Below are 57,671 nucleotides of genomic sequence, written 5' to 3' on the forward strand. Positions count from 1 at the left end.
TCCTAAAATAAGTCTTGTTGAGGAAATATTCAACCCTAGTCTAAAAAGAGTTGTAATTAATAATATAGTTGGAAATATTGATAATTGAAGAACATTAGTTGAAAAAAGTGTCATTAGTAAAATCAACACTGATAAACTAATGTTTACTACTAATAGCATGTCCAGTATAAATGGAGGTAATGGTATTATAATCATTAAAATTATTCCAATAACTCCAAACCCAACGGCTATTTCAAATCTATTTTTTTTACTCATATTTGCCATATTTTTAGTTCCTCTACTTATTTTTCTTATATCTATTCTTTATCTTGTATACAGCTACTAAAACTTCAGCAACTGCTGAGTACATTTCTTCTGGTACTTCTTCATTAACCTCTACTTCTTTATATATAAATCTAGCAAGAGGTTTATTTTCTATTATTGGTATATCATTTTCCTTTGCTATTTTTCTTATATTCATAGCAAGAACATCAGCACCCTTTGCAAGAACTACAGGTGCAGAATCAACCTCTCTATCATATCTAATTGCAATAGATAAGTGAGTTGGATTGGTTACTACAACTGTTGCATCTTTTGTACTTTGTATCATTCTTGCATTTGCCATTTCTCTTTGCTTTTGTTTTATTTGTCCCTTTACTTGTGGGTCTCCTTCCGACTGCTTAAACTCATCTTTTATTTCTTGTTTACTCATTTTCATCTTTTTATTATGAGAATAAAATTGATATGCAAAATCCAAAATACCAATTACAACTGCTATTAATATGGCTATATTAAATAACTTTTTTACTAGTGCAAATATTACATAAATAAGATTTGGAAAATAAATATCTCCTGTTTTTAAAATCTCACCATAATTGTCTTTAACAAAAGAATAGCCTATGTAACTTAATATAATTAATAAAATATTATTCTTTAATAAATTAATAAAAGCATTTTGAGAAAACATATTTTTAAATCCGTTAATTGGGTTAATTTTTGAAAATTTAGGTTTTATTGATTCTTTTGCGAATAATAATCCTGTTTGCATTACATTTGCTATAACTCCAATACATAATACAATAACTCCGATAGGCAAAAATATTTTAAAAAAAACAATTATTCCATTAGTAAGTACTAAATTAACTATATTTTTATTAAAATCTATATTGAAATTGAATCTTAAAAATGATGCTATTAATATTTTTAATTGTTTTATTGCATAATTAGACATACAAAATATAGCTAATACAGAACCTATTAATGTAAATGCATTTATAGCTTCCTTGCTTTTTGCAACATTTCCCTTTTTCCGCTCATCCTTTTTCTTCTTAGGCGTAGCCTTTTCAGTTTTTTCAGATATATTATTCACCTCCAAATCTTTAGTTTTATAATTTTCTTAATAGAAAATCATATTAATTATATTTAGTGCAAATGTTCCATTTAAAACATTTATTAAACCTTTAAACATTTCATGCATTCCATTTATTAAGAATGGTAACATACTTAATAAGAATACTATCCCAACTAACATCTTTAAAGGCATTCCTATTATCATTACATTTAATCCAGAAATACTTCTTGATATTATTCCTGTTATCAAATCTGTGATTATGAGAACAAGTATTATTGGTATTGCCATTTTTATTCCTAAGATGAAATAGCTTAAAAATATCTTTAAAATATATCCTAAATTATTTTTTAATATAAATTTACCAACCGGTATTATTTTGAAACTATTCTGTATAGAACTTATCAAAATATAATGTATATTTAGTCCAAAAAATACTACTATTCCAATAAAATACATCATATTTTCCATAATCGTTGATTGACTGTGGATATTAGGATCATATATGCTTGCCATAGATAATCCTAATTGGTTATCAATTAATTTCCCCACTAACCTTAAACTATAGAAACATATATTAACTATGTATCCTAATACTAAGCCATTAATTGTTTCTAAAATTCCAAGTCTTACTAATTGGAACAAATTGTCTACTTTAATGCTACTATCCACATTCATTCCTATTATAATTGATAAAAATATTGAGAAAATTATCTTAAAAATATTTGGTGTTCCATTTGGAAATATAATATTAATGGCTATAAGAAAAGCAGCTATTCTAAAAAATATATAAATAAACATCTTACTTAGTTATAGTGGCTATAATATTAAATAGCTCATTAGTCATTATTATTAACTTATTAAACATCCATGGTCCACCTACAATTAAAACTAATATAATAGCAACAAGTTTAGGCACAAATGTTAAAGTTTGCTCTTGTATTTGTGTTGTTGCCTGAAATATGCTTATTATCAATCCTACAATTAATGATATTCCTAAAATAGGACCTGCTACCATAGCTCCTGTTACCAAAGCTTTTTTAACTATTGTCATTATTGCCATTTCACTCATAGCTTTTCTCCTATCCTGTAAAACTTTGTATTAAAGATTTGACCAATAAGCCCCATCCGTCAACCATTACAAATAATAACAATTTAAACGGAAGTGCTACCATTGCCGGTGGAAGCATAAACATTCCCATAGACATAAGAATACTAGAAACTATTAAATCTATAACTAAAAAAGGAATATAAATAATAAATCCTATTTGAAATGCTGTCTTTAATTCACTTATAGCAAATGCTGGTACTATTATTGTTAAAGGTAAATCTTTTTTATTTTTTACATCTATCTTTTTTGGTGAATTATTAATAAATAACTCTAAATCGTTATCTCTTGTTTGTTTTAATAAAAATCCTACAATTGGTTTTTTTGCCTCATCCACTGCCTTTTGTAATTTAATTTCTTTATTCATATAGGGTTGTATTGAATTATCCATAACATCATTAACTACTGGAGTCATTATAAACATAGTTATACATAAGGCAAGTCCAATAAGTATTTGATTTGGAATTATCTGCTGAGCCCCTAATGCTGATTTAATAAATGAAAATGTAATTATTACTCTTACGAAACTTGTCATCATAAAAATTATTGCTGTTATAAACATAAGAGCTGTCATTAAGAAGAACACCTTCATAATAGGTGCCATCTGTGAGTTATTTATAAAAATTCTATTTATTGCATCCATCATCTTTTTTCCCTATAAACTTTTTATTTAAAATATCCTTAAAATCTATACCAGATATTCTAGACAGATCTATAGAATTTTGTTTTTGTTTTTTCATAATCATTATTTCATTCATTTTCTCTTCATCTAACTCTTTTATTTTCTCTATATTATGTGCTGAGGCTATTAACACACATCCAGTAGATCCAGTCTTTATAAAATAAAGACTTAAATCTTTATTTAAATTAAATCTTTCAATAATTTGAACATATAGACCTGAATTCACCTTATTTATACTTTTCTTACTAAGTCTTATAGAAATAACTATTAGTAGCACTCCAACTGGTACAAGTACAATAATATTTATTAAATACTGCATGATTGTTTTGTCCATATTTTATTTAAATTCCTTCCCTTTTAAATTTTCCTATTTTTCTAAATCTTTAGCATTTACCTTTTCAACATCTCTATGTTGCATAATTAATATATCAACTCTTCTATTAATTGCTCTATTCTTTTCATTATCATTTGGTACTAAAGGTCTATATTGACCATATCCATTTGCAGAAAATCTCTTAGGACTAATCTTTTTTTCTTCAATAAAATATTGAAGTACAGTTACAGCTCTAGCTGTAGATAGTTCCCAATTTGATTTATATTTACTATTATATATAGGAACATTATCTGTATGGCCCTGAACACTAATCTCATTATTTACCTCAGGAATAATTGTACTTATTACATCCAATATTTTGGTGCTATTTTTTTTAAGTTCTGACTTTCCAGAATCAAATAAAATACTATCACTAAGCTGAAGAACTACTCCTGCATCCTCTTTTCTAACTTTAATAACATCCTCTAGATGATTCTTATCTATTATTTCAGTTACCTTATCTACAAGATTGTCATAATCCGTTTTAACTGGAACTTCGGGGTTTATATCTCCAGATATCTTATTAGGTGTCTTACCTAATATCTCGCTTTCAAATGCAGCTGCAACAAGCTTAAGTTTCTTATTATCAGTTGTAGAAAAAGAATATAGTAGTATAAAAAATGTTAACAATAATGTTATTGTATCGGCATATGTATCCATCCATCCATTTGTATTGATATCATCTGGTTTTCTTTTTCTACGCAGCATTTATCTCTACCTTCTTATTTCTATTTTTTTCATTCATATATTTTTTCTTTTCTTTTTCTGTTAAAAAACTCATTAATTTTTCTTCTAGAACTCTTGTTGTTTCAGAATTTTTAATACATAAAATACCTACTAACATCATTTCTCTATTTTCTGCTTCTTTATCTCCTTTATTTTGAAGATTAAATCCTAAAGGATTTAAAATTAAATTAGCTAATAATGCTCCATAAAAAGTTGTAATAAGAGCTTTTGCCATTCCACTAGCTATAACATCTGGATTATCAATCTTTGCAAGCATTTGAATAAGCCCAATAAGAGTACCAAGCATACCAAATGCAGGAGCATATGATCCCCATGTTTTAAATATTTTAGATCCTTTATTATATCTACCTTCAATTTCTAATATTTTATTATTCATTACTTCTTCTATTAACTTATCATCTACTCCATCAATAACTAATTCTAAACCACATTTTAAAAACTCATCTTTAATTTCATCAACTTGATTTTCCAGACTAAGTAATCCATCTTTTCTAGACTTTATAGATAAATTTTTAAACATTTCAATTGTTTTAATCTTTGACATAGAAGGATTTGTAAATAACTTTGATGTCATAGCAATAAGTAATCTAATATCATCTAGTGGAAATGTTATTAATAATGCTGCAAAAGATCCTCCTATTGTTATTATTATTGATATCAAATCATAAAATGCATTTATTCCAACTGATCCTTGGGATATAGCATAAATTATAAATCCTATTCCTAACAATATCCCTATAGGTGTTAATATATCTTGTTTTTTCATATTTTCAACCTCTTATTTATCTTTTAAGATTTAGTATTTCCTGTAATAATTCATCACTAGTTGTTATTACTTTACCTGCTGCTTGGAAAGCTCTTGTCGCAACTATCATGTCTGTAAATTCTTCTGATAAGTCAATATTAGACATTTCTATATATCCCTGATTTACAAGTCCAATTCTTGCTGATGCAGCCCCAGTATTATATAAAGGTTTTCCTGAGTTTGCAGTGTCCGAATAAATATTTCCATTTATTGCTTCTAATCCAGAATCATTTTGAAATACTGCAACTTTAAGCTTTTGAAGATTTTCTACCTTAGTGCCATCTTCTAAAAGATATGTTAAATTACCTTCTGTTGAAATATTAAAAGAAACAACCTTTTTTTTAACTGCAGTAGGTGTTGCTCCATATTCTTTTGGTATTGTAACAGGTTCATCATTTGTATTTAATACTTTATACCCCTTAGATGTTACTAAATTACCATTAGCATCTAAAGAAAATGAACCATCTCTAGTATATCCTTCAACAATAATATCCTTTTTCTTATCCATTTCAATTACAAAAAAACCGTCTCCATCTATTGCTAAATCTGTAGGTCTTCCTGTTGGTTGAATAGCACCTTGAGTCATATACTTTTCTATACTTGATACTTTAGCTCCAACACCAACTTGTCCAGGGTTAACTCCACCAACAGTTTTTCCTGGAGAACTTGAATATATTATTGTTTGATTTAACGCATCACTAAATCTAACACCTGATTTTTTAAACGCAGTAGTTCCTGAGTTTGCAACATTATTTCCTACCACATCCATCTTAGTTTGATTAGCTTTCATACCACTTATTCCAGAATACATTGATTTTAACATTTGTATATCCTCCTTATAATCCTATATATTGTTTGCTTTAATTTACCTTTACTAATTCAGAATACTGAAATTTTTTTGTTTCTTTAGTACCATCTAAAGAAACTTCTAAAAATACTGAGTTATTTTCTACAGATACACTTTTTATATCTCCTACAAATTTTTTAGTAATTCCATTTTCATCTGAAGAATTTATTTCTACATTTTTTCCAATTAATGATGATGCTGTTTGTAATGCACTATTAACTAATATTCCATTATTCATGCTTATTAAGTCTTTCATAGAATCATTTAAACTTATCATCTGTTCTAGTGAAGAAAATTGTGATAACTGGGTAATATATTGTGATGGATCTTGAGTATTTAATGGATCTTGATTAGTCATCTGAGCAACTAACATTTTAAGAAATATTTCTTTATTTATTTCTCCACCTTTTTTAACTATAGCTGTTCCATTTTCAGTCTTATTATTACCTACATCTTTTACACTATTTACTTCCATATCTATTCTCCTTTTATATCAATAAATTAATATTTGTATCTTCCGCTACAGTGTTTTCTAATTCACTATCATTCTCTTTGATTAAAGCTCTATCTTTTTTTTCTTCTCTATTGTTATTTCCATTAAATTGTCTATCACTATTTTCATTAAAACTATTTTCAAAGTGACTTAACTTAATTTCAACAGTTACTTCTCTATTATCCAAATTCATATTAATAAGATGTGATTTTATATCATTTAAATTATCCTTAATCATAAGCAAAGTATCTTTATTAGCTATACTAATAAGATAACTACTTTTATCATCTGTTCTTATAATACTTATTTTCATAACTCCTAACTCTTTAGGATTCATAGTTACATTTATTTCTTCTAATTCATTATTTTTTAGATAGTTTATTGCTTGCACAATATCATTTTTAATAAATTCTCTTCTAACAACAATAGGTGTATTATCGTTGATTACATTATTTGAATTACTATTACCTATATTAGCTATGCCTATACTTCTATCTAAAGTACTACTAAGGTTATTTTCTAAATATGTCTTTTTATTTTTCTCATTATCTAAATTATTGCTTTCTATAGTTAATCCATTAGAATCTTTATTATCACTAATTTGTCCATCTTCACTTAAATTAATATTTTCATTTAATAAAACTGTATTATTTAATTCAATATTTGTATTTAAATTGCTATGTTTATTGAACTTATCCTCATCTAAAGCTATATAATTTAATATATCTATATCATCTTTAGAAACTTTAACTATGTTTCTATTAGCTACTAAATTCTCATTACTATTTGATAATTTAGTGCTATTTTTAGTTTCATTAAGTATATTTAAAATATAATTCTTTAAGTTACTTAAACTATTATCGTTTATTGTATTTTTAGAATCACCTTTAAATCTTTTTGTATTAGTAAGATCATTCTTACTTGCAACTTCACTAAAATTTTTAGTATCATTACTCTCTATTAGATCTAATACTTTTTTTATTGCATCAATTTCATGAGTATTAATATTTTTAACATTAAGCATATTAGATGTATTTTGTTTCATTTCATTAATATTATTACTATCAGTATTTAAATTACTTTCTATTGTATCTATAGCATCTATAAGCTCTTCTAACTTTTCTTTGATATTCTCAGACTTAGTCTCTTGTAATTTCTTTCCATTTATTATGTTAAGTTCACTCAATGCTATAGCTAATATTTCATTTAAATTATCATCCATTTTCTTATTATCATGATCACTCTTATCATCATGCTTACTCTTATCAATATTATCTATATTCTTATTACCTAGCTTATCTAAAGCTTTTTCATCTAAAATAGATACAAATTCATTTTTACTTTTATCATCTTTTACAGTCTCATTACTTTTATAATTAACTTTTGTCTCCAACATATCTATTCGCATAATCTAACCCCTAAACAATTTGAGTTCTTTTTCTTAAAAATGCATACATTCCAAACTCATCATTTGCCATTTGTTCCTTATGTTCCTCTTCTTTTGTAAAAACCTTATGTTTACTCTCTTTAAGTTTCTCTAAAGATTTTCTTTCTATTTGTTTATTTAAAAGCTCTGATCTAACTTCATTTAATAAATCATTCTTATCTTTTAAATCTTCATTAGTTTTTTCAATTGTCTTTAATAGAGAATATAAATAATTAGAAACTATTTTCCTTGAAATCGTATCATCAAATTTTATATTTTCCGAATATTTTTCATAATTAGTATTAAGATTTTCTAATTTTCTTTCTATAACTTTTTTTTCATTTTGTACTTTTGAATATTTAACTTTACTTTCATCTTCATTTTTAATTTTTATATCTAATACTTTTTGAAGTTTAAATTTAAAATTATTCAATGTTATTTACCTCTTATCTAAATATACTTTTTAAACTACTTATATTTTCATTAAAAGTATTACTCTCATTTACTCCCTGTTTTAAATATGTATTAATATCATCTATAAGTTCTATAGATTTATCAATTTTAGGATTTGATCCATGTTCGTATGCCCCTATATTAATTAAGTCTTCTGCTTCTTTATATGTAGATATTAAATCCCTAGCATAAGAAGCTGTTACTTTATGTTCTTCATCACATATATCATTCATAAGACGACTTACACTATTTGATATATCTATTGCTGGATAATGATTTTTATGTGCTAAGTCCCTTGATAAAACTATATGTCCATCTAATATTCCTCTTACAGCATCTGCAATAGGCTCATTAAAGTCATCTCCATCAACTAATACAGTATAAAAAGCAGTTATTGAACCTTTATCTGATAATCCACTTCTTTCCATTAATTTTGGTAATTCAGCAAAAACAGATGGTGTATATCCTTTTTGTGCTGGTGGCTCTCCTATAGCTAGTCCAATTTCTCTTTGTGCCATTGCAAATCTTGTAACAGAATCCATCATAAGTATTACTTTTTTACCTTGATCTCTAAAATATTCTGCAATAGATGTTGCTGTTAATGCTCCTTTTAATCTAACTAAGGGAGGTTTATCTGATGTTGCACAAACTACAACTGATTTTTTCATTCCTTCTGGGCCTAAGTCTCTTTCTATAAAGTCCAAAACCTCTCTCCCTCTTTCACCTATTAATGCAATAACATTGACTTCCGCTTCTGCAGACCTTGCTATCATTCCAAGAGTTGTACTTTTTCCAACACCACTTCCTGCAAATATTCCAATTCTTTGCCCCTCCCCACAAGTAATAAATCCATCAATAGCTTTTATACCTGTAGGCATAACATTTTTAATTCTTTTTCTTTTCATAGGATCAGGTGGAGTTTTAAATAAGCTACACTTTTCTCCGCCCAATATCTTAATTCCATCTATTGGGTTCCCTAAAGGATCAATTACTTTTCCTAGTAATTCATCGCTACATTTAACACTACATGGACTACCACTTGCTATTACTTTACAACCTGGTCCAATTCCTACTAGAACACCTAATGGCATTAATATTATTTGAGATTCTTTAAATCCAACAACTTCACAACTTATTGGAATATTGCTTACATTGTAAACTGTACAGAGTTCACCAACTGATGCCTTTAATCCTACTACCTCAATAGTAAGTCCTATTACTTTCTCTACTTTTCCTTCTGATATAAATGGAGTTATATTTGAAATTTTTCCTAGCGCTTTACTAAAATCTAAAGATATCATATACCCTCCTATAGCAATTCACTTTTTACTCTGTCTAATACTACATCTAATCCTACAGTAAGCTTTCCATTCCCAATATCTATCTCTGCATTTCCTTTTTCTATACTACTATCTGGAATAACAAATATTTTTTGATTTGATTTTACTTCATTAATCATTTTGTCTATACTTGTTTCCAATTGCTCAGAATAATTAGGATTAACTTTTATTATCAAATCTTTTTTAAGATTATATTCTCCAATTATTTTTATGAGCATATTGTTCATGGAATCGCTTTCCTCAAATTTTTCTTTAAGAACCTGCTCTGCAATTTTAATTGAAATATTTAATATTTCACTTCTATTTTCTTTAATATATTTCGCTATTTTTTCTCTTATTTCAAATAATGTCTTATATCCTTCTTCTTTTATCTTTTCGCTTTCAGAAATAGCCTTTTCTATATTTTTCTCATAAGATTCTTTATAACCATCTTCATATCCATTTTTCAATCCTTGATCATAACCTGATTTATAAGCTTTTTTTTCAATATCCTTAGCTCTTTCATTAGCTTCTTTAATAAGACTATCCTTCTTATATTCAGTTTCAATAATTACCTTTTCATATTGTCTTTTTGCTTCTAGAATTTTATTCTCTATATCCTCTTTCTCTAAAATCTGCTTTTCTTCAACACTTAAAAATCCACCTTCTTGAGATTCTTTTAAAGTTACCTTACCTTTTACTTGTACATTTCTACTGCTTAATATACTAACGAACCTAGACAAGAATTTCTTCCTCCGATTTCTTAATCCTACTTATAACTCCATCATCTTCAAGCTTTCTAATTATAGTTACAATACTTCTCTTAGCTTCATCTACCTGTGATACTTTTACTTTTCCAAGCAACTCAATTTCTTCTCTAAGTTCATCTGAAGCTCTATTAGATTGGTTTTCCAGTATAACATTTAATATATTCTCATTTGCATCCTTTAATGCTATTGCTAAATCTTTCACACTTACATTCTTTAATACTTTTTGCACTGCTACTGTATCAAGATTTACTATATCTTCAAAAGTAAACATACTTGCTTTAATTTCATTAGCTAGAGTATTATCTTCCGCTTCTAAATAATTAATAATATTCTTTTCTGTTTTCCCATCAACTTTAGAAAGTATATTTAAAAGATTATCAATACCATTTGATTCATCAACATTACCTGTTTTCTTTGATTTAAGTTTTTTAGATAAAACATTATCTACAGCTCTTATTACAATAGGTGATATCTTAGAAATTGTTCCAAGTTTATGTGCAACCTCTCGCTGTAATTTTTCATCTAAACTAGATAATATATCAGCAGATTTCTCTGGTTGAATATAAGCAAGTATTATGGCAATAGTTTGTGGACTTTCTCCTAAAATACAAGATTTTATTGTCTTAGCATCAGCTTTTCTTGCTGTAATAAAAACTTTAGTATAAGCGTCATATTTTATTCCTTCCATAAGTCTACTTACCTTGCCTTCATCAAAGGCACCCCTTAATAATGAATTAGCATACTCTATTCCACCTTCTATAGAAAAGTTTTTGCTTTTTCTCTCCTGTAAGAATTCTTTCAATATTAACTTACGTTCTTCAGATGTAACATTATTTATATTAGCAATTTCTACACCTATTTTTTGTACTTGTTTATCTGACAACTTTTTTAATATATTAGAGGATATATCAGTACCTAAGGCCATAAGTAAAACAGCCGCTTTCTTTGGGCCACTAATACTTTTTGAACTTCTTTTTTTTAAATTATAAACTTTTTCGTTTTTTTCTTCGTTTTTGTACACCTAATACCTCCTCTACTCATTTAGCCATCTCTTTATTAATTCACTTATTTCATCTGGATTATTTTCTGCTAAACTCTTAACTTCTTCTTCAATATTTGATTCAGTATCTTCATCATTATCTAATTCAGTTTCTTTTTGTTTTGCTTTTAATAAATTAGCAAAATACTCTGTTTCCTTTGACATTTCTTCTGTATCTTCCAAATCAGTTTGCTTGCCTTTTTTCTTAAATATAATAAATCCTACTGCTAACAATATTGCAAGTACTACTAATGTTGCTATACCTATCTTCATAGGCGTCATACCTGTCTTTTTAGAATTTTCTGGATTAAGTTCATTTGCTTTACCCTTATTAAAATTCATACCTATAACTGATATACTATCGCCTCTTTTTGTATCCATTCCTATAGCTGTCTGAACTATATCTTCCACATTTGTCATTACATCATCAGAAATATTTCCGTCAATTGCAATAGACGCAGTAATACGCTTTACATCGCCTGGAGGAGCTAATGTTTTTGTTTCACTTTCTCCTATTTTATATTTAATTGATTCTTCTTTTGAATTATCATTATTAGACTTTGCATTTGCGGTATTATTCATATTGTTGTCCACTGGTGAGCCTTTAACATCTTCATCAGTTACTGAATTTTCACTTTTTGTTGAAGAGGAAACAACTTTTTTGGGATCTAATTTTAATTCATTTTTTTCTACAGTTTTAGAATTTAAAGTAGCATTTATACCAATTTCGACCTTACCTACTCCAAATATAGGTTCAAGCATTGACTTTACTCTCTTCTTTAATTCTTCACTTAATTGTTTTTCAGCATTTTTAGTTCCTGTTAATCCTGCTTCATTAGTAAGGTTTCCATTACCATCATAGATTCCCTCTGATAATAGAACCATATTTTGATCTATTACTTCTACATTTTTCTTTGGAATATTAATACCACTAGCTGAAATTAATGATATTATAGATTTAATTTGATTTTTATCTAATGTTCTACTATCTTTTAAAGAAATATAAACAGCTGCTTTTCCATCCTTACTTTCCCCATTAAATACAGACTGCTCTCCTTGCGTTATATGTACTCTTGCATTATCTATACCAGGAAATGTCTTTATTGTTTTTTCTAACTCTCCCTGTATCATTCTAGTCTTTTCTATTTGGAACTCCTCATCTGTCATAGACAAATTTGAGCTTTCATCCATTAATTCAAACCCTTTTGATCCATTAGTTATATTTGAAGATAATTCTATTCTTAATTTATCTACTTGATCTTTAGGTACAAGAATGGAATCTCCATCTATTTTTGTATCAACCTTTTTATCTTCTAATGCTTTTGTTATGTTTGCAGAATCTGTAGAATCTAGTCCTGAAAATAATACTTTGTATTTATTCTGTCTACTATAATTTATAGTAAACACCAATGCCAATATTACTGTGACTATTCCAATACCTATGGCAACTTTAGTACCAATTTTTAATTTTTTAATTTTTTCTCCTAAACCTTTTAAGAAACTCTTTATTTTATCTATTAAATTCTTTTGCATACTATCTTCCTTTTATTAAAGACTTTTATAATTGCATCCTATTGACTTCTTGATAAGCTTCAACGACTTTATTTCTAGCTTCTATAAGTAGTTGCATTGATATTTGTGCTTCTTGCATTGATAACATAACATCATGCATATTAACATTGTCACCTTTGATTAGACTTTCAACCTTATTGTCTGCAGTTACTTGAAGATCATTTACCTTATTTATTGCATTACCTAATACTTTTGAAAAGTCTCCATTACTTTCTTTAGCATGTCCTATTTTTTGTGCATCAATGCCACTTACTAATGAATTTACCTCTATTGGTTTTATATTCATTTTATCCTCCTACTATCTTCCTATTTCTAAAGCTTTAGAAATCATATTTTTTTGAGCATTTAAAGAGTCTACATTAGATTCATATGATCTAGATGCAGTTATTAAATCAGACATCTCAACTAATAAATCAACATTAGGATACTCTACATATCCATCTTTATCAGCATCTGGATGATTAGGCTTATACTCTTTTTTAAGTGGAGATTTATCATTTTCAATTTTAACTGCCTTCACACCTAACATACCTAATTTATTATCATAATTTTCAGAAAAGACAGCAACCTTTCTTACATATGCTCCACCTTTTTTAGTTCTAGTTGTCCTCGAATTTGCAATATTTGATGATATTACATCCAGTCTTAATTTTTCAGAACTTAATCCACTAGCACTTATTCTCATTCCACTAAATATACTCATTTTTATTACCTTCCACTTATTGCACTCTTAGCCATAGCTAATTTAATATTTGTAATACTTATCAAACTATTATACATAAGCGTATTTGCTGCTTGATCCACTTTTTCACTTTCTAAATCCACATTATTTCCATCAGCTCGCATACTTGTTGACTTATCTTCCTTAATTTTAATCTTATTTTCGTTACTCTTATCATTTAAACTTTCTTCAAATGTAACGTATTTTCTTTTATACTTCGGAGTATTAACATTAGCAATATTATTTGATATTGTTTCTCCTCTTAGTTTAGCCATATCTAAGCTTGTCTTAATTAGTTTATAAATTTCCATACATTCCTCCTCTTATTGTTCAGAATAGCACAACTATTAGGATATATTTTTCATTAAAATTCAATGTAGATTTAGCTTTATTTAAATCTACTTAATATTAATTATATTTTCCTAATAATTGCAAAGTTTATATTCTTACTATTTTTAACAGCAAAAAAAAACCACTCACAAAGCGCGAGTAGCCTAAAATCAAAAAACAAGAAAAAAAATAAGATAAATATTCTTATTTTATTAGTGCAACTGGCTGGCATAATATTGATCTTAGCCCCTATAGCTTTGCGTCATTAAGTTTCCCTAATTTTGCTAATTATTAAATTGTGATATGTATTCTATTATATACTACTTTTATGTATTTTTCTACTTATTATTTAAATTTTATACATATTTTCTTTATATTTCTTATATTTCATTATTTTTCTATTCATTATTTTTCCTTATTTTTACTTATATGTCCTTTTTTGAATTTATAATTTTCATAAATATATAAACACATTATGTAACTCTACTATTCTTATACTCTAATATTTTTATTAACCTCACACTGAAATAAAGGATAAAGCGTAAAGGCCTTATCCTTTTAAATATTTAGATTATCTTATCTTAATAGTTGCATTACACCTTCTGGTTGACTCTTAGCTTGAGCTGCCATAGCTTGTGACGCTTGTGTTAATAGGTTGAATTTAGATAAAGTCATCATTTCTTTTGCAACATCAACGTCTCTTATTCTTGATTCAGCTGCAGTTAAGTTTTCACTTGAAGTACTTAAGTTTGATTGAGCACTTTCTAATCTATTTTGCATTGCTCCAAAATTAGCTCTTGATGTATTTACTTTTTCTAAAGCCTTATCTAAAGTAGTTATCATTTTTTGTGCTGCTTTACATCCAGATTCATTATCTGCTTTTATTGCATCTATATCTGCTTTTGCTATTCCTAATGATTCTGTTCCTAAGTTATTAATTTGAACTAATAATTGTTGTCCTTCATTAGCTCCAACTTGTAGGTTAACTTTTCCTCCAAGAACATCACTTATTGTTGTTTCTCCAATATTTTCATCAGTTAAAGCAGCTGCTGCATCTGCATCTAACTTTAAAGTGATTGTTTTACCACCATTAGTTAAAGTATATTCTCCAGCTTTTAATTTACCTGCACCACCTGTAGCTTTAAATGTATAATTTCCAGCATCTGTTTTAACAGTAATATCTGTATCAGCACCATTAGCTTTAGTTGTTAATTTAATATCCCCTTTAGCTGTAATTCCACTTACATCTAAACCTTCTATAGTATAGCCTGTCTTTGTAGTAAATGTCTTATTATCACCAATTTTTGTTGATCCATTTAATAAGTTCTTACCATTAAATTGAGTTGAATCTGCAATTCTATCTATTTCACTATGTAGTTGATTTAATTCTTCAACAATCTTTTCTCTATCTGAACCTGAATTTGTTTCATTAGATGCTTGAACTGAAAGTTCTCTCATTCTTTGAGTGATGTTTCCGATTTCTTCTGTTGCACCTTCTGCTGTTTGAATTAGAGATACACCATCTTGAGTATTTCTAGATGCTTGGTCTAATCCTCTAATTTGACTTCTCATTTTTTCAGATATTGCTAGTCCTGCTGCGTCATCTCCAGCTTTGTTTATTCTTAATCCTGAAGATATCTTTCCCATAGCTGCTCCAGCTAAGTTTGTGTTTTTGTTCATTGAGTTTAATGCTGTCATAGCATTCATATTTGTGTTGATTCTCATATTTTGCACTCTCCTTAGTAATTTATTTTTTGACATCCTTGTCATTTATAATTTTAAAATATAAATCTATAGTTTCTATTGATTTATTATCTTAATAATTGCATTATTCCTTCTGGTTGGCTCTTAGCTTGAGCTGCCATAGCTTGTGACGCTTGTGTTAATAGGTTGAATTTAGATAAAGTCATCATTTCTTTTGCAACATCAACGTCTCTTATTCTTGATTCAGCTGCAGTTAAGTTTTCACTTGAAGTACTTAAGTTTGATTGAGCACTTTCTAATCTATTTTGCATTGCTCCAAAATTAGCTCTTGAAGTATTTACTTTTTCTAAAGCCTTATCTAAAGTAGTTATCATTTTTTGTGCTGCTTTACATCCTGATTCATTATCTGCTTCTATTGCATCTATATCTGCTTTTGCTATTCCTAATGATTCTGTTCCTAAGTTATTAATTTGAACTAATAATTGTTGTCCTTCATTAGCTCCAACTTGTAAGTCAACTTTTCCTCCAAGAACATCATTTACTTCTGTTTCTCCGATTTTAGAATCTGTAGTAGCAGTTGTTATTGCTTTGTCTACTTTAAATGTAATACTGCTACTTCCGTTCTTTAATGTTATAACTTTATTAGCATCAAGAGTTCCTTTTGCACCTGTCATAGTAACATCTGTTGCTGTATAAGTTTTTCCACCTACTTTTATAGTAACGCTAGTTTGGTTAGCACCTGTTCCGTTTGCTAAAGTTAATTTAATGTCCTCTTTAGTAGAAATTCCGTCTAATCCTTCTATAGTGTAACCAGCATTTGTAGTAAATGTTCCAACAGTGCCAATTTTTGTTGTTCCATTTAATAAGTTCTTACCATTAAATTGAGTTGAATCTGCAATTCTGTCTATTTCACTATGTAATTGCTTTAATTCTTCAACAATCTTTGCTCTATCTGAACCTGAGTTTGTTTCATTAGATGCTTGAACTGAAAGTTCTCTCATTCTTTGAGTGATGTTTCCGATTTCTTCTGTTGCACCTTCTGCTGTTTGAATTAAAGATACACCATCTTGAGTATTTCTAGATGCTTGATCTAATCCTCTAATTTGGCTTCTCATCTTTTCAGATATTGCTAGTCCTGCTGCGTCATCTCCAGCTTTGTTTATTCTTAATCCTGAAGATATTTTTCCCATAGCTGCTCCAGCTAAGTTTGTGTTTTTGTTCATTGAGTTTAATGCTGTCATAGCATTCATATTTGTATTAATTCTCATTTTTTGCACTCTCCTTAGTATTTTATTTTGACATCCTTGTCTTTTTATATAAGCCTATTGGCCTTACCTTATATATATCGGAAAATAAATTTATTACTTTATACTTTTCTTGAAAAAATATTTAAATTATTTTTATTCATATTTACATAGATAGTATTTATACTTCTTTTAGTTTTATATGAATTCAATTCTTTCCTAACTTCTATAATCTTCTTTTCTAATAAAATTTTTATTTTATTATCTAATTGTAGCAATTGAGAATCCTTATAATGCTTCTTAAAATCTTCTAACTCCCGCTCATCTAAGCTATTAATAACCTCTTGTCTTTTTTCTATGTTATGCTCTAGCTTATCATCATCTATGTCATCTTCATTTAAAATTTTTATTATATTTAATGAAATATTTTTATATAAATTTATCATATTAAAAACCCCTATGAATTCATAAGATAACTTATCTGTGCATTAATTTTACTCATATTGGATTCTAAAACTGCAAATTTTTTATAGAGTTTTTCCTCTTTTTCTTGCATCTTAGTCTTTAATTCTTTTATATAAATTTCCTGTTTTCTTATTTGTTTAGAATAAAGATTATTTACTTCTGTAGAGGAATTATTCATTCCAGCCTTCTTTGAAAATATTCCAGAAGAATTTCCTGCATAATTATAAGTAATATCCTTAATATTAGAGAACGCTTCTGTTGCAGTTTTAAATACATTTTCTCCATTCTTCTCTAAAGCTTCTTTAAATTTATCCTCATCAAGAGTTAGTTGACCTTGTTTATTATAGTCAGCATTTGATTTTATTCCAATATCACTTAATGTAAACCCAGTACTTTCTATAACTCCTGATATCGAAGACTTAATACTATTCATAAATTGTCTCATTTCTTTATCATTTCTTAGAATACCTTTTTTAGCTTTACTCTCCCATTTTTTGATTTCATCTTCACTCATATCATCTCTTTGTGCTTGGGTAAGAGGTTTATAATTTCTATCTCCTTTTTCTGTTACTAAATCATACACATTATCAATAACTTTGTTATATTCATCAATAAATTCTTTCATTTTTTTTACTGCACTTGAAGTATCAGTTACAGAAATCATAGAGATAGGCTCTGAACTTACAGCATTTACATTATATGTAATATTGTCTATAGTAAAAGTATTACTTTCATTATTTATAGTTCTTATTTCTTTTCCTTCTACATCAAAAACTTTTATAGAATTATTACTTCCATTTACAGTTCCACTAGTTCCAACTAACTTATCTCCATCTTTTAACTCTAATTTTTCAAATAATTCTCCTTCAAATGTAAACTTAGAAGATATTCCAGTATTATTAGTTTTTATAGTAAATTTTCCACTCATTTCACTAAAAGAAGCTTGTACATCATTTTTAGGGAAACTACTATTAATAGTGTTTATTACATCATTAATATTTTTTGCATCTTTTAAATCAATTTCTACATCATTTATTTTTATCATTCTATTAGTAAGTCCTAAATCAGATATTTTCGTATCTTTAGTTAAGTTAACCTTAGAACTTTGTAGTTCTGCTGGTTTAGCCAATTTATCTACTTTAATATTATAGTTAATACTAGTTGCTCCTAAACCAGCAGTAGCACTTATTATAGAACTATCTGAACTATTTATAGTCTTTGTGCTATATACTTTACTAATCATTATTGAATCTTTAGAACCTACTGAAAAATATTTGTCATATAATCCTTTAACATTTTTAATGACATCTCTATATTCTTCTTGCTTCCATTCATTTATTTGTTGTTTTTGTTCTTCACTATCTACTTTAGACTGTTCCCGTGCAACCATTCCCTTAACCATTTCATCAATATCCATGCCTGTTGCCATACCAGTTATCCTATTTGTATTGGTAGTTGAACTTATTGAAGACATATATTTCCCTCCTTTTTATAATCCTTTTGCCTTTTTGATTACTTCATACCAAGTATCTCTAACACTTTCAATAAGAGGTAATACTTCATCTATTATTTGTATATCTTTTTTTATATTAGCTTGTACTAATCTATCTTTTATAAAACCATATAATTTAAAAAGACTTTCAAAATCTTCTCCCAAACTTCTATCCAAAGTTGACATAAGTTCTGTAAATATATTTTGCACTCTAACTAATTCTTCATGTGCTTTTTGAATATCTTTCTTTTCAATAGCAAGTCTTGCTATCTTTGTATACTTGACTGCTCCATCAACTAACATTAAAAGAAGTTGCTCTTTGGAAGCCATATTCACAGTATTATTTTTATATGCATTATATGGATTATTACTACTGTTATACATTTTTGCCCTCCTATTTAAATTCTTTTAATAAATTTAAATCGCTACTAACAGCCTTCTTATTTTCTTCCTTTACTCTTTCATATACTTCTTTTCTTAAAATAGTAATCTCTTTAGGGGCCTCAATAGCTATCTTTACACTTCCATCTTCTATCTTTGTTATTTTAATTTCTATATCATCACCAATTAATATAGATTCATCTTTTTTTCTTGTAACTACTAACATATTAATTTCTCCTAACTAAAGGATGTCTAGTATCATATTTATCACCTTGTATTATAAATTGCTTACCAAATTTATTTCTAACATTAATAACTAAAGGTGCCTTTAAATTAATAGTACTACTATCTAAAGTTTTACCTAAAGTTATAATAGTTAAGATCATAACATCCTTAGGATTTTCTATTTGTAACTCTTTAATAGTTTCATCATTTAAGTCAATTTCATACTCGTTATAAAATTCAAATGGATTAGCTGTTGCAAAACTTACTGTGCTATCTAAAGATTCCATTATTTTAAATTTATTATTATTTTCTAAATCTTTAATCTTAAATTTATCAATATTTTCAAATCCTGGTATTCCCTTTTTAAATATTACTTCCATACCATATCTCCTATCTTAAATAATCCAATAAAGTACCTTGAATTAATTTAGCTCCAACTTGTAAACTTGATGCATATACCATTTGAGCTTCTTTTAAATGCATAAATTGCTTTGTCATATCTACATCTTGAATACTAGAAAGCGCTCCTTTCATAGATAAAATATTCTGCTCATTAGTTTCCTTTACTTTATCTATTGTATTAGTTCTTGATCCAACAATAGATCTATTGTTTAATATATCATTCATATAATTATCTATTTTAGTAGATAATTTTCCTATTTCATCAGTATCTACAACATCTCCACTTAAAGCTACACTTAAATCATTAAATAATTTTAATCCTTTATCTCCACCAGTTACATCTTTAACAGTAAGATTATAATTTATGTTAAGTCCACTAGAAATTGCACTATTTAATTTTTTATTTAGATTATTATTATCTTTATTTTGTATTGATAATGAGACAATACCATTTTTATCTACATTTGTATTTACAGGTGGAATATCTGTAAGTTGTCCACCAAAAATATATTTACCAGCGTAAGTTGTATTTAAAATTTCTCCTATTTGTTTAATTTTCTCATTAACCTCAGATCTAGTTGCAGCTATTTCATCCTTTCCAAAAGCTCCACTTATAGATGTTAATTTAGTCTTAATATCACTACTTAAATTAGCTATTCTATCTAAAGATTCATCAGTAATATCAAGCCAACCTGTAATTTCATCACAATTATAATTATATTTTTCAGTATTTTCTATTTCATTTTGTATGTTAAGTATTTTTACTGTTTTTAATGGGTCATCAGATATTCTATTAACCTGCTTTTCTGTATTTAATTGTTCATTCAATTTATCCATATTTTGAAGATTAGTTTGAATGTCTCTTAAATAACTGCTCATAATACCATTATTTGTTACTCTCATCTTTCTTGTCCCCCTACCTAATTAATCCGTTTATTACTACATCTAATAATGAGTCTATAGTTGAAATTACCTTTGCACTTGCATTATAGGCATGTTGTAGCTGAACTAAGCTTACTATTTCTTCATCCATAGAAACACCTGAGACACTCATTCTAGATTTATCTATACTAGATAAAAGCTTACCATTATTAGCCTCTTGCCTTATGGCTGTCTGTGAAGATTGCCCTAATTCCTGAATTGTATCATTGTAATAACTACTTATAGTAATATCTTTTCCATCTATACTTACCTTTTTAGTTCTTAAATCATATAGTTCTAAAGATTTATCAGATGTCATTTCTAATTTTGTTACATCTTCTACAATATCAGGATTTATATCAATAAGCTTGCCCTTACTTCCTGCTACAAAGATATCTGGTTTTGTTTTATCTCCGCCCTTATATACATCATTTATATTTGTAGTTATAGCACTAGCTAATGTACTTAATTTATCTTTATACTTTTCTATTTCATCATGAATAATTTTAACTCCACTTAATTCACCACTTAAACTTTTTCCGTCTATCTTAGCTTTTAAAGCCTTCAAATCAGCCTCTTGAGTTTTAGAATCCTTTCCTTCAACATCAAATACAGCCTTTACTAATTCATCATTAACATCTATCTTAAAGCTTAAATCATCCATAAGATTATCTCTTTGGTCTAATAAATCATTAGGCGATTTCCCAGCTCCTTGAATTAACTTTATATTCTTATCTAATTCTTTTATTGCTAAGATTTTGTCGTTTATATCTGATACAATATTATCTGATTGAAAACTTAATTGTTCCTGCAATGATTCTAGTTTAGAATTAGCACTATTAATGTTGTTAGCTAAAAACTTTCCTTTTTCTATTGCTACATTTTTTGCTCCAATGCTATTTGGATTTTTGGATAATTCATTTAAGGAATTAAAAAAATCATTAATAGATGCTGATATTGAATTCTTTGATGGCTCATCAAAAATATTCTCCATACTTCTATAGTAATCAGCTTTTACACTTTCCTCTCCATATTCATGACTTTCGCTTCTGAATTGAAAATCGTAAAAAGTATTTCTTATTCTTGTTATATCATTAATATTAGCACCTGTTCCAAGCTGACCTGGTCCATGATAACTATTATAACTAATTGAAGTATAAGGTCTACCCGGTGTCTGTTCCACTCTTTGTCTTGAGTATCCTGGTGTATTCAAATTACTTATATTATGTGATGTTGTTTGTATCGCTGCTTGACTTACAGCCATTCCTGATTTTGCTGTTTGTAAAGTTCCTAATAAGCCTGGCATATTAATCTCCTATCTTACATTTCCATATGAATTATATGTACCTATATTTTTTGAAGGTCTTATAATATTTATCATTTTATTTGTAAAAAATAATCTTTGTTTTATAAGAGTATCATTAGTATCTTTTTGTAACTCTATATCCTTAAGTAGACCTCTAACTTCTTTATAAACATCCTTAAGATGTTCATCATTACTATTTTCAACTATTCCTTTAAAATTTTTATCTTTAATTATATCTCTTCTATTAATTTCAATAGCTGCTAATTTTTTACCTATTAATTCTATATTCTCATTTACTTTTTCTAATGCTAATACTTCATTAGATAAAATTGCATTATACTGCTCGTCTAATAATTCCATTAACTCTTGTAAAATTCTTTTTTCTTCGAAAATTGTTAGTTTCAAATCTGAATACATTTAAATTATTCTCCCTTCATAACTTCAATCATTTTTTTAGCTAAATCCTTACTATCTACACTATAAGTCCCTTGCTTTATTTTATTTCTTATCTCATCAATTTTATCTATATCAATATTTTCATTATCACTTACTATTTTATTTAAATATTTAGCAGTATCTGATATTTCTACTTTATCTTTTATCTCATTCTTTGTTGCATTTGTCTTTTCATAAAGCTTTTGTTGTTTATATATATTTATCATATTATTAGTTCTAATAGAATCTATCTTCACATTCTGCCTCCTTTTATTTATTCTATATTCCTATATTAATAATTATCGGCCAATATAAAAAATAATTTAGTTCTTTTTTATGTTTAATATAAAATAATAGGTGTAGATTATATTTTTCTACACCTATACTTTAATCTAATTATTTTTAAATGAATTTAATCTTACACTAATTTTATTTCCTATCTTAATACTCTCTCCACTAGCTATCATTCTATCATTAATATTAATATCTAAATCTTCATCAATAATCTTTTCTAATTCTAATATATCTCCTTCTTCAAAGGATAATATTTCTTTTATACTTTTTTGACAACTACCTATTGTTACAGTTATATCTAATTTAGAATTTAATAAAATTGTTTTATCTTCAAAATTTTCTACTTCTTTTTTTTGTAAAGGTTCAAATCCAACCTCATATAAATCTTTCATTTTATTTTCACTCATAGTTTTCTCCTTTATCTATACAAATCTACTAAAAGACCTTGTATATTGTCTATTGTGGAACTTACATCTAAATTTTCCTTCTCTTCTTTTAAAACCTTTGCAGTTAGAGATTCTAATTGTTTATTTATGGTATCAACTGTTGAGTAATATTTATCTTCCCAAAATCCAATATTTTTATTAAGGGTATATGTATATTCAACAATAGTTTCTAAATATTTTTTAATTGTATTTTTATAGCTTTTTACATCAGCATAATTTTTACTTACCACTAATCTAGTACCCTTTTTTCTAATTTCTTTTATATAATTCTCAAGTTCTTCTTTACTTGTAGACTTATATGATTTCATAAAATTGTCTGAAAAATCATTTTTCACTGTACTAGGCTTTTCTTTAATATTTATGGTTTTTCTATTATTTATTCCATCGATTTTCATCTTACAATCCTTTATAATAATTCATTACTTTTGTAACATAATTTTGAGTTTCTTTTGGCATTTTATATATATCATCTATAGACCTAACTCCTCTATTAAACATTCTAGTAGGGCCTCCATTATAAGCCATTAATGCCATTTTAATATCTCCCTTATACATATTTATATATTCTTTAATATGTCTTGCTCCACCATCTATATTTTGTTCAATATTAAAGGGATCCACTATACCTAAACTTTTGCAATTTTCAGGCATAAGTTGCATAAGACCCTTTGCCCCTGCCCATGAAACAGTATTTGGATTAAAATCAGATTCTACTTTAATTATTGCCTCAATTAAATTTTTATCTACTCCATATTTTTCACTGTAAGTGTTTATAGCCTTTTCAATTCTATCTTTTTTACTTAAGTCATTAGTGTTATCTAAATTTATTTTATTAACAAAATTTCTGCCATTAGATCCTATATCACTTAACTTAACACTGTTTAAGCATCCAATTATATTATCTATAGAAACCCTATCATTTGGATTGGTAACAGTTTTATTCTTCTCACTTATTGCACTTAGTAAACTTATCAATACAGTTTGAAAAATATTACTTTTTGATCCTTCATTTAAATTTCCCAATCCAGTTAAATTATTTATAGCACTTAAGTCCATACTATTAATTCTATTTATCACTATATCACCTCAAAGCTTTTATAACTTTATTATACGGAATTTTTTAAGATAACTTAATACTTTCACAATTAAATTACATAAAAAAAAGAAAGTGTAAATAAAACACTTTCTCTAAAGATATTTATATTAGTAAATCTTAGCTTCTTCTTCTCCGCTTAATACCCTGATTGCACCTTGTGCTAATGCAAGTAATTCATCTTCTCCTGGGTAAGCTTTTACTTCTGAAATCCATCCTACTCTTTTCTTTATATCATTAACAACTTTCTCTGAGTAAGCTAATCCACCAGTTAATATTATTTTATCTACTTTTCCTTCTAGAACAGCTGACATAGCACCTATTTCTTTTGAAACTTGGTATATGAATGCATCATATATTAATTGTGCCTCTTCATTTCCTTCTTCAGACATCTTTATAACATCTCTAAAGTCATTTGTATTAAGGTATGCAACACATCCACCTTTACCTACAATCTTACTAAAAATTTCAGATTCTGAATATTTTCCACTAAAGCACATCTTTATAAGGTCTCCAGCTGGAACTCCACCCGCTCTTTCAGGTGAGAATGGACCATCTCCATCTAGTGCATTATTTACATCAATAACCTTACCCTTTTTATGTGCTCCCACTGAAACACCACCACCCATATGAGTAACGATAAGATTTAAATTTTCGTATCCTAGTCCACTTTCTTTTCCAAATCTCTTAGCTACTGCTTTTTGATTTAATGCATGGAATTTGCTTCTTCTTGGTAATTCTGGAACACCTGAAATTCTTGCCACATCATCTAATTCATCAACAACAACTGGATCAACTATAAATGATGGTACATTTAATTCTCCTCCAATTTCTCTTGCTAATATTCCGCCTAGATTTGAAGCATGTGGTCCTTGAACTCCAATTTTTAAATCTTCAACTAATTCATCTGTTACTTTGTAAGTACCACCTGGAATTGGTTTAAGCATTCCGCCTCTACCTACAACAGCATCTAATGTATTTATATCAAAATTCTTTTCTTTTAATATACTTAATATAAGGTCTTTTCTAAAGTTCAATTGATCAAATATTGTAGCATATCTTCCTATTTCATCAGATGAATGTCTTAACGTTTCTTCTAATATTTCTTTTTCACCTTCATAAACTCCAATTTTAGTTGAAGTTGAACCTGGATTTATAATTAATAATTTATATGACATAGTTTTAACTTCCTCCTAATAATATGTTATTTTAATGATTCAGCAACTAAAGCTGCTAATGCAATTGAATTTACTTTTGTTTCAAATGAGTCTGCTCTTGAAGTTAATATTACTGGTGCTGATGTTCCAACTAATAATCCACCATTTTTTGATCTTGATGTATAAGTTAAACATTTGTACATAACATTTGCAGTCTCTATATTTGGAAGCATTATTATATCTGCTTTTCCTGCAACTGGTCCTGTTATTCCCTTATGATGTGCTGCTTCTTCTGATAATGCATTATCAAGTGCTAAAGGTCCATCAACGATACATCCTTTTATTTGTCCTCTATCATTCATCTTTGATAATAATGAAGCATCTAAAGTAGCTGGCATGTCTGGATTTACAACTTCAACAGCGCAAACTGGAGCTACCTTTGGCATTTTTAGTCCACAAGCATGTGCTACTGCTACTGAATTTTCTATTATTTGTTTTTTAGCCTTTAAATCTGGATATGTGTTAAATGCTGCATCTGTTAAGTATATCAATCTTTCTATTCCTTCTATTTCAAAAACAGAAACGTGTGACATAAGTTTTCCTGTTCTTAATCCAACTTCTTTATTTAATACACTTCTTAAGAAAGTTGCAGTATCAACTAATCCTTTCATAACCATATCTGCTTTTCCACTTGAAACAAGTTGAACTGCAAAAAGTGCTGCTTTTTTAGTATCTTTTTCGTGCATTACTTCGTATTCTGATAAATCCATTCCTATTTTATCAGCTACCTTTTTAATTTCATGTTTATCTCCAACTAGTATAGCATCTGCAATTCCTTGCTCTTTTGCTGATTTAACTGCTTCTAGTACTGGCTCATCTTGAGCTACTGCTACTGCTACTTTTTTTGGTTCAATTTCTTTAACCTTTGATAATAAATCATCAAAATTTCTACTCATTTTCAACGCACCTCTTACTTTTATATTTTAAATTAATATCTTTTTGTATACTTTAATCATAAATGTAATTTTTTATCGTTAATTTTATAACAATATTAATATTTATATTGTATCAGATAATTTATATAAAATACGAATTGTCAGAAAATTTAGCAAAAAAAAAGTGGCATAAATCCACTTTTAAAATTAGTCTATTTTATATTTTTTCATAATTACTTCTGCTACCTTTATTCCATCTACAGCTGCTGAAATTATCCCACCAGCAAAACCTGCACCTTCTCCTGTTGGATAGAATCCCTCTAAGTTTACACTTTCAAAACTCTCGTTTCTTGGCATTCTAACTGGTGCTGATGTTCTAGTTTCTATACCAGTTAAAACTCCATCCTCCATATCATAATCTTTTATTCTCTTACCAAACACCTGTATACCCTCTTTTATAGTATCTACTACAACTTCTGGTAGACATTCCTTTAATTCTCTAAAAGCATATCCTGGCTCATATGTAGGCTTCACTCTTCCAAGCTTCGTTGATTGCCTATCATTTAAGAAATCACCTATAAGTTGAATTGGTGCTTTATAGTTTCCACCACCTAATTTAAATGCAAGACTTTCATAATGTCTTTGGAATTCCATACCAGCAAGTGGATGGTCTCCTTTAAAGTCTTCAGGACCAACTGTTACTACTAGAGCTGAATTTGCATTATCTAGATCTCTTGCATGATAACTCATTCCATTAGAAACAAGTCTTCCCTCTTCTGAGGCAGCACCAACTACAACACCTCCTGGGCACATACAGAATGAATATACCCCTCTATTATACTTTTTACTTTGATAAACTAATCTATAATCAGCAGCTTTAAGCTTTGGATGATTTGCATACTTACCATACTGACTTTCATTTATGATCTCTTGTGGGTGCTCTATTCTTACTCCTATAGCAAAGGCTTTTTGCTCCATTAATACTCCTGAATCATATATCATTTCATAAGTATCTCTTGAGCTATGTCCAATGGCAACTATTAAAGACTCGCAAGGTATTTCTTTGCCATTTACTACTATGCTTTTTAGTTTTCCATTTTCTTTATTTATTCCTTCAAGCTTTGAGTTAAAATGTACTTCTCCCCCTAAACTTTTTATTTCTTCTCTTATATTTTTAACAACACCTTTTAATATATCCGTACCTACATGAGGTTTACCAACATACATTATTTCTTCTGGTGCTCCATTTTTAACGAGTTCCTCTAACACGAATGAACATCTTTTATCTTTTATTCTGGTTGTAAGTTTTCCATCCGAGAACGCTCCAGCTCCACCTTCACCAAACTGAACATTAGAGTTTAAATTAAGTTTTCCACTTTTCCAAAACTCCTCTACAGTTTTTGTTCTATTATCTACATCTTCTCCTCTTTCAAAAACTATCGGTTTATATCCATGTTTTGCCAGAGTTAAACTTGCAAATATCCCAGCTGGCCCAAATCCAATTACAACTGGTCTAGAATTTAATTTTTCATCTCCGTAAATAAACTCTTCTGCAATTTCATCTTCTTCAAGTTTTATATTATTATCGTTAAGTCTATTTACTATATTCTTTTCATTTTTACATTTTATATCAACACAATAATTGAACTTAATTGCATCCTTTTTTCGTGCATCTATACTTTCTTTTATAATCTTAAATGATTCTATATCCTGTTCTTTTATCCTTATTTTTTTTGCTGCCTTCTTATTAAGAAGTGCAGTATCTTCTTCTATACTTAGAATAATATTATTTATTCTTATCGCCATACCGTATTTCTCCTATACTGTTTTCTTACCATTCTCTTTATCTTTGTTTTGATCCGTTGTAGTTGAAGCTGATTTCTTCTTTAATGTAAATTTAACTTTATCAGCATTTGATATAGTTACATTTGGATTACTATTTGCCATAGTTACATTTGCATCTTCTTCAAATGATCCCTCATTTTTAAATTTACTTAAATCAAAATTGCACACAAAATCTGATGCTTTCATATTATTTATGTCTGCCTCATCTCCTTGTACAGTTACCTTAATTGTCTTAGTTTCATTAGACATCTCAAATTCACTATTAATTCCAGTATAATTTACTGGCACATCGAATACCTTAGTTATTTTATTAGAAGGTGTCTGATTATTACTATTTTCACTTTCAATAACAATATTTACAGTTATATAATTATCTCCACTAGCTAGACTAACCCCTTTAGGTAATATTATTTTAACTTTCTTCTCTGTATTACTTCTTATATCTGATAAATCTACTTTTTCAGTTTGAACAGAATTTATAGATGCTATAATATTTTCGTTTCCTACAATTTGAACTGAAGTTCTTGAAGGCGTTGTGCTAACTAACTTATATCCCTTTGGTACTTGACCTGTATATTCAGTTTTTAAATCAACACTCTTCCCATTATTGACGTCAATAGCAATCGTTCCTGTTTCTTTACTTAAAGTAACCCCTTCAACTATATCTCCATCTGCATCTAATGCTTTAAGAGGAAATTCTTTAGTTACACTTCCACTGACGTTATTAAGGTCACCAACTAAAGCTACATTTGCGACTTTATCTACAGAACTTTGTGGGCCTGATACCTCAACTTTTTCTGAAGTAAACTGCTCTTTTTGCTTATATACACCTTGTGCATAATTTACTTTAACTTTCGATACCGTATTAAAATCTTTAGTTATTAATTTTTCCAATTTAACCTTAATTACTAAATTACCATTATTTTTTATATTTAATTCCTCTGGATAATTCACTACTTGAACTGGTATATTATTTATTCCAGTTTTTAAAGCATATTCTCCAAGGTCAGCTGTCAAAGAAAACTGATCTTTAGTTACTGAATAAATATCCTTTGCATCACCTTCAAGGCTTAAATCTACGGTAAAAGTTTGTTTTGGAGATATTGCCAATCCAAACTGCTTTAATGATTGAGTATTTAATAACTTAACTGAAACATCTTTTAAAGTATAAGTTCTAATTGGACTTTGAATATTCGTTATATAAAGCCATAGACCAAAGGATAGAAGTACGCATACCAATTTTATAACTAACGTTTGTTTTGTATTCCTTTTATCCATGATTTCACCCTCTCACCAGCTGATTTTACTTTTTTATTTTCTTTATCATGCATAATGCTTAATAAAGTTCTTTTTAATTTTTCTTTATCATAATTTCTAGTTAGTCTTCCACCTATAGCAAGGGAAATTACTCCTGTTTCCTCTGAAACAATTATAACTAATGCATCTGAGTTCTCTGAAAGACCAATACCAGCTCTATGTCTAGTACCTAGCTTTTTATTTATTCCAGTATTATTTGTTAATGGTAATACACAACCTGAAGCATAAATCCTATCTTGTCTTATAATTGTTGCCCCATCGTGAAGAGGTGTATTTACAACAAAAATATTTTCTAAAAGTGCTGAACTAACCTCGGCGTCTATTATAGTACCTGATCCAGTAACTTCTCCAAGTCCTGTTCCCTGTTCTATTGCAATTAATGCTCCTGTTTTTGTTCCTGCTAAATCTTCTACTGCTGTTACTATTTGATCTATTACTGCTTCTCTCTCTTTTACATCTCTTATATTATGAGTCTCATCAAAAGCACTTCTACCTAGATGTTCAAGTGCACGTCTAATTTCCGGTTGGAATATAATTACAAAAGAAAGAACTCCTATTGTCAATGTCTTACTTAATATGAAATATAACATATTTAGTCTCAAAACATAACTTATTGGAATTAATGCAAGAATAAACAGAATTCCTTTTAAAAGCTGTTCTGCTCTTGTTTCCCTCATAAGCATATATCCTTTATAAAAAATATATGAAACAACTAAAATATCTACTATTGAAAAAATAGATATATGTTTAATTGAATTTATTGCTCCAATAAAAAAATCCTGCATCAGTTTCACCCCTTATTATTGTATCTTTTCTAAATTATACACCAAATACTCTAACCTTAGTATAACAGAGTTTTACTTTTTATTATTTTTAATAATATTTTAAAACCTTAAATAATATAATTTATAAGATTACTTTATTTATCTTATGAAAAGGAGGAATATTATGGAGATATGTAAAGAAAAGCTAAATAAATTTATTGATTATATCAAAACAAAAAAGGTGTTGTTCTCTATTGCTTTAATAATTATTTCAATTCCATTAATACTACTTATTATAACCAAAATGACTCCATCTAGTAGAAATATTAGAGAAATCAATAGATTAGCTAAGGAGGTCTCATCTATAAATGCAACTTTAGAAAATTCAAATGACTCTGATAATGTAAATTCTGAAACTGCAAAAAATGATCTCTCAATTGCTATTATTAATTTAAATAAAGTAAAAGGCTCACTAGATGCTCTTGAAGTATCAGAAACTGTTACTGAGACAAAGACAAAATTTGATGAAACCCTAGACTATAACATAGCATTTTGTGAACAAGCTCTATCTATGTATATGAGTCAATCAAGCCCTAGCCTTGATAATAAACTCAAAGATTATAAAGGCGCTTTAGATAGCTTTAAAGAAAGTAATAATTCTTTAACTAAACTTAGAATAAAAAGCCTTATATCAGAAGATAGCTTAGAATTTTTTGATAAAACTTATAAGTATTTTGATACATTAATTCAAATTAATATCATGAAAGATATAACTAAAGAAAAAAATTCATCTTACATGTTATCAGCTGATAAATTAATATCTAAATTTAAAGAAATTGATGATGATTTAAAACCAGCTTTAGAGGATATTAAGGAAAATAAGAGAGATTTAAACGTACTTCTTACAGATATTACGAATAAAAAATCTATTTTTGAGAATATTAAAAATGATTTTTATACGCTAAGTGTCCCTGAAGAAGCTACAGAACTTCATTCAAGTTTACTACAATCTATAAACACTTATGAATCTTATATAAATTTAATTGATGATACAGTAGATTCTGATATTGATTCTAAAGATAGTCCAAAAAAATTAGATGAGTATGAAGATTCCTTTTCAAAATATACAGAGTTTATAGATTCATTAAATAAATCATGTAAGGATTTTGAATCTTTTAAAGAAAAATAGTATATAATTTCTCCTTTTGGCAATAATATTCTTTGACTGGGTTGTAAAAAGGAGGTTTTTTATGAAAAAGTTTGTAAGTCTTTTTTTACTTTCTATTATGTTAATGTCATCTGTAGAGGCAAATGCTTCTATGCTTAGTTTATTTGATTATGTTTCTTTAAGTGAAGACAAATTAGATACTAATGAGAAGAAGGAAGAAAATAAAGTTGCTCTTAAAAAAGAGACAGCTGTAAAAGCAACATCAGCCACTAAAAATGAAGTTTCTAAAAATGATATAGAAGTTTTTAATCAAAATGGATCTCAGCTTAAAATAACAAAGGCTGATATTGATCTTATGGCTAAACTTGTTTATTGTGAAAGCAGAGGTGAACCTTTTGAAGGTAAGGTTGCTGTTGCATCTGTAGTTTTAAACAGAGTTATGAGCCCTAAGTTCCCAAATACTATATCTGATGTAATCTTCCAGAAAAATGCATTCTCATGTGTGTTTGATGGAAAGATAGTTGCCCAGCCAAATGAATCTTGCTATGACGCAGTATATGAAGCAATTAGAGGAAAAGATCCAACTAATGAAGCTTTATTCTTCTATAATCCTACAATAGCAACTTGCTCTTGGATGAAGGAAACAGCAAAAAAAGATTCTAAAAAAATAGGAAATCACACATTTTTTAAACAATAAAAAGGCTCCAATTTTTGGAGCCTCTTTTTATTATTTTAAATTTATAACTGTAGCCTTTGGTCTTGACATTGCTTCTATTGAGTAAGCAACACCTTGTGTTCCCATACCTGATGATTTTACTCCTAAGAATGGGAAGTGATCTGGTCCTCTTTCAGTCTTATTATTTACTTGAACTGTTCCAACTTCTAATCTATTAGCTACATAGAATGCTTCATTTATGTCTCTAGTAAATACTGATGATTGAAGTCCATATTCTGATTCATTGGCAATTTTTATTGCTTCATCAATTGTTTTAACTCTTATTATTGGAAGAACTGGTCCAAATGGCTCTTCCCATGCTATTCTCATGTCAACTGTTACATTATCAAATAATGTTGGCATTATTATATTTCCTTCTCTTGTTCCACCTAATAAAAGTTTAGCACCTTTTTTCTCTGCATCATTTATTATCCCTTGAACAAAGTCACATGCCTTACTACTTATTAAAGGTCCAACTGTAAAGTCTCCATCTAATGGATTTCCAACTGTTACCTTATCCATTTCTTTTAATACCCTACTACTTAATTCATCTGCAACAGATTCCATAACAAGAACTCTTTTAACAGCTGTACATCTTTGCCCTGAATATGAAAATGCGCCAGCCACTATATTTTTAGCTGCTAAATCTAAATCAGCATCCTCTAAAACTATAGCTGCATCTTTCCCACCAAGCTCCATTAAAAGTGGTTTCATTTCAGTAATCTTAGATATTCTTCTTCCAACTTCACTACTTCCAGTAAAGTTAACAAAATCTATATCTTTATGTGTTACAACATAATCTCCAATTTCGCTTCCCTTACCAGTGATTGTATTTACAACACCGCTTGGTATTCCTGCTTCATTAAATGCTTTTGCTAGATATAATCCACATATGCTACCTTGAGTTGCAGGTTTAAATACAACAGTGTTACCAGCCATTAATGCAGGTGCTATTTTAGATCCCGCTAAATTCACTGGATAATTAAATGGTGAAATTGCAAGTACAACTCCAAGTGGTTCTCTTGTAACTATTGATATCTTATCATTTTTAAATCCAGGGAAAGAATCTCCCGGTATTGATTCACCCTTTATATTTTCTGCAGTATCTGCTGTAAATCTTATTAAATCAGCAGTTCTTTTTATTTCTGACATACAACTCTTTCTATCCTTAGATATTTCAAGAGCCATAATATCAGCCATTTCTTCTATTCTTTCTTCTAATAAATCAGCTACATTGTGTAATAATCTTGATTTCTGATTAGTTGGAACTTCTCTCCATTTCTTTTGAGCATCCTTAGCTACACTAATAGCTTCATCTACAGCTTCTTTGCTCATAGCTTCTACAAATCCTACTATTTGTTCATTTGCAGGTGATTTTATTTCTATTAATTTAGTACTATCTTTTACTATCCAATTACCATTTAATAAGTTTCCATATATAGAAACTCCATTTTTTTCTTCTTTAAACATATAATATAAGCCCTCCTTATCTTGCTTCATTTCATTAAATTATTTATCCATTCTTCCACTATTTTATTCATCATATCTTTATCTTGGCATTTAAATCCTAAAATAGATTGAATTAATTCTTCTCTTAGTTTTTCTCTATTTAAATAATCAACACATTTATTACAAAATCCATTTGAGAATTCTTTATAGGCACGCTGTAAATTTATCTCTATATTCTCTTCTTTACAGTCATTAACTAAAGTTTTTAATATATCCTCTAAATCATCTAATTTATCATGTAGAGGATTATCTACATTAGCTTCTTCAACCTCATTTATAAGTTCATTCTCATAATCTTCTTTTTCAGCATCTATTAATGTTTCTGTATAATCTTTATACTGCATTTTTGCCTTTTGTAATAGCGCTTTCATTCTTCTAACTGTATATTCTTTTGTTGTTTTGCATAATATTCTATTTAAATTATCTTCCATAAACATCATCTCCTAATAATTCTCTTTATGGATTCTTCTTTTGTAAATAATCAATAAATATTCTAATTGAGTTTACTTATCATTTATTTAATAATAACACTAAATATAGATTTTAAAAATAACTTTTATTAAATTTAATCTTTTGTTAACAAATAATAATTATCAATTAATATATAAAAATTTAGAAATTAATAAAATATTTTATTAATCTCTATAGTTAATTACTTTATCTTATTTTTTATCCCATCTCTAAGATATTCTAAGTATTCTGTATTTGCTCCATTTTCTTTTAATATTTCTATTCTTTCTGAAGCTCTATTTATACTCTCTCTAGCCTCTCTAAAATCTTTTTGTTTTATGCAAGTACTAGTATATTCTAAAAGATAATCTACTTTCATTACATCTTTTGCAATATTTTCTTTATCTTTATTAACTAAGTCTAGTATTATATCGTAAACCTTTGGTGAGGTATTTTCTCTTGCTATATATAATAAATCATTATTCTTACTTGTTTTCTTTGCCATCTTTATTCTCCTTATATTTTTATATTATCTGTATTTTAAAACAAAATTTTATAAAAAAAAAGTGGCTTAGCCACTTTTTTATTATATTAAACTAAATATTTGTTTACTATATTTCTAAATTCTTCTTTATTTTCTACATACCACTCATTGAATTTAGCATTATCTTTTTCAAGTACAGTATATAAATCATATATAAAATTAGGAATTTCTTCATCTAATATATCACCATATACTTCTCCAAGCTTTGCTTCTCCAATTGCAAACTTTCCACCTACATGAAGTTCAAAGCATTTTCTTGGTGTATCATTTACTCTCTTTGATTTCCCTGTAAATCCAAGTTCCCCAATCTCATGTACACCACATGAATTTGTACATCCTGATATATGCATTACAGGTAATAGGTCCTTCTCTACATTTTCATTTGAAAGTTTATCTAAAATACTCTTTAATAATCCTTGACTATTAGCTAGCCCCATTTGGCATATTGGTACCCCAATACATGATACAGATTGCATTACCTTTATTTCTCCACCATGACCTTGAGTTAACTCTATCATCTTTTCAGCTTCTTTACCATTAAGGTTTCTTATATACATGCCCTCTTCCATAGTAAATCTGAAATCTACTGCTTCCATATCTTTTGTTGCATCAATAATACCTTTAAGATCTGACATATTTAATTTACCACCAAATGGATGGAAGTAAACACTATAAAGTCCATCTTGTTTTTGCTCTACTAGTCTTGAATGTTTTACATCGGATTTATATCCTTTTTTAGTAACTTCATATTCTTTAACATCTATTTTTAAATCTTTATTTTCAAATTGCTCTGCTAAATGCTTCTTATAACATTTTACAAACTCTTCTTCTCCCATTCTTTCAACAATATATCTTATACGAGCTTTATTCTTATTCGAATAATCTCCTTCTGCCATAAATAAATCTACCATAGCTTGAACATGATATATTACATCTTCTGGTTTTATAAGTTCATCATATTCAACTGATAATCTTGGATTTCTTCCAAGTCCGCCACCTAGATAAACTTTAAACATATTTTCTCCATTTTCTTTTACTGCTAAGAATCCTAAATCTGTTGCTGTACAGTGTGGTGCATCAGCTAAATTATTAGCCATTGCTATTTTTATTTTTCTAGGTAACTTATAAGTATATACTCTTTGCATAATATATTCATTTACAGCTTCTGCATATGGAGTCACATCAAAAGCTTCTCCTTTTTCTACACCTGAAAGAGGTGATATTGCAACATTTCTTGGGAAGTTCCCACCTGATCCTCTTGTGTATATCCCATAATCCATTGCTTCTTCCATTAAGTCACATACATCATCTATTCCTAATCCATGTAATTGTATGGCCTCTCTTGTTGTTGGATGAATCCACTCTAAGTTATATCTACTTGCCCACTCATATATCTTAGCAAGATCTTCTTTAGTTGCTCTTCCTGAAGGAGTTTTTAATCTTATCATGAACTCTTGTCCACCTCTATGTGCGTAAACACCCATTCCCCCAGACATTCCTTTAAATTGTGCTACATTGATCTCTTTGTTTAAAAACTTATGTCCGTTTTCCCTAAACGTAATAATTTCTTCCTTTAATATTTTATTTAATTCCTTATTTAAGTTATTCATTAACAATCACCTCTTCTATCTATTTTATCCTTTGCAATGTACATCGTAAACGAAGATTTTATTATGATAATCATAGGTAAATACCTATGATTTAAAAACTTTTTTAAATATTTTTTCTATCATTCATCTCTTTATATGCAAGAATTGTTAGTAATATAAAACATATTGATGTAACTATAATACTAAATATAACCAATCCATAATATCCATAATTTATTATATCTATAGGTTTAATATTTTCAAAAGGAGAAAATATTTTTAAAATTTCTAATTTATATGAGAACCTTGAAACTACTCCTAAAATATATGTATAAACAACTACTACGAAAGAAATTATTATACTAATAACTTTATTATTAGATACTAATGAGATGATAAACCCTATGCTCATAAAAAATATACCTATTATAAATACTCCTATTAGTAGATTTACTTCCTCTAATAATACATACTCTATTTTCCCATCTATAGGCGTAACAAGCACAATCATTATGAATGTTGCCATTCCTATCATCAGTGTATATGCTAAAAATTTTTCTATATTTCCTAATATCTTAGAAAATAAATAATCATTAGTACTTGTATTATCTTCTTTTTTATCTAAAAATGCACACGCTCCAAGAGTCCCTCCATAAATACCTGCAATTATATAGATGTAATCAAACATATATGCCATATAATTAACTATACTAGTATAATTAACTAACGGTCTCATTTCACTAAACTTATTTATATTAAGAATATCTGAATCTATAATTTTCTTTATATTGATTTCAATTAGCGGATATATTGATAAAAATAATATAATAATAATTGAAGTAAAGATACTAAACATAACTACAAACTTTATATCCTTGTTTATTTCTTCTCTTATAGCCTTCATACCCATCATCTCCTATCCATCTAATCATATTCTCCATTTTTCTTTGTATTATACTATTAATTAATAGATAATATTTTAAATCTAAATAAATAATAAATGAATTAAAATTTATTGCTTCTATAAATAGCTTCTCATATATAAAAGTGCAGACTCCCTAATATCTAGAGAGTCTGCACTTTTAGTTTTAAATTTTAAAGTCTTTCCTTCTGTATATAATCACACTATATATGATACATATTAGTATAATACAAAGACTTCCTATAATATATGGAACATTTAGTCCATCTTTTACTATTTCACCTGGAATAAAATTTTCATAAGGAGAAATTATTCTTAACCAGTTTACATTTTCTTTTATCTTAGAGATTACACCAATAAAATATGTTGCGAAAAATACTCCAAGAGATAGTGCTATAGCACTCTTTGAGCTTTTTATTATAGTTGAAATTAAAAATCCTACGCTTAAAAATACTAATCCAACTACAGTAAATCCTATACATATGTTTCTAGTATCTACTAATACCTTTAATAAGTCTGTTCCATCAGGTGCTAGAACCATCATAAGTATTATAGATACTATACTTATAATTATAGAAAATATTAAAAATATTAATAAATTTGATATTATCTTCATTCCTGCTATCTTTTCTCTTGATACTGGCTTTGAATAAAGAAATTCTATAGTCCCATCACTTTCTTCACTTATTAATGAATTAACACCAAGTATGCCACCATATATTCCTGATACCATCAATATATATTGAAATGAATAAGCAAAGTATTCTATTATATTAGAAAAATTAGGTGTATCTTTCATATTAAACATTTCAAGCATTGCCTTTGGAAGAGCATCTATTTCTGCATTTATTATATCCACCATCCCACTGTCTTTAAAAGATGGATAAAGAGACATAAATAAAATTAATATAAGAGAGGTTACAATGCTCCATGTTAATAGCGATTTAATGCTTCTTTTTAATTCTACTTTTATAATATTCACTACTTACTCCTCCCCTTTATAGTAATTCATGAAAGTATCTACTAATTCTTCTTCGCCAATACTTATATCATCAATTTCATATGAAGCTAATAATTTTATCAATGTATTTATATCCCCACTATAAGAAAAAATAATTGAATTTTTTATCCTTTTTACTTTTTCTCCTCCAAGTATCCTAATATCTCTTTCTATATTTTCATTAGTTAATATCGTTACTTTTTTCTTACTAAAAGCCTTTATTGTGGACATATCTTTTATATCTACAATATTTCCATCTCTAATTATTACCGCTCTATTACAATAGTTTTGAACCTCAGTAAGATTATGACTTGATAAAAATATTGTTGTACCTTTCTTTTTTTCTTCTAACAGAACTTCAAATAGAACATTCTGAACTAAAGGATCTAGCCCATTAGTTGGTTCATCTAAAATTATTAATTTAGGAGAGTTTATAAGAGCTTGTACTATAGCGACCTTCTTTTTGTTTCCAAGAGATAGTTCCCCCATTTTTTTATTTTCTTCTACCTCAAATCTTCTGCACAAATATTTTACCTTATCTTTATCAATATCATCGTAAAAACTTTCTGCATAATTTAATATATCCTTTACCTTCATGTCATCATAAAATCTAACTTCACTAGGTACATATCCAACTACTTCTTTAACCCTTTTAGATTCTTTTTCACAATCTAAGCCAAAAATTTTGCAGCTTCCACTAGTAGGATATATAAAATTTAGCATTGCTTTAATAGTTGTTGATTTACCTGCTCCATTTGGACCTATAAATCCAACTATTTCACCTTTATCAACATCAAAATTTATATTTTCTATAGCTCTTTTTCCATTATAATTTTTAGTTAATGATGAAACTTGTATAGCTTTCATAAATACTCTCTCCTCTATTAAATTATTAACAACTGGTATTAAACTATCCACAAAAACAATAAAATAATCCACTATAAGGCTATCATACTGTTGATATTCTTCTAATAATTTTAATTATACATATCCTTTAGATTATGTATTAACTACACTCTATAAATAATATGGTCATTAAATAGATTTCCTACTATCTAATGACCTATCACATCTAATTATACAATATCTTCCTTTTAATCAAAAGACTCTTTTATTGCCTTTTCAAAAGTTCCAGTTGCTATAGGCTCACCTTTATCTACCATTAACTTTCCCATAGCAATTACTTTATCAATTGCTAAATCTGACTCATTAACTATTACTATATCTGCATCTTTTTCAGGCTCTATTCTCCCCTTACTTGTTAACTTAAGTGCATCAGAAACATTGGAGGTTATTACCTTTAAAGCTTTCTCAATATCTATTCCCTCAGTTAATATAGCCTTCTTTACTTCTCCGTAAAGACTCTCAACACTACATATCCCAAGGCCTTTTAACTTACCAGATTCATCAAAAATTGGCATACTTCCATTTCCATCTGATGTAAAAGTTATTTTCTCTATTGGTAATCCCTTATCTAATAGATATTTTAATGCCTTAGATGCTATCATTTCTCCTTTTTCTAAATTATCTGGATCTGAACTAGTTGTTAAATCCATATATCCTCCTCTTTTTACCCACTCTACTCCTGCATCTAAAAGTTCTTTTGTTCTACTCATATGTGTGGGTATAACTTGAGTTGCCGGTATTTCAGATTCATCTAACATCTTAAATAAAAAATCCAATCTTCTAGCCCCACCACCTAGATGAACATTCACAACTCCTGATTTATTTGATAAAAGTCCACCAACTCTAGACTGAGCAACTAAATTTATAAATTCATCTAATCTTGGTTGTGAACTTCTATTATCCGAAAGTGCAATCTCTCCAACTCCAATTATTTCATCTACAAGCATTAGGTCTCCTTTAATACTATCAGTCATAGTTTTTACTGGAACTTCATAAGACCCTGAATAGCAGGTAGCTGTTATCCCTTCTTCCTTGAGTGCTTTCACCTTTGCAATTAATGCTCTCATATTTCTGCATACTCCATCTGTTCCTATACATCCATTGACAGTTGTGATTCCTGCTCTTGTTATATTACTTAATTGCAGTTCTGGTGTCCTTGTCTTAAATCCACCTTCACCTCCGCCACCTATTAAATGAACGTGTGCATCAATAAATCCTGGAAAAGCATACTTTCCTTTTCCATCAATAACTTCAATGTTAATAAAATCTTCTGGAATTTTTATACTCTCATATATTCCTTCAATCTTGTCATTTACTATAACTATATCCTTTTCTCCTAGGTATTTTGGAGAATATATCTTTATGTTCTTAATAACTTTAATCATCTAAAAACTCACTCCTAAAATTATGATACTTTTATTTTCCCCCAAATTAACTCAATATTATTTATATACCTAAAATAAAAAAGATTGCATTCTAATTTAGAATGCAATCTTTTTTAAATATATTTATTTATTAAATTTTGATAATTCTAATTCATTTGAGATAGCTATATTGTATACATAAGCATTAGAAACTTCATTAATAAACTTTTCTTCAAAGCTCTTTTTAATATCTAATAAATTTAGCTTTTCATGATAATCCATAATGAATGATTTCATTCCTTCAGCATCATCTAATGCTTCATATTTATAGTAATTTAATGCTTCATCCTTCATACCACATGACTCTTTGAGAACATTGTATATAGTTCTTCCTCCAAAAAGATCTGCTAAAAATCTAGTATAAGCATGTGCTACTAATAATTCAGGCTCTCTTTCGCTTAACTCATTAAGTCTTTGAATATAAGCTTTTGTTGATGCTAAAAGTTTCATTGAGCTAAGTCTACTACCAAATAAAACTCTCAAATCCTTATATATTGCCTCTGAACGATAAACTTCCATTGTTGTAAACTCTTTAACTATACGATTTTTATCATGCTTTTGCAAATTAAATTCTAAGGTTTTATAAATTTCATATAAGTTAAATAGATACTCTGAATAACTTTCCACTGAAACAGCACCTTCCTTTAACTTCTTTAAAATCCCCGTATTCTCGGCCACATCATGTAACGCATCACTATTTTTTTTAATCTCCATCATTAAAGAATCCATATTAGAACTCATAAAAACACCTTCTTAAATATTTTATTCTAAAACTTTAACACGGTACAACCCTGTTTATGGCTAAATAATAGTCTTTTAGAAAAAAACATTCAAACGCCTTATTTACTTAATTTTAGTTGCAGACACCCAAAAAAGGCCTTTATAAATAGTATTTAGTTATATTTCTCACATTCTCTCCATAATGATTATCTATTAATTATTCCTTTACACTATGTTTAATAAGATGTTTTTATGTTAAAAAACTCCATAGAATATAATTCCTAGTATTCCGGATATAATTATCGCTATTATAGGATGAACTTTCTTAGATAGTAACAATGTTCCTATTATAAGTGTTATTATTACAGATTTAATATCAATATAGGCATCCTTTGCTAAATCAAAAAATGCTTGTATTATCAAAGCTATTAGTACAGGCCTCATTCCAAGTAATGCACCTCTTAATACCTTTGATTCTTTAAATTTTTCCATGGCTTTTGATGCAATAGATACTAAAATAAAGGACATAGTTACCACCCCTAAAGTTGCTGCTATGCTCCCAAGTACTCCCGAAACTTTATATCCAACAAAAGTTGCTGAATTTATTGCTATAGGTCCAGGTGTCATCTGTGATATACCTATTATATCCATAAACACATTATTATTTATCCAATGATGATTCTCTATTATTTCCCTTTGGATAAAGGGTATCATTGCATATCCGCCACCAAAACTAAATGTTCCTATCTTTAAGAAAGTAAAGAATAATTGTATTAATATACTCATCTACTCCACCTTCTTCCTTAAAAATACTGCTCCATATAAGGCTGCTACTACTATTACTATAATAGGATTTATTTTAAAAATTATTAATGCTATTAAGGCTATGACTAGAGTTACTCCATTTCTAATGTTCTTATCAACACCTTTTGCTAGACTTATAACACCAGTTAAAACTAGTATTGGTACAGCTGCTGATATTCCCTTAAATACAAGATTTACATAATAATTATCTCTAAATTGCATAAAGAATGCAGCAATTATAAGAATTATTAAAAATGATGGTAGTGCAACTCCAAGAAGTGCAATAATTCCACCCATTACACCTGCTATTTTATAGCCAATAAAAAGAGAACAATTTACGGCCATAGCACCAGGAAAGCTTTGGGATACTACAAGCATATCCATAAATTCTTCTTTAGTTACCCAACCTTGCTTATTTACAACTTCTTCTTCAATAATTGGAATCATGGCATAACCACCACCAAATGTAAATGCACCTATCTTAAAAAATGAAATAAACATCTTTAAAACTTTATCCACAATATTTCCTCCATCTTTACTTTTATATACACATATTTTATCACAAACCCACATATTTAATTTTAGAAATACTTTTCTATATTACTTTTTAACGTATTGTTACTATATATCCCTATTAACTTTTTATAATCAGTAAACTTATTGAATACTCATAAATTAAATTTTATTTCATTTATAATCTATATTATATAATTTAAATTCATTCATAATATTTTAAATACACTATCCATATACTTATCTATATCTTTCTTATACCTTAACAACATATAGAATCAAAAAAAGCGTGGACTTAAGTCCACGCTGAGATTTTGGGTTTGTGTTATTTATAAAAAAATCTATTCTTGTTCTAAAATGATTTTTTTAGCAGTTAAAATTGATGAAGCACTCATTGAGAATTCATCTAGTCCGTATTCAACTAATGTTGGTATAGCAGCTTCGTCTCCTGCCATTTCTCCACACATTCCTACCCACTTGCCATGCTTATGGGCTCCATCTATAGTCATCTTTATTAATCTAAGTACAGCTGGGTGCATTGGATTATAAAGATATGATACCTTTTCACTCATTCTGTCTGCTGCTAATGTATATTGAATTAAATCATTAGTTCCAATTGAGAAGAAGTCAACTTCTTTAGCTAACTCATCAGCCATTACAGCTGCTGCTGGAATTTCAACCATGATACCCCATTGAGTTGTATCTGAGTATTCTTTTCCTTCAGCTCTAAGTTCAGCTTTACATTCTTCAACTACTTCTTTAGCAGATCTAAACTCTTGTATTCCTGAAATCATTGGGAACATTACAGCAAGATTTCCATATACTGAAGCTCTAAGTAATGCTCTTAATTGAACCTTAAATATTTCTTTTCTATCTAAACAAAGTCTGATTGCTCTATATCCTAAGAATGGATTCATTTCTTCTGGTAATGGTAAGTATGGTAATGTCTTATCTCCACCAATATCAAGTGTTCTTATAACAACTTGGTTTCCATTCATATTTTCTAAAACATATTTATATGCTTCAAATTGCTCATCTTCAGTTGGAGCATTGTCTCTATCCATATATAAGAATTCAGTTCTGAATAGTCCAACTCCATCTCCTCCGTTAGCTATAACACCGTCAACATCTTCTGCCTTTCCGATATTTCCGCAAACTTCGATTCTCTTACCTGACTTAGTTACAGTCTTAACTTCGATAAGCTTCTTAAGTTCTTCTTGTTCAGCTAAGAAAGTTTCTCTCTTAGCTTCATATTCTTTAATTGTAGCTTCATCTGGATTGATTATAGCTATACCTTCAATACCGTCAACTATTACTTTGTCTCCAGTTTTAACTGAAGTTGTGATATCTCCAAGACCAACTATTGCAGGAATTTCTAATGTTCTAGCCATTATAGCTGAGTGTGAAGTTCTTCCTCCAATGTTAGTTAAGAATGCTACAACTTTGCTTCTATCTAATTGTGCAGTATCTGATGGAGTTAAATCTTCAGCAACAACTATAGTATTTCCTTCTGTTATTGCAAAAGCATCTCCGCCTCTACCTGCTAAATTTGCTATTATTCTCTTTGAAACGTCCTTTATGTCAGCTGCTCTTTCTCTCATGTAAGCATCTTCCATTGATTCGAAAATCATAACGAAAGTGTTTGTTACATTTTCAACAGCTTTCATAGCGTTTAATTTATTATTTTCTATTTCCATAGCCATAGTTCCTGTGAATTCTGGGTCATCAAGTAAAGTTATGTGTGCTTCAAACACAGCAGCCTTTTCTTCTCCCATTTCTACAGCAGCCTTAGCTTTTATTTTCTCTAATTGGTCTCTTGACGCATCTAACGCTTTTTGTAATTTTTCCTTTTCTAAAGTTACATCTGTAACCTTTTCATCAGTTATAATTATTTCCTCATGCTCTTGTAAGAATACTTTTCCTATAGCGTATCCTTTTGAAGCAGCAATACCTTTTTTCATAATAAAATCCTCCTTAATTATGTTACCTATTAAAAAAATTAAGTACATAAATAAAACTGTTACAATTTAACAAGTCTTATGATAACTTTTACATATTAAGTACAACCCTTATCAATTATAACATAATTTTTTTCCTTGTTAATACCTTATAAGATATTTTTTGTCCAAAAATAATGGATTATTTATATATATTTTTGAATTTTTTACATATTTATTCTCTAAATTAACATTTATCCACAAAATTTTACATATACTATCATATATTGAAATTTAAAGAATATTTGTTTTTAAAAGTTTTTTAATATTTTATATTTATATATTTATTTTCTACAAATTCACTTAATTTAATGTGCTCTAAAAAAATAAAAATAAGCCAGATTTAAAATCCAGCTTATTTTTCAAACAATAATCTATATATAATTTAAGGGTTTTTAACTTTAATTATTAATTCATTATTTTGTTTCCATCATAGCAAGAGCAATTGCACCTAGAACTCCAGCTTGACCTTCTAATTTTGCTTTCTCTATCTTGCAATTATTTAATATAGTGCCTAGACATCTCTTTTTCATCTCATCATTTATTTTGTCAAACACTATTTTTCCTCCACCTGTAATTCCACCACCAATTACTATCATATCTGGATCAAATATGTTTGCGTAATTAGATATTGCAGCACCTAGATAAGATAATGCTTCTGATAAAATTTCATTTGCTACTTTATCTCCCTTTTCTGCTTCTATAAATACTTCTTTTGCTGAAATATTTTCATACTCTCTTAATGATGTTTCAACTCGGCTTTCTAATGCTTCTATAGCAGCTTTTTTAATTGCAGTTCCTGAAGTCATAGCTTCAACACACCCTCTATTTCCACATCCACATCTTCTTCCAGTTGTACTTATAGTTGTATGTCCTACTTCTAAAGCATTTGCTGTACTTCCTCTATATATTTTACCATTTAATATGGCCCCACCGCCTACTCCAGTACTGGCTGTAACATATATCATATTCTCTGTATTAACTCCAGCTCCAAACTTAAACTCTGCAAGTGTAGCCACATTTGCATCATTATCTAAATATACTGGTACATTAAACTCATCTTTAATTTCTTTTACTATATTATAATTTTTAAACGGTAAATTTGCAGGCTCTGCAATTAATCCATTTTTTATATCAAGTGGTCCTGGTGAACCTATACCTATAGCTTTTATATCATCTATATTTATATCTTCTAATACATTTCTTATACTACTTTTTATCTTTTCTACAATTTGCTCAGGTCCTTTGTTAGCTTCTGTTCCAACTATTATTTCCTTTAAAATAGTCCCAGTCTCATCTGCTAATGCTGTATATATCTTAGTACCACCTAAATCAACCCCTACAAATAACTTCCCCATAAAGTGACTCCTCCCTTAACCTCATCTATTTTTTATTAGTTAAAGTAAATTTATACTTTTTAGAATACTGTGTATTGTTCCTCTTTATCAAAAATATGAAGCTTATCTAAATCCATAACATATTCAACAGTTCCTTTTGTATTTACATTATCAGCTGTTGCTGTTTTTATTATCATTGTTCTTCCTTCACTCTTAAGATATAAGAATGTTTCAGCTCCTAAGTTTTCTGATACATCTATTTCAGATTTAAATACTACGGCACCTTCTTTTTCTACATCTTCTCTCTTACAACTTATATTCTCTGGTCTTACTCCTACAATAACATCTGCATTTGCATGATTTGTTTCTCTAACTATCTTAGCTTTATCTGCTGGAAGCTCAACTTCATTCTCTAACATCTTAATAAATACTTTTCCATTCTTTTCATAAGTTGTTCCATAGAAGGTATTCATTTGAGGACTTCCAATAAAGCTTGCAACAAACATATTAGCTGGATGATCATATATTTCTTTAGGTGATGCAACTTGTTGAATAACCCCATCTTTCATTACTACTATTCTTGTTCCAAGTGTCATAGCTTCTGTTTGATCATGAGTTACATAAATAAACGTTGTCTTTAATTGCTTATATAATTTTGCTATTTCTGTTCTCATTTGAACTCTTAATTTAGCATCTAAGTTTGAAAGTGGCTCGTCCATTAAGAATACTTTTGGATGTCTAACTATCGCTCTTCCCATAGCAACTCTTTGTCTTTGTCCCCCTGATAGAGCCTTTGGTTTTCTATCTAATAAATGTTCTATATCAAGAATCCTTGCAGCTTCTCTTACCTTCTTTTCTATTTCCTCTTTTGAAGTTTTTCTAAGTTTTAACGCAAAAGCCATATTATCATATACAGTCATATGAGGATATAACGCATAGTTTTGGAATACCATCGCTATATCTCTTTCCTTAGGTGCTACATCATTCATTAGCTTATCCCCAATGTATAATTCTCCATCTGAAATTTCCTCAAGTCCTGCTATCATTCTAAGAGTTGTTGATTTACCACATCCTGATGGTCCAACAAATACTATAAACTCTCTATCCTTTATTTCTAAATTAAAATTATTTACCGCCTTAAATCCGTTTTCATATCTTTTTTCAATATTTTTTAATACTAATCCTGCCATTTTAATTGCCTCCCTAATCTATATTCCACTAAAATTCAATGGATTTATTCTCTTACACATTGATATTAATTTCTTATCCATAGCTACTTTAAAACCTATAAGTTGTGAATTCTTCTGTACAAATATTATTTGCTCTCTTAATCCACTATCATCTACGCATGCTTTAACAAGCTTTGCTCCATTTTGATTTACTTCTTCTACACCTTTTACATTTACTATATTTTTAATATCTAAAGTTGTTATAACTTTCCTCTTTTTCTTATTCATTATCTTAGTTATTACTAACTCATTTTCTGTTAATTCATATTCGTATTCTAAGAACATAGCTCTTGCTATAAGACCTAATATTATATATCCAGCTATGAAAGCTATAACTCCAAATAACCCAACTATTACTGCTGCAATCATTGCAAGCACTACTAATGTATTTCTTGTAGTCTCAAATTTTTTTTGAAGCTTTCCATAATCTTTGGTTAAGAATTGCTCATAAAAATTATCCATTTATCTCCCTCTTTTATATATAAACTTATATCTAAACTTATTTTTTAGCTACATATAGAAGTTCTATCTCCTTTAGTAAACTATCCAAACAATTATTTCTTTCAATTTTAATAATTATATTCATAAATAAAATTTGCTAATGCACCTATAAGATTTGCATCTTTTTTATGGGTACATGTTGCTATAGTAGGTCTAACCTTTGCTATTTCTATCTCTTTCATTAAGAAATCTATCTTCTCATTTATTCTCTCTATAAAATCTTCTCGCTCTGATATAGCTCCACCTAATAATATTAATTCGGGATCATAAACATATTGAAGATTAAATATTCCCTTTGCTAAATTTAAATAAAATGTATTTATCACATCAATACATAATTTATTTCCATTCTCTGCTTCATTAAATACTTTAACTCCATCCCATGAATCATCTTTATACTCTTCTCTCACTTTTCTTACAAACGACATTGTTGATGCTACTTCACTAAAGTTTCTAAACTTTCCATCCTTATCTTCCATTATCATATATCCAAACTCTCCACCATGAAGATGTTTGCCATGATGTATTTTCCCATCGTGGACTATAGCTCCACCTATTCCTGTTCCACAAACTATGAATAACATATCTGAAATATTTGCTCCAGATCCATTAAATGCTTCTGCAAGTGCTGCACAGTTTGCATCATTTTCTATACTTACTGGTAAATTAAATTCTTGTCCTAATATTTCTTTCCAATTTGGGCCATGTATATAAGGTATTGCACTTGCACCACCTATAACTCCGCTTTTTGTATCTACTGCCCCTGGAGAACTAATTGCTATACCTTCAATTTCAAATTCTTTTTTTGCTTCATATATCCAATTTAATAGTGTCTCTGTAAACTGTTCTAAATCTACTCCTACTTTTAATGAATTTCTATGATGTATATTTCCTTCTTTATCTAAGACTCCAACCTTTATTGCAGTTCCTCCAATATCTATACAAGCTATCATGCTATATAATCCTCCTTACACCTTTTAAAAATTCCTATTCTATCTGCAATTAGTATTACTTTTTGTTTACTGCTAATTTTTTTATGTAGTAAAATTACTAGTATTTTTATAGAAAGGGAGATATTATTTCATGTTAAATGAATAAATATCTCCCACTTCTAAATTAATTACTATCCTAAGCTATAAATTTATTTATTATTAGTCTTTTTCCACTCATCAACTTGAGCTTGCATTTCTGTTATTATTTTATCGATTCCTTGTTCTTTTAGCTTAGCGTTTAATTTTCCTAGATATTCATCAACATCTACTGAACCACTATAAATAGTTGCTTTAAATTCTTCTAAAACATTATTTACAGCTGCAATTTCAGTACTTACTTTTGATGGATTAAATTTAAATCCTAATATTGGTGATACTTTTGCAGCATCATTGAATGCTTCAAATTCCTTCCACTTAGTTTCAGGCTCATCACCTACAATATAAGTCTTGAATAAATTTCCCATTGCAAAGTATGGAACATCGTATTTCTTTTCTTCTGGATTTATTAATTCAATTTTCTTATCACCAGTCTTTTTGTAATGAGTACCTTCAATACCGTAGTTTATTAAGTTTCTTAAATACTCATCAGTATTTAAAAGATTTAAGAATTCAACAGCTTTTTCTGGATTCTTAGAGTTCTTTGATACTGCTATCATTGATCCTGTTGTTGAACCATTAGTAATCCAAGTATCAGTGATTGTTGAAGAAACAACTGGATATTTTAAATCCTTTGACCAGATTGCATCTGCATAAGGTTGTCCATCAGCTTTAGTTACAAATCTCTTCTTAGCTTTATCATCTTGAGCTGTAGCTGAATCTGTATTTATATATCCTGCTTTATAGTATCTTCTTAATGTTTCTAGTGCTTTCTTCATTTCTGGAGTTTCAAACATATTTTTGATCTTTAAATCCTTGTCGTTAAGATCTATTCCAACTGGATCAACTAATTGATCAAAGAATGTTGTAAATGAGAATCCTTTAGTTATATATAAAGGTGTCACATTTGGCTCTTTTTCCTTTATAACTTTTAACCATGGCTCTAAATCTTCTAAAGTATGAATGTCTTTGTATGGTATGTTATACTTGTCTACATATTCTTTAGTGAATACCCAGCTTGGGGCTACTCCTAATTCCTTTTGGTTAGGTATAGCATATGTCTTTCCATCTATCTTTGCTCCATCCCAGAATCTTTGATCTATTTCTGCTTTCATATCTTTACCTTGATTATCTAAGTAAGGATCTAATTCTAAGAATGCTCCCTTTCTAGCATTTCCTAAATAGTCACCAGCCCATGAACAAGTAAATGCTAAATCATAATCTTCTCCTGAATTTATTACAACTGACATCTTTTGGTTATAATCACCAAAATCTACGAATTTCATATCTAAGTTTACGTTGATTTTTTCTTCTAAGTACTTATTGGCTTCATCAAGTACCAATTTTAAATCCTTTGGCTCCTGCCCAATTGAATACCAAGTTAATGTAGTTACATCACCATTTTTTCCTGAAGTTTCAGTTGATTTTCCACAACCAGTTAATATTGTTGTAGTCGTTAGCACAGCACATGCAGCTAGTGCAACAATCTTTTTAAGTTTCATTATTTTTCCTCCCCTACCCTTATTAAACATCTTTAATAACGTTTACAATTAAAATTATAATATATCCATTTATTGTTTTATAGTGTACATATTCAACATTTACTTAAAATAATCTCACTTTAAATATTAAATACATCTTAAATAATTTGCTATATATCTTATTACATCTCTAATTCTATATAATTCACTTTCTTTATTTCGTTTTCTCCATATAAATGAGTAGTCATAAAGCCAAAGTTCAAATTTTTCCGCTAAATTCTTTTCATTATTTCCCTTTATCTCATCTTTACTATTTTGATTTTTAGAAAGCAGCATAATAAAAAATTCATTTATTAAATTTATTCCTCTTGCAGATACTATAAACTCTTGAACATCATGTTTCTTATCTATATTTTTAGCTAGTGATATAAGTGTTTTCTCTATATCTTTTCCTTTTTCGTAATTTCCTTTTATATCTTCTATATCTAATTTTAAAAGCTCCTCTCTCTCTTTAGGACGTTCTTTAAATCTCACAAGTTCTGACCAACCTACCTTTTGGCAATTCCCAAGCTCTTTTAATAATGAAATTAACTTAAGTGACTCATCCCCATACTCTAATAAAGATATTGCTTCATATGCTTTTTCAAAATCTTTTTCTACATTTGGATTCCATGATAGCGAAGCACCGTAAGCCATTCCTGGAATTGAATTTGATAGTAAATTAATATGTCCATAATCTCCCCAATCAGTGTTTAATACTCCTGTAGCTCCATATTCTACCCCATAAGATACCATTCTACTTATATTTTCAAATCCATTCTCTATAAGATTCATTAAATGACTCCAGCCACCTACTCCTGGACATACATACTGCTCTAATCCACTTTCTGATATTTTTTTCGTATCATCGTCCTTAACTTTATACCAATAGTTCCAATTTAGGCATATAACATCTTTTGGTATATCACTCATTAATTCTGGATGATTTAAGATTACATCTCCCCAGAAAAATACCTTTTTATTATGTTTCTTAACGGAAGATATAACTTTGTTTAAAAATGTAGTATAAAGTTTTCCGACTCCAAGTTCTTCTCCAAGCTCGCTACTCTTTCCTTTACCTAAATCAAAAGTTTCATCACAACATATATTAAACTTATTTGAACTAAATAATGGAATAAATTGATTTATCATATTAGATACTAACTCAAAACTCTTTTCATCACTTACATTTAAAGTGTGATGAGCCATTCTATCAATAAATGAATACTCTATATCCTTACTATTTTCCAATTCGCATAAATCTCCATATGACTCTGTACGAAGTACTTCATATAAATGTCCAAAAGTAGATAGTGATGGTATTAGTTCAACATGTCGTCTTCTACAATACTCATCTAATAATAATATCTCTTCTGCTGTTAGTGGGTCTTTATCTATCCATACTTCACTCATTCCTTCAAATGCAAAAGTATGCTCTATATACAATTGAATTTGATTTATTTTATAAAAAGAGGCTCTATCTACTAATTCTTTTAATGTATCTAAAGTTGGAACCTTCCCCCTTGTAACATCATGATAGTATCCACGATTTTTAAAATAGGGTTCATCCTCTATAAGTATTCCTGATATAACAGCTCCCTCTTGTCTTATTAATTGTATTAATGTTTGTACCCCATAGAATATTCCTGATCCTTTTGCTCCTTTTATTTCAATACAATCATTTTCTACTAAAATCTCATATGCTTCATTTTTCAATGAATTTTTTCTAGTGAATCTTATAGTACCTCTTTTATAGCTTTCTTCAAAGCACTTGTTTATTGGTACTTTAAAGCCAAATATACCTTCTATTTCTTTTTGTAATATAATAGCTGCTTCAAGTTCATTAAAGTCACAATTATGCCCTATACTAATTTCTGTTCCTCTTTCTATGTTAAATTTATTCGTTGTTTTTTTATAACTTTTAGGCGTTGGTATTAAATACATCTCTTCATCTCCTTATCATTTATGAGGGTCACAAAGTGACCCTTTTATATTTAACTAATATTATCTTCTCTTTTTAAGTAAGATTAATCCTACTAAAGTTAATAGGCCAGACATAGTGAAAATCTTAAGTGGTATAGTGAACCCTGTTGAAGGTAAAGTTTCATTGGCTTGATCTTTATCAGGATTCTTATTTGGTTTCTCATCTTGATTATTACCCTGGTTTTCATCCTTATCTCCATTCGGTTTACTGTTATCATCTCCTTGTCCCGGCTTATCTTCCCCTTGATCAGGTTTATTTTCTGTATCTTCTTTTATCTTATTTAATGATAATTTTTTAACCTCTTTATCAAATGCCTTCTCTATTTTAATTTCATATTTATTATCATCCTTCTCATATCCTTTTAAATTTCCTGTATATTTAATGGTATAAGTTCCTGGATCTAATTTTGTTGTCCCAACTCCATCATCATTTGTAGTTATTTTACCTGCTACTTTATTATCTTTTAAAACTTCATATACAGCATCTTTTATTACAGAACTTCCTTTGCTATCTTCTACTTTAATTTCAACTTCACCTTTAGTTGAAGCTTTCTTATCACTTGTATATGCTAATTTAAATTTAGGAGTTGTCTTCATTCCTTTTCTACTAACTTCAAGAATCAAATCTCCTCCATCATTATTAAGCTTTATTCCTTCTAATATTGTTGTATCTACCTCAGCAGCTACGCTAACTTTAGTTGGGAAGATATCATCCTCGTTCTCATAATAACTTACTATATCTCCAGCTTTTAAACCTCCAGCTTCTATAGTTCCATAATATTTATTATCTAATGTCCTTGGCGCAACTTGATACTCATATATCTTAAACTCATCTGGTATAGGAGTAACCTCCCAATTTTCATTCTCATAAGCTGTACTAAGCTTTATACTAGTGTCCTTTCCTTCAGCTTTGGTTGTAAAGAATACTCTACCTTCTTTTGATCCAAAATCTAAATCATCAAATATTACTATTCCATCTTCTGCTGCAATCTTACTTGCAAATGGTTTTGTATCATTAATATTTTTATATAAAGATACTTCTTGACCTACTGGAACATTTTTTGCAACAAATCTATCCTTTGCTCCTACATTGTTAAATGCCCTTACTGAATTTAAAAATATATTTTCAGTTTTTGGACTATGAGCTTCCTCAAATAGTTGGAATTCATACAGTCTTATAGCCTTCCAAGGTGATAATCCTGGATGATCTATCATTATTCTAAAATACCTTCCCGTTACAGGCTCTTTTAGATTTCTATCCACAATTCCTTCTGTATTATCCACTACAGTATCCACATCTTTATAAGTTTTTCCACCATCATTAGAGACTTGAAGTCTAAAATCTTTAGTATTGGTAAGCTTATCTTCTCCTCCAGCCTCTCCATGCATAGTAACCCATCTTTTAATTGTCTTTTCTTCTCCTAGATCTACTTCAAGCCACCCACCGAACATATCAGTAGTAGTACACCATTTACTATTATTATCAACAGTTCCATCTACAGCTTTATATGCTGGCTCACCTGCATTTTCAGAACTTGCTCTGACCTTTTTATTTAGTGCAACGTTTACAGGAACTTCTTCATTCGGTACTTCTGTATCATTTTCTCCGATATTCCAATTGAATTTTAGTTGTTTTGCTTTTCCTCTATTATAATTTTTATCAACTGCAACTACTTCGAATTTAAATGATTTCTCATTATCATATCTATTAAATGGCGCTATATAATAAGAATCATTATATGTTGATCCTACATATTCCCTATCCCCACTTGGCTTAACTCTATATATTTCATAAAAATCTGCACCCTTTACATCATTCCAATAAATTTTAGCTTCAGCCTTCTTTGAATTATGAAGAAGTGACTTATCTAAAGTTATCTTACTTGTAGCTTCTAGGATCTTATCATTATTTTTTTCTTCTATAGATATGTTTCCTACATTTATTTTGTAATTATTAATATCTTCTGAACTATCAAATTTTAAAGAAATCGCAGATACTCTTTTCCCCACATAATTAGCTAAAGAAATTTTTGCAGTATTCCATTGACCTGCTTGTCCATCTTTAACATCAAAGAATACAAAGTTTTCATCATCATAACTATCTCCAAAGCATAAACCAATCTTCATATTATTTTCTTTTAAAGGTGTCTTATATACAAGAGATAGTTCTGTTGATGAATCTACTATATTTAAATTCGTACTATACAGCTTTATATGATTTGGATTTTTACTCTCTAAATTCCCTTCTATCTTTAATGAACTTCCTCCATTATAAGCATCATTTCTATCAAAATCTGGCTTTAATTTTGATCCATTTGACTCAACTATCCATCTCCATGTTGGTAGATAATCTTGTATTGCTCTATTATTCCACTCTTTATCTCTTGATAATTTTCCATCTATATAATAATCTTTTCCATGTCCTAAATTAAAGTTAGTAACAAATGGTAAGCTATTAATTGCTGATTTGTCAGCTACATAATTTGAAAGTCCAACCCATTTTTCGCTTGTATCAGTATTTGCTGGATCACCTGTAGGTCCAACCCAGAATTTTTGATCGTGTTTATAAAAATCATCAACATCCTTTGCCATAGAAAAAGTTGAATTTGGACAATACATTGCTAGTGATGTCTTTAATTTCCCATTTTCATCTAGAAGATGCTCTACGGGGAATTTGTCATTATATGCATTCTGTTGAACTTCAACACCTGCATATACATCATATTGACTTCTGCCTACACTTTTTGCAGTATCAACACTCATATCAACTTTACTTTTTTCTGGAAAACTAGTTGATGGCATATCCCAATTATAATTTAGGAAAAACTCATCTGTAACTCTCTTACCTTCATTTTGGAAAAAGCCTACGTTTAATGGATTCAAAGAATCTTGATATTTAACAGGACCTTCTGTAGTCATTGAATCATACCATCCAATCCTTATATCCGGCGCAGTTTCTTTCATATAAGTAAAGAACTCAACCATAAGATCAGCATCTTCTTTACTACATCCATAACTTTCTTGATTTATAAACCATCCATCAAACCCATAAAATCTTGCCATCTCTATCATTTTATCGGCGACTTTGAATTTTCCATCTTTATCTTTAGCTAAAAATTCTCTTATTTGTTCAACATGTCCTTCCCCAGGCCCCCATGGAAAACCTACTGTTCCAAGTACTGGCACTCCATTTTTATGACCAGAATCTATTACATCAGCTGTTGGCACTAAGAATATTCCCTTACTTGTACCTCCCCAATACACATAAGAATCAACATATTGCCAATATGAAAAAGCATATGCATTTTCTGTATCTCCCCCCTGAGATGGCGCATTATCTGACTGCGGATTTGTTAGTGCACAATTCATAATTTTTGCATCCTTATTAGCATTCTTATTCACTACAGGACCTGTAAATCTGTCCTGTAATTTTATACTTCCTCTGTTGTATCTTGCATTCTCATCACTTTCTGGACTCCATTCAAGTAAAGTCTTTATACTGTATCCATTCCCTGTAGGCTGTAGTGTATTCCCTGCCTTTTCTTGAGTTGATTTTTGATACATTCCTTTCACATAATTGGTAGTTTCTTTCGCAACAGCATCAAGACTTGGAGCCATTGATGCTGTAATTGCAAGTGCTAATGCACAAGCTAATGGTCTTTTAGATGCGAAGCTTCTTTTAAAACCTCTAGTTTTATTTTTGTTTGGTTTGATGGACATTGTTATTTTCCCCCTCTGCTTTAAAAAAATTTATAATATTGTCACTTGATCTACGAACATAAAAGCTGGACCTTCTCCTGCCATTATGCTCCAATCTGGACATAGACCTTCACTCTTTGCAAATATTCTTATATAACGTATATTCCATACGCTGTTTGTAGATATATTCTTAACTCCAACTTCTGTTCTAGGTACAGAGTTTTCATTATATATGCGATCTATTCTTTTAAAAGCTTTTCCATCAACTGACACCTCAAAATCCACATACCTCGGATAGTATATCCAAGCCCTGGTGTCTTGTAAGAAACCAACTGTTATACTATTTATCTTTTTAATCTCACCTAAATCAACAGTAACATCCATATCTTCATAATATCCAAGCCAATTACCATCTGTATAATCTGAAGTTCCCTTATTACCATCTATAAGATCATATATACCTTTTTTATTAAATTTATCAATATCTACTGGCTTTGTATTACCTATCATATCTTTTATAGATATTGTTTTATAAAGTCTTCCCTCTACGACTTCACTTTCTTTAAATCCATCTTTAAAAGCAATAGCTTTTATAGTTGATTCTTTACCTAAAATTATAGGTTTTTCATAAACAGGAGATTCTATATCTGGGGTACTTCCATCTACTGTATAATGAATCTCTCCATCCTCCTCATTGTTTTCTATTTTAAATATTTGAATATCATCATTTTTGCTAAGTATTACATTTGGAATTATATTAGGCTTTAAAGCTCTAAGCTTCATCTTTGAGTTTTTAGTAATTCTTTTATTTATAGGAATATATTTATCTATGGATTCTATATTTTCGGCAAACTCTTTATTTAAGAATTCTCCTGATTTATTAGGTATATTATTTTTGGAAAGAACTATAGTAATATCATTTTTTTCACTAATTATTAGGATACTTCCATCATTTTTCAATTTAAAATCACCATCATCTAATGAAATTCTATATTCAAATCCATTATGATTACATATTAGCATCTTTCTATTTAAATCTTTCAAAACTGGCAATTTATTAATATGAATAGCTAATTTCTTATCATTGCTAGAAATGCTCTTCATAGATATCTTTATCTTACTTTCATTACAGTTTATTATGACAAAATTATAATTTTCACATTTCCATTCTATATTGTAAATAGATTCCCCATTTGTTGAAAACTTAGGTTCTTTCCCCTTTAACCTTTGAATTTTATTTTCATTATCTAAAGTTATAAAATCTATTGATGCACGAGACTCATCATCACTCCACTTATGAGCATTTAATATAGGCAATGAATCAAATATACTTTCATCATCATCTAAAGTATCATCATAATATCTTGATTTATAATTTTCATTAAACAGATGTAAATCTCTTATAGAAAGTTTATTATTCTCCCAAAGAAAACTTACTCTATAAAATCTACTATTGTACCAAAGTGTTCTCAAATTCTCATCTTTATTCCAATCCTCTGATGCAACAAATGTTGTTGGAGGAGTTAAATTATATTTTTTCTTATACCACTTACCTGTTTCCTCTAAAGTCTGAACTCTTACCGCTCCCATTCTTTCAAGTTCTGCTATATAAGGA

General features: G+C 28.7%; 60 protein-coding genes and 1 riboswitch (1 of these 61 running past the window's edge). Of the genes, 2 read left to right on the forward strand and 58 right to left on the reverse strand.

Annotation, left to right across the window (positions count from 1 at the left end):
• From JOC62_RS12050 to cdaA, 38 genes are all read right to left on the reverse strand, one after another.
• The coding region (locus JOC62_RS12050; protein WP_204595524.1) for an FHIPEP family type III secretion protein at nt 1–264 on the reverse strand (264 nt) is incomplete at its 3' end.
• Nucleotides 265–277: 13 nt separating this feature from the next.
• Nucleotides 278–1,348, reverse strand: a complete 1,071-nt coding sequence (gene flhB, locus JOC62_RS12055; RefSeq protein ID WP_204595525.1) for a flagellar biosynthesis protein FlhB — start codon at nt 1,346–1,348, stop codon at nt 278–280.
• 27 nt (nt 1,349–1,375) lie between these two features.
• Nucleotides 1,376–2,128, reverse strand: a complete 753-nt coding sequence (locus tag JOC62_RS12060; RefSeq protein WP_204595526.1) for a flagellar biosynthetic protein FliR — start codon at nt 2,126–2,128, stop codon at nt 1,376–1,378.
• A 1-nt stretch (nt 2,129) separates the two neighbouring features.
• A complete protein-coding gene (gene fliQ / locus JOC62_RS12065) occupies nt 2,130–2,399 on the reverse strand; it encodes a flagellar biosynthesis protein FliQ (RefSeq protein WP_204595527.1) in 270 nt (89 codons plus the stop codon).
• A gap of 10 nt (nt 2,400–2,409) precedes the next feature.
• Nucleotides 2,410–3,081, reverse strand: coding sequence for a flagellar type III secretion system pore protein FliP (gene fliP / locus JOC62_RS12070; protein WP_341534807.1), 672 nt, complete (start codon nt 3,079–3,081; stop codon nt 2,410–2,412).
• Nucleotides 3,062–3,451: a flagellar biosynthetic protein FliO gene (locus JOC62_RS12075; protein WP_204595528.1), complete on the reverse strand. Its 390-nt coding sequence runs from the start codon at nt 3,449–3,451 to the stop codon at nt 3,062–3,064. The genes fliP and JOC62_RS12075 overlap by 20 nt, the downstream gene beginning before the upstream one ends.
• Nucleotides 3,452–3,484: 33 nt before the next feature.
• Entirely contained in the window at nt 3,485–4,198 is a 714-nt protein-coding gene (locus tag JOC62_RS12080) for an OmpA/MotB family protein (RefSeq protein WP_204595529.1), read from the reverse strand.
• A complete protein-coding gene (locus tag JOC62_RS12085) occupies nt 4,188–5,003 on the reverse strand; it encodes a motility protein A (protein WP_204595530.1) in 816 nt (271 codons plus the stop codon). The genes JOC62_RS12080 and JOC62_RS12085 overlap by 11 nt, the downstream gene beginning before the upstream one ends.
• A gap of 16 nt (nt 5,004–5,019) precedes the next feature.
• A complete protein-coding gene (locus JOC62_RS12090) occupies nt 5,020–5,865 on the reverse strand; it encodes a flagellar hook-basal body complex protein (RefSeq protein ID WP_204595531.1) in 846 nt (281 codons plus the stop codon).
• Between the two features lie 37 nt (nt 5,866–5,902).
• Nucleotides 5,903–6,364: a flagellar hook assembly protein FlgD gene (locus JOC62_RS12095; protein ID WP_204595532.1), complete on the reverse strand. Its 462-nt coding sequence runs from the start codon at nt 6,362–6,364 to the stop codon at nt 5,903–5,905.
• A 13-nt stretch (nt 6,365–6,377) separates the two neighbouring features.
• Nucleotides 6,378–7,790 (reverse strand): flagellar hook-length control protein FliK, encoded by a 1,413-nt coding sequence (locus JOC62_RS12100; RefSeq protein ID WP_204595533.1) that lies wholly within the window; start codon nt 7,788–7,790, stop codon nt 6,378–6,380.
• A 10-nt stretch (nt 7,791–7,800) separates the two neighbouring features.
• A complete protein-coding gene (gene fliJ, locus JOC62_RS12105) occupies nt 7,801–8,241 on the reverse strand; it encodes a flagellar export protein FliJ (RefSeq protein WP_204595534.1) in 441 nt (146 codons plus the stop codon).
• A 13-nt stretch (nt 8,242–8,254) separates the two neighbouring features.
• Nucleotides 8,255–9,562, reverse strand: a complete 1,308-nt coding sequence (fliI, locus tag JOC62_RS12110; protein ID WP_204595535.1) for a flagellar protein export ATPase FliI — start codon at nt 9,560–9,562, stop codon at nt 8,255–8,257.
• Nucleotides 9,563–9,570: 8 nt separating this feature from the next.
• Complete coding sequence (locus JOC62_RS12115; protein ID WP_204595536.1) at nt 9,571–10,323, reverse strand: FliH/SctL family protein; 753 nt, start codon at nt 10,321–10,323, stop codon at nt 9,571–9,573.
• Entirely contained in the window at nt 10,316–11,371 is a 1,056-nt protein-coding gene (gene fliG / locus JOC62_RS12120; protein ID WP_204595537.1) for a flagellar motor switch protein FliG, read from the reverse strand. The genes JOC62_RS12115 and fliG overlap by 8 nt, the downstream gene beginning before the upstream one ends.
• Before the next feature lie 12 nt (nt 11,372–11,383).
• Entirely contained in the window at nt 11,384–12,922 is a 1,539-nt protein-coding gene (fliF, locus tag JOC62_RS12125; protein ID WP_204595539.1) for a flagellar basal-body MS-ring/collar protein FliF, read from the reverse strand.
• A 25-nt stretch (nt 12,923–12,947) separates the two neighbouring features.
• On the reverse strand, nt 12,948–13,247 hold the full coding sequence (gene fliE, locus JOC62_RS12130) for a flagellar hook-basal body complex protein FliE (protein ID WP_204595540.1): 300 nt from the start codon (nt 13,245–13,247) through the stop codon (nt 12,948–12,950).
• A 12-nt stretch (nt 13,248–13,259) separates the two neighbouring features.
• On the reverse strand, nt 13,260–13,664 hold the full coding sequence (gene flgC / locus JOC62_RS12135; protein ID WP_204595541.1) for a flagellar basal body rod protein FlgC: 405 nt from the start codon (nt 13,662–13,664) through the stop codon (nt 13,260–13,262).
• Between the two features lie 5 nt (nt 13,665–13,669).
• Nucleotides 13,670–13,993 (reverse strand): flagellar basal body protein, encoded by a 324-nt coding sequence (locus tag JOC62_RS12140; protein ID WP_204595542.1) that lies wholly within the window; start codon nt 13,991–13,993, stop codon nt 13,670–13,672.
• 232 nt (nt 13,994–14,225) lie between these two features.
• Nucleotides 14,226–14,308, reverse strand: a riboswitch (cyclic di-GMP riboswitch).
• A 280-nt stretch (nt 14,309–14,588) separates the two neighbouring features.
• The gene (flgL, locus tag JOC62_RS12145; protein WP_204595543.1) at nt 14,589–15,737 is read right to left on the reverse strand and encodes a flagellar hook-associated protein FlgL; all 1,149 of its coding nucleotides are present in this window, start codon (nt 15,735–15,737) and stop codon (nt 14,589–14,591) included.
• An 86-nt stretch (nt 15,738–15,823) separates the two neighbouring features.
• Nucleotides 15,824–16,984, reverse strand: a complete 1,161-nt coding sequence (gene flgL, locus JOC62_RS12150) for a flagellar hook-associated protein FlgL (protein ID WP_204595544.1) — start codon at nt 16,982–16,984, stop codon at nt 15,824–15,826.
• Nucleotides 16,985–17,082: 98 nt separating this feature from the next.
• A complete protein-coding gene (locus JOC62_RS12155) occupies nt 17,083–17,406 on the reverse strand; it encodes a hypothetical protein (protein WP_204595545.1) in 324 nt (107 codons plus the stop codon).
• An 11-nt stretch (nt 17,407–17,417) separates the two neighbouring features.
• Entirely contained in the window at nt 17,418–18,899 is a 1,482-nt protein-coding gene (gene fliD, locus JOC62_RS12160) for a flagellar filament capping protein FliD (RefSeq protein ID WP_204595546.1), read from the reverse strand.
• A gap of 15 nt (nt 18,900–18,914) precedes the next feature.
• Nucleotides 18,915–19,301 carry a flagellar export chaperone FliS gene (fliS, locus tag JOC62_RS12165; RefSeq protein ID WP_204595547.1) on the reverse strand — a complete coding sequence of 129 codons (387 nt, stop codon included), beginning with the start codon at nt 19,299–19,301 and terminating at the stop codon, nt 18,915–18,917.
• Between the two features lie 10 nt (nt 19,302–19,311).
• Nucleotides 19,312–19,524, reverse strand: a complete 213-nt coding sequence (csrA, locus tag JOC62_RS12170) for a carbon storage regulator CsrA (RefSeq protein WP_204595548.1) — start codon at nt 19,522–19,524, stop codon at nt 19,312–19,314.
• Nucleotide 19,525: 1 nt separating this feature from the next.
• Nucleotides 19,526–19,903 carry a flagellar assembly protein FliW gene (gene fliW / locus JOC62_RS12175; RefSeq protein ID WP_204595549.1) on the reverse strand — a complete coding sequence of 126 codons (378 nt, stop codon included), beginning with the start codon at nt 19,901–19,903 and terminating at the stop codon, nt 19,526–19,528.
• Nucleotides 19,904–19,913: 10 nt separating this feature from the next.
• Entirely contained in the window at nt 19,914–20,828 is a 915-nt protein-coding gene (locus JOC62_RS12180) for a flagellin N-terminal helical domain-containing protein (protein WP_204595550.1), read from the reverse strand.
• A gap of 13 nt (nt 20,829–20,841) precedes the next feature.
• Nucleotides 20,842–22,152 (reverse strand): flagellar hook-associated protein FlgK, encoded by a 1,311-nt coding sequence (gene flgK / locus JOC62_RS12185; RefSeq protein ID WP_204595551.1) that lies wholly within the window; start codon nt 22,150–22,152, stop codon nt 20,842–20,844.
• Nucleotides 22,153–22,161: 9 nt separating this feature from the next.
• Entirely contained in the window at nt 22,162–22,569 is a 408-nt protein-coding gene (locus JOC62_RS12190; RefSeq protein WP_204595552.1) for a flagellar protein FlgN, read from the reverse strand.
• A gap of 5 nt (nt 22,570–22,574) precedes the next feature.
• Nucleotides 22,575–22,844: a flagellar biosynthesis anti-sigma factor FlgM gene (gene flgM / locus JOC62_RS12195; RefSeq protein WP_204595553.1), complete on the reverse strand. Its 270-nt coding sequence runs from the start codon at nt 22,842–22,844 to the stop codon at nt 22,575–22,577.
• Between the two features lie 135 nt (nt 22,845–22,979).
• On the reverse strand, nt 22,980–23,288 hold the full coding sequence (locus JOC62_RS12200) for a FliM/FliN family flagellar motor switch protein (protein WP_204595554.1): 309 nt from the start codon (nt 23,286–23,288) through the stop codon (nt 22,980–22,982).
• An 11-nt stretch (nt 23,289–23,299) separates the two neighbouring features.
• Entirely contained in the window at nt 23,300–23,722 is a 423-nt protein-coding gene (locus tag JOC62_RS12205) for a YaaR family protein (RefSeq protein WP_204595555.1), read from the reverse strand.
• Nucleotide 23,723: 1 nt separating this feature from the next.
• On the reverse strand, nt 23,724–24,404 hold the full coding sequence (locus JOC62_RS12210) for a lytic transglycosylase domain-containing protein (protein ID WP_341534808.1): 681 nt from the start codon (nt 24,402–24,404) through the stop codon (nt 23,724–23,726).
• A 126-nt stretch (nt 24,405–24,530) separates the two neighbouring features.
• Complete coding sequence (gene buk / locus JOC62_RS12215) at nt 24,531–25,598, reverse strand: butyrate kinase (protein ID WP_204595556.1); 1,068 nt, start codon at nt 25,596–25,598, stop codon at nt 24,531–24,533.
• A 26-nt stretch (nt 25,599–25,624) separates the two neighbouring features.
• Entirely contained in the window at nt 25,625–26,533 is a 909-nt protein-coding gene (ptb, locus tag JOC62_RS12220; protein ID WP_204595557.1) for a phosphate butyryltransferase, read from the reverse strand.
• Between the two features lie 186 nt (nt 26,534–26,719).
• Nucleotides 26,720–28,318, reverse strand: coding sequence for an NAD(P)/FAD-dependent oxidoreductase (locus JOC62_RS12225; protein ID WP_204595558.1), 1,599 nt, complete (start codon nt 28,316–28,318; stop codon nt 26,720–26,722).
• A gap of 12 nt (nt 28,319–28,330) precedes the next feature.
• Nucleotides 28,331–29,635, reverse strand: coding sequence for a CdaR family protein (locus JOC62_RS12230; protein WP_204595559.1), 1,305 nt, complete (start codon nt 29,633–29,635; stop codon nt 28,331–28,333).
• Nucleotides 29,605–30,459, reverse strand: a complete 855-nt coding sequence (gene cdaA / locus JOC62_RS12235) for a diadenylate cyclase CdaA (protein ID WP_204595560.1) — start codon at nt 30,457–30,459, stop codon at nt 29,605–29,607. The genes JOC62_RS12230 and cdaA overlap by 31 nt, the downstream gene beginning before the upstream one ends.
• Nucleotides 30,460–30,622: 163 nt before the next feature.
• Here cdaA and JOC62_RS12240 point away from each other — a divergent pair, with 163 nt between their 5' ends.
• Both JOC62_RS12240 and JOC62_RS12245 read left to right on the forward strand, forming a co-directional pair.
• Complete coding sequence (locus tag JOC62_RS12240; RefSeq protein ID WP_204595561.1) at nt 30,623–31,627, forward strand: hypothetical protein; 1,005 nt, start codon at nt 30,623–30,625, stop codon at nt 31,625–31,627.
• A gap of 61 nt (nt 31,628–31,688) precedes the next feature.
• The gene (locus JOC62_RS12245) at nt 31,689–32,303 is read left to right on the forward strand and encodes a cell wall hydrolase (RefSeq protein WP_204595562.1); all 615 of its coding nucleotides are present in this window, start codon (nt 31,689–31,691) and stop codon (nt 32,301–32,303) included.
• Nucleotides 32,304–32,333: 30 nt separating this feature from the next.
• On the opposite strand, the gene JOC62_RS12250 is transcribed toward JOC62_RS12245, so the two are convergent.
• The 20 genes from JOC62_RS12250 to JOC62_RS12345 form a co-directional block, all read right to left on the reverse strand.
• Nucleotides 32,334–33,791, reverse strand: coding sequence for an NADP-dependent glyceraldehyde-3-phosphate dehydrogenase (locus tag JOC62_RS12250; RefSeq protein ID WP_204595563.1), 1,458 nt, complete (start codon nt 33,789–33,791; stop codon nt 32,334–32,336).
• 26 nt (nt 33,792–33,817) lie between these two features.
• Entirely contained in the window at nt 33,818–34,261 is a 444-nt protein-coding gene (locus JOC62_RS12255) for a hypothetical protein (RefSeq protein WP_204595564.1), read from the reverse strand.
• 221 nt (nt 34,262–34,482) lie between these two features.
• On the reverse strand, nt 34,483–34,785 hold the full coding sequence (locus tag JOC62_RS12260) for a hypothetical protein (RefSeq protein ID WP_204595565.1): 303 nt from the start codon (nt 34,783–34,785) through the stop codon (nt 34,483–34,485).
• Nucleotides 34,786–34,871: 86 nt separating this feature from the next.
• A complete protein-coding gene (locus JOC62_RS12265; RefSeq protein ID WP_204595566.1) occupies nt 34,872–36,434 on the reverse strand; it encodes a nitrite/sulfite reductase in 1,563 nt (520 codons plus the stop codon).
• Between the two features lie 103 nt (nt 36,435–36,537).
• The gene (locus JOC62_RS12270) at nt 36,538–37,317 is read right to left on the reverse strand and encodes an ABC-2 transporter permease (protein WP_204595567.1); all 780 of its coding nucleotides are present in this window, start codon (nt 37,315–37,317) and stop codon (nt 36,538–36,540) included.
• Nucleotides 37,318–37,501: 184 nt separating this feature from the next.
• The gene (locus tag JOC62_RS12275) at nt 37,502–38,317 is read right to left on the reverse strand and encodes an ABC transporter permease subunit (protein ID WP_204595568.1); all 816 of its coding nucleotides are present in this window, start codon (nt 38,315–38,317) and stop codon (nt 37,502–37,504) included.
• A gap of 3 nt (nt 38,318–38,320) precedes the next feature.
• Nucleotides 38,321–39,202, reverse strand: coding sequence for an ABC transporter ATP-binding protein (locus tag JOC62_RS12280; protein ID WP_204595569.1), 882 nt, complete (start codon nt 39,200–39,202; stop codon nt 38,321–38,323).
• A gap of 227 nt (nt 39,203–39,429) precedes the next feature.
• Nucleotides 39,430–40,626: a beta-aspartyl-peptidase gene (gene iadA, locus JOC62_RS12285; protein WP_204595570.1), complete on the reverse strand. Its 1,197-nt coding sequence runs from the start codon at nt 40,624–40,626 to the stop codon at nt 39,430–39,432.
• 123 nt (nt 40,627–40,749) lie between these two features.
• Nucleotides 40,750–41,406, reverse strand: a complete 657-nt coding sequence (locus JOC62_RS12290) for a biliverdin-producing heme oxygenase (protein ID WP_243425066.1) — start codon at nt 41,404–41,406, stop codon at nt 40,750–40,752.
• 234 nt (nt 41,407–41,640) lie between these two features.
• Entirely contained in the window at nt 41,641–42,171 is a 531-nt protein-coding gene (locus tag JOC62_RS12295) for a chromate transporter (RefSeq protein ID WP_204595571.1), read from the reverse strand.
• A complete protein-coding gene (locus JOC62_RS12300) occupies nt 42,172–42,708 on the reverse strand; it encodes a chromate transporter (RefSeq protein ID WP_204595572.1) in 537 nt (178 codons plus the stop codon).
• Between the two features lie 335 nt (nt 42,709–43,043).
• Nucleotides 43,044–44,663, reverse strand: a complete 1,620-nt coding sequence (gene ptsP / locus JOC62_RS12305; RefSeq protein WP_204595573.1) for a phosphoenolpyruvate--protein phosphotransferase — start codon at nt 44,661–44,663, stop codon at nt 43,044–43,046.
• Nucleotides 44,664–45,115: 452 nt separating this feature from the next.
• The gene (locus tag JOC62_RS12310) at nt 45,116–46,057 is read right to left on the reverse strand and encodes an ROK family protein (protein WP_204595574.1); all 942 of its coding nucleotides are present in this window, start codon (nt 46,055–46,057) and stop codon (nt 45,116–45,118) included.
• A gap of 59 nt (nt 46,058–46,116) precedes the next feature.
• Complete coding sequence (locus JOC62_RS12315; protein ID WP_204595575.1) at nt 46,117–47,226, reverse strand: ABC transporter ATP-binding protein; 1,110 nt, start codon at nt 47,224–47,226, stop codon at nt 46,117–46,119.
• 18 nt (nt 47,227–47,244) lie between these two features.
• Nucleotides 47,245–47,727: a hypothetical protein gene (locus JOC62_RS12320; RefSeq protein ID WP_204595576.1), complete on the reverse strand. Its 483-nt coding sequence runs from the start codon at nt 47,725–47,727 to the stop codon at nt 47,245–47,247.
• 107 nt (nt 47,728–47,834) lie between these two features.
• Entirely contained in the window at nt 47,835–48,719 is an 885-nt protein-coding gene (locus JOC62_RS12325; RefSeq protein WP_204595577.1) for an ROK family protein, read from the reverse strand.
• Nucleotides 48,720–48,907: 188 nt separating this feature from the next.
• A complete protein-coding gene (locus JOC62_RS12330) occupies nt 48,908–50,359 on the reverse strand; it encodes an extracellular solute-binding protein (protein ID WP_204595604.1) in 1,452 nt (483 codons plus the stop codon).
• Between the two features lie 123 nt (nt 50,360–50,482).
• Nucleotides 50,483–52,318 (reverse strand): beta-N-acetylhexosaminidase, encoded by a 1,836-nt coding sequence (locus tag JOC62_RS12335; RefSeq protein WP_204595578.1) that lies wholly within the window; start codon nt 52,316–52,318, stop codon nt 50,483–50,485.
• Nucleotides 52,319–52,378: 60 nt separating this feature from the next.
• A complete protein-coding gene (locus JOC62_RS12340) occupies nt 52,379–56,077 on the reverse strand; it encodes an endo-beta-N-acetylglucosaminidase (protein WP_204595579.1) in 3,699 nt (1,232 codons plus the stop codon).
• Nucleotides 56,078–56,107: 30 nt separating this feature from the next.
• A protein-coding gene (locus JOC62_RS12345; RefSeq protein WP_204595580.1) for an FN3 associated domain-containing protein crosses the window boundary here: on the reverse strand, nt 56,108–57,671 show its 3' portion. Its footprint extends 854 nt past the window's final position; only the last 1,564 of its 2,418 coding nucleotides appear in the window; its start codon lies beyond the right edge, outside the window — the gene reads right to left on this strand; its stop codon occupies nt 56,108–56,110.

Origin of the sequence: Clostridium sardiniense, from assembly GCF_016907995.1 — a bacterium.
Lineage (GTDB): Bacteria > Bacillota > Clostridia > Clostridiales > Clostridiaceae > Clostridium > Clostridium sardiniense.

What these genes read in the sequence shown, in the direction of transcription:
- JOC62_RS12060 (WP_204595526.1), bottom strand. Translation starts at nt 2,128, where the DNA reads ATGTTTATTTATATATTTTTTAGAATAGCTGCTTTTCTTATAGCCATT.
- JOC62_RS12290 (WP_243425066.1), bottom strand. Translation starts at nt 41,406, where the DNA reads ATGAGTTCTAATATGGATTCTTTAATGATGGAGATTAAAAAAAATAGT.
- JOC62_RS12335 (WP_204595578.1), bottom strand. Translation starts at nt 52,318, where the DNA reads ATGTATTTAATACCAACGCCTAAAAGTTATAAAAAAACAACGAATAAA.
- JOC62_RS12095 (WP_204595532.1), bottom strand. Translation starts at nt 6,364, where the DNA reads ATGGAAGTAAATAGTGTAAAAGATGTAGGTAATAATAAGACTGAAAAT.
- fliQ (WP_204595527.1), bottom strand. Translation starts at nt 2,399, where the DNA reads ATGAGTGAAATGGCAATAATGACAATAGTTAAAAAAGCTTTGGTAACA.
- JOC62_RS12085 (WP_204595530.1), bottom strand. Translation starts at nt 5,003, where the DNA reads ATGAAAAAACAAGATATATTAACACCTATAGGGATATTGTTAGGAATA.
- fliE (WP_204595540.1), bottom strand. Translation starts at nt 13,247, where the DNA reads ATGAATATAAAACCAATAGAGGTAAATTCATTAGTAAGTGGCATTGAT.
- JOC62_RS12320 (WP_204595576.1), bottom strand. Translation starts at nt 47,727, where the DNA reads ATGGATAATTTTTATGAGCAATTCTTAACCAAAGATTATGGAAAGCTT.
- buk (WP_204595556.1), bottom strand. Translation starts at nt 25,598, where the DNA reads ATGTCATATAAATTATTAATTATAAATCCAGGTTCAACTTCAACTAAA.
- JOC62_RS12295 (WP_204595571.1), bottom strand. Translation starts at nt 42,171, where the DNA reads ATGAGTATATTAATACAATTATTCTTTACTTTCTTAAAGATAGGAACA.
- JOC62_RS12190 (WP_204595552.1), bottom strand. Translation starts at nt 22,569, where the DNA reads ATGTATTCAGATTTGAAACTAACAATTTTCGAAGAAAAAAGAATTTTA.
- JOC62_RS12205 (WP_204595555.1), bottom strand. Translation starts at nt 23,722, where the DNA reads ATGAAAATCGATGGAATAAATAATAGAAAAACCATAAATATTAAAGAA.
- flgL (WP_204595543.1), bottom strand. Translation starts at nt 15,737, where the DNA reads ATGAGAATCAACACAAATATGAATGCTATGACAGCATTAAACTCAATG.
- cdaA (WP_204595560.1), bottom strand. Translation starts at nt 30,459, where the DNA reads ATGCAGGATTTTTTTATTGGAGCAATAAATTCAATTAAACATATATCT.
- JOC62_RS12140 (WP_204595542.1), bottom strand. Translation starts at nt 13,993, where the DNA reads ATGGAAATTTATAAACTAATTAAGACAAGCTTAGATATGGCTAAACTA.
- fliP (WP_341534807.1), bottom strand. Translation starts at nt 3,081, where the DNA reads ATGATGGATGCAATAAATAGAATTTTTATAAATAACTCACAGATGGCA.
- JOC62_RS12325 (WP_204595577.1), bottom strand. Translation starts at nt 48,719, where the DNA reads ATGATAGCTTGTATAGATATTGGAGGAACTGCAATAAAGGTTGGAGTC.
- JOC62_RS12230 (WP_204595559.1), bottom strand. Translation starts at nt 29,635, where the DNA reads ATGGATAAAAGGAATACAAAACAAACGTTAGTTATAAAATTGGTATGC.
- fliD (WP_204595546.1), bottom strand. Translation starts at nt 18,899, where the DNA reads ATGTCTTCAATAAGTTCAACTACCAATACAAATAGGATAACTGGTATG.
- JOC62_RS12315 (WP_204595575.1), bottom strand. Translation starts at nt 47,226, where the DNA reads ATGGCAGGATTAGTATTAAAAAATATTGAAAAAAGATATGAAAACGGA.
- JOC62_RS12340 (WP_204595579.1), bottom strand. Translation starts at nt 56,077, where the DNA reads ATGTCCATCAAACCAAACAAAAATAAAACTAGAGGTTTTAAAAGAAGC.
- fliF (WP_204595539.1), bottom strand. Translation starts at nt 12,922, where the DNA reads ATGCAAAAGAATTTAATAGATAAAATAAAGAGTTTCTTAAAAGGTTTA.
- JOC62_RS12265 (WP_204595566.1), bottom strand. Translation starts at nt 36,434, where the DNA reads ATGAATAACTTAAATAAGGAATTAAATAAAATATTAAAGGAAGAAATT.
- JOC62_RS12250 (WP_204595563.1), bottom strand. Translation starts at nt 33,791, where the DNA reads ATGTTTAAAGAAGAAAAAAATGGAGTTTCTATATATGGAAACTTATTA.
- JOC62_RS12270 (WP_204595567.1), bottom strand. Translation starts at nt 37,317, where the DNA reads ATGAAGGCTATAAGAGAAGAAATAAACAAGGATATAAAGTTTGTAGTT.
- flgL (WP_204595544.1), bottom strand. Translation starts at nt 16,984, where the DNA reads ATGAGAATTAATACAAATATGAATGCTATGACAGCATTAAACTCAATG.
- JOC62_RS12245 (WP_204595562.1), top strand. Translation starts at nt 31,689, where the DNA reads ATGAAAAAGTTTGTAAGTCTTTTTTTACTTTCTATTATGTTAATGTCA.
- fliW (WP_204595549.1), bottom strand. Translation starts at nt 19,903, where the DNA reads ATGGAAGTAATATTTAAAAAGGGAATACCAGGATTTGAAAATATTGAT.
- fliS (WP_204595547.1), bottom strand. Translation starts at nt 19,301, where the DNA reads ATGTATAACAGTAGTAATAATCCATATAATGCATATAAAAATAATACT.
- JOC62_RS12260 (WP_204595565.1), bottom strand. Translation starts at nt 34,785, where the DNA reads ATGGCAAAGAAAACAAGTAAGAATAATGATTTATTATATATAGCAAGA.
- JOC62_RS12075 (WP_204595528.1), bottom strand. Translation starts at nt 3,451, where the DNA reads ATGGACAAAACAATCATGCAGTATTTAATAAATATTATTGTACTTGTA.
- JOC62_RS12280 (WP_204595569.1), bottom strand. Translation starts at nt 39,202, where the DNA reads ATGAAAGCTATACAAGTTTCATCATTAACTAAAAATTATAATGGAAAA.
- JOC62_RS12310 (WP_204595574.1), bottom strand. Translation starts at nt 46,057, where the DNA reads ATGGGGAAGTTATTTGTAGGGGTTGATTTAGGTGGTACTAAGATATAT.
- flgK (WP_204595551.1), bottom strand. Translation starts at nt 22,152, where the DNA reads ATGCCAGGCTTATTAGGAACTTTACAAACAGCAAAATCAGGAATGGCT.
- iadA (WP_204595570.1), bottom strand. Translation starts at nt 40,626, where the DNA reads ATGATTAAAGTTATTAAGAACATAAAGATATATTCTCCAAAATACCTA.
- JOC62_RS12080 (WP_204595529.1), bottom strand. Translation starts at nt 4,198, where the DNA reads ATGCTGCGTAGAAAAAGAAAACCAGATGATATCAATACAAATGGATGG.
- ptsP (WP_204595573.1), bottom strand. Translation starts at nt 44,663, where the DNA reads ATGAAAAAAGGTATTGCTGCTTCAAAAGGATACGCTATAGGAAAAGTA.
- JOC62_RS12180 (WP_204595550.1), bottom strand. Translation starts at nt 20,828, where the DNA reads ATGAGAGTAACAAATAATGGTATTATGAGCAGTTATTTAAGAGACATT.
- JOC62_RS12100 (WP_204595533.1), bottom strand. Translation starts at nt 7,790, where the DNA reads ATGCGAATAGATATGTTGGAGACAAAAGTTAATTATAAAAGTAATGAG.
- flgC (WP_204595541.1), bottom strand. Translation starts at nt 13,664, where the DNA reads ATGAGTATATTTAGTGGAATGAGAATAAGTGCTAGTGGATTAAGTTCT.
- fliI (WP_204595535.1), bottom strand. Translation starts at nt 9,562, where the DNA reads ATGATATCTTTAGATTTTAGTAAAGCGCTAGGAAAAATTTCAAATATA.
- ptb (WP_204595557.1), bottom strand. Translation starts at nt 26,533, where the DNA reads ATGAGTAGAAATTTTGATGATTTATTATCAAAGGTTAAAGAAATTGAA.
- JOC62_RS12090 (WP_204595531.1), bottom strand. Translation starts at nt 5,865, where the DNA reads ATGTTAAAATCAATGTATTCTGGAATAAGTGGTATGAAAGCTAATCAA.
- csrA (WP_204595548.1), bottom strand. Translation starts at nt 19,524, where the DNA reads ATGTTAGTAGTTACAAGAAAAAAAGATGAATCTATATTAATTGGTGAT.
- JOC62_RS12255 (WP_204595564.1), bottom strand. Translation starts at nt 34,261, where the DNA reads ATGGAAGATAATTTAAATAGAATATTATGCAAAACAACAAAAGAATAT.
- JOC62_RS12200 (WP_204595554.1), bottom strand. Translation starts at nt 23,288, where the DNA reads ATGAGTGAAAATAAAATGAAAGATTTATATGAGGTTGGATTTGAACCT.
- JOC62_RS12155 (WP_204595545.1), bottom strand. Translation starts at nt 17,406, where the DNA reads ATGATAAATTTATATAAAAATATTTCATTAAATATAATAAAAATTTTA.
- JOC62_RS12240 (WP_204595561.1), top strand. Translation starts at nt 30,623, where the DNA reads ATGGAGATATGTAAAGAAAAGCTAAATAAATTTATTGATTATATCAAA.
- JOC62_RS12225 (WP_204595558.1), bottom strand. Translation starts at nt 28,318, where the DNA reads ATGGCGATAAGAATAAATAATATTATTCTAAGTATAGAAGAAGATACT.